At 67.4% G+C, this 55,541-nt stretch carries 50 protein-coding genes and 1 pseudogene (1 of these 51 only partly in view); 24 read left to right on the top strand and 27 right to left on the bottom strand.

The window, feature by feature from the left end; all coding sequences use genetic code 11:
- The first annotated feature begins 612 nt into the window (after positions 1-612).
- Positions 613-816, top strand: a complete 204-nt coding sequence (locus ACIGJC_RS03460; RefSeq protein ID WP_483710634.1) for a hypothetical protein — start codon at positions 613-615, stop codon at positions 814-816.
- A 149-nt stretch (positions 817-965) separates the two neighbouring features.
- On the top strand, positions 966-2,495 hold the full coding sequence (locus ACIGJC_RS03455) for an MltF family protein (RefSeq protein WP_483710633.1): 1,530 nt from the start codon (positions 966-968) through the stop codon (positions 2,493-2,495).
- A gap of 53 nt (positions 2,496-2,548) precedes the next feature.
- Here the strand turns inward: ACIGJC_RS03455 and ACIGJC_RS03450 are convergent, their stop codons facing one another.
- The 4 genes from ACIGJC_RS03450 to ACIGJC_RS03435 all read right to left on the bottom strand — a co-directional run bounded on the left by ACIGJC_RS03450 (position 2,549) and on the right by ACIGJC_RS03435 (position 6,447).
- Complete coding sequence (locus ACIGJC_RS03450; protein WP_483710632.1) at positions 2,549-2,836, bottom strand: ArsR family transcriptional regulator; 288 nt, start codon at positions 2,834-2,836, stop codon at positions 2,549-2,551.
- Positions 2,837-2,940: 104 nt separating this feature from the next.
- Positions 2,941-3,660 carry a DsbA family protein gene (locus ACIGJC_RS03445; protein WP_483710631.1) on the bottom strand — a complete coding sequence of 240 codons (720 nt, stop codon included), beginning with the start codon at positions 3,658-3,660 and terminating at the stop codon, positions 2,941-2,943.
- Positions 3,661-3,712: 52 nt separating this feature from the next.
- A complete protein-coding gene (locus tag ACIGJC_RS03440; protein WP_483710630.1) occupies positions 3,713-5,974 on the bottom strand; it encodes a xanthine dehydrogenase family protein molybdopterin-binding subunit in 2,262 nt (753 codons plus the stop codon).
- Between the two features lie 14 nt (positions 5,975-5,988).
- The gene (locus tag ACIGJC_RS03435) at positions 5,989-6,447 is read right to left on the bottom strand and encodes a (2Fe-2S)-binding protein (RefSeq protein WP_483710629.1); all 459 of its coding nucleotides are present in this window, start codon (positions 6,445-6,447) and stop codon (positions 5,989-5,991) included.
- A gap of 222 nt (positions 6,448-6,669) precedes the next feature.
- Between ACIGJC_RS03435 and ACIGJC_RS03430 the strand changes: the two genes are divergently transcribed.
- Complete coding sequence (locus ACIGJC_RS03430; RefSeq protein WP_483710628.1) at positions 6,670-7,776, top strand: acyltransferase family protein; 1,107 nt, start codon at positions 6,670-6,672, stop codon at positions 7,774-7,776.
- A 4-nt stretch (positions 7,777-7,780) separates the two neighbouring features.
- Here ACIGJC_RS03430 and ACIGJC_RS03425 read toward each other — a convergent pair whose 3' ends face one another.
- Positions 7,781-8,665, bottom strand: coding sequence for a c-type cytochrome (locus tag ACIGJC_RS03425; RefSeq protein ID WP_483710627.1), 885 nt, complete (start codon positions 8,663-8,665; stop codon positions 7,781-7,783).
- A gap of 281 nt (positions 8,666-8,946) precedes the next feature.
- On the opposite strand from ACIGJC_RS03425, the gene ACIGJC_RS03420 reads away from it, so the two are divergent.
- Both ACIGJC_RS03420 and ACIGJC_RS03415 read left to right on the top strand, forming a co-directional pair.
- Entirely contained in the window at positions 8,947-12,330 is a 3,384-nt protein-coding gene (locus ACIGJC_RS03420) for a diguanylate cyclase (RefSeq protein WP_483710626.1), read from the top strand.
- 460 nt (positions 12,331-12,790) lie between these two features.
- Positions 12,791-14,101 carry a dicarboxylate/amino acid:cation symporter gene (locus ACIGJC_RS03415; RefSeq protein WP_483710625.1) on the top strand — a complete coding sequence of 437 codons (1,311 nt, stop codon included), beginning with the start codon at positions 12,791-12,793 and terminating at the stop codon, positions 14,099-14,101.
- 71 nt (positions 14,102-14,172) lie between these two features.
- Here ACIGJC_RS03415 and ACIGJC_RS03410 read toward each other — a convergent pair whose 3' ends face one another.
- The 4 genes from ACIGJC_RS03410 to ACIGJC_RS03395 form a co-directional block, all read right to left on the bottom strand.
- The gene (locus ACIGJC_RS03410) at positions 14,173-15,156 is read right to left on the bottom strand and encodes a Bug family tripartite tricarboxylate transporter substrate binding protein (RefSeq protein ID WP_483710624.1); all 984 of its coding nucleotides are present in this window, start codon (positions 15,154-15,156) and stop codon (positions 14,173-14,175) included.
- A 75-nt stretch (positions 15,157-15,231) separates the two neighbouring features.
- A complete protein-coding gene (locus ACIGJC_RS03405) occupies positions 15,232-16,398 on the bottom strand; it encodes an acyl-CoA dehydrogenase family protein (RefSeq protein WP_483710623.1) in 1,167 nt (388 codons plus the stop codon).
- A gap of 31 nt (positions 16,399-16,429) precedes the next feature.
- On the bottom strand, positions 16,430-17,638 hold the full coding sequence (locus ACIGJC_RS03400; RefSeq protein WP_483710622.1) for a CaiB/BaiF CoA transferase family protein: 1,209 nt from the start codon (positions 17,636-17,638) through the stop codon (positions 16,430-16,432).
- A gap of 11 nt (positions 17,639-17,649) precedes the next feature.
- Positions 17,650-18,417 (bottom strand): enoyl-CoA hydratase/isomerase family protein, encoded by a 768-nt coding sequence (locus ACIGJC_RS03395; protein ID WP_483710621.1) that lies wholly within the window; start codon positions 18,415-18,417, stop codon positions 17,650-17,652.
- 135 nt (positions 18,418-18,552) lie between these two features.
- On the opposite strand from ACIGJC_RS03395, the gene ACIGJC_RS03390 reads away from it, so the two are divergent.
- Positions 18,553-19,437 (top strand): IclR family transcriptional regulator, encoded by an 885-nt coding sequence (locus tag ACIGJC_RS03390; protein ID WP_483710620.1) that lies wholly within the window; start codon positions 18,553-18,555, stop codon positions 19,435-19,437.
- Positions 19,438-19,454: 17 nt separating this feature from the next.
- Here the strand turns inward: ACIGJC_RS03390 and ACIGJC_RS03385 are convergent, their stop codons facing one another.
- Positions 19,455-19,829 carry a cupin domain-containing protein gene (locus ACIGJC_RS03385; protein WP_483710619.1) on the bottom strand — a complete coding sequence of 125 codons (375 nt, stop codon included), beginning with the start codon at positions 19,827-19,829 and terminating at the stop codon, positions 19,455-19,457.
- A 357-nt stretch (positions 19,830-20,186) separates the two neighbouring features.
- Here ACIGJC_RS03385 and ACIGJC_RS03380 point away from each other — a divergent pair, with 357 nt between their 5' ends.
- The 3 genes from ACIGJC_RS03380 (at position 20,187) to ACIGJC_RS03370 (ending at position 24,358) form a co-directional block, all read left to right on the top strand.
- Entirely contained in the window at positions 20,187-22,064 is a 1,878-nt protein-coding gene (locus ACIGJC_RS03380) for a sensor histidine kinase (RefSeq protein ID WP_483710618.1), read from the top strand.
- Positions 22,054-23,373 (top strand): sigma-54-dependent transcriptional regulator, encoded by a 1,320-nt coding sequence (locus ACIGJC_RS03375; RefSeq protein WP_483710617.1) that lies wholly within the window; start codon positions 22,054-22,056, stop codon positions 23,371-23,373. Before ACIGJC_RS03380 ends, ACIGJC_RS03375 begins: the two co-directional genes overlap by 11 nt.
- A 385-nt stretch (positions 23,374-23,758) precedes the next feature.
- Entirely contained in the window at positions 23,759-24,358 is a 600-nt protein-coding gene (locus ACIGJC_RS03370; RefSeq protein ID WP_483710616.1) for a helix-turn-helix domain-containing protein, read from the top strand.
- Positions 24,359-24,392: 34 nt separating this feature from the next.
- Here the strand turns inward: ACIGJC_RS03370 and ACIGJC_RS03365 are convergent, their stop codons facing one another.
- Both ACIGJC_RS03365 and ACIGJC_RS03360 read right to left on the bottom strand, forming a co-directional pair.
- On the bottom strand, positions 24,393-25,481 hold the full coding sequence (locus ACIGJC_RS03365; protein ID WP_483710615.1) for an ornithine cyclodeaminase: 1,089 nt from the start codon (positions 25,479-25,481) through the stop codon (positions 24,393-24,395).
- Between the two features lie 31 nt (positions 25,482-25,512).
- Positions 25,513-26,394, bottom strand: coding sequence for a dimethylarginine dimethylaminohydrolase family protein (locus ACIGJC_RS03360; protein ID WP_483710614.1), 882 nt, complete (start codon positions 26,392-26,394; stop codon positions 25,513-25,515).
- Between the two features lie 157 nt (positions 26,395-26,551).
- On the opposite strand from ACIGJC_RS03360, the gene ACIGJC_RS03355 reads away from it, so the two are divergent.
- Complete coding sequence (locus ACIGJC_RS03355; protein WP_483710613.1) at positions 26,552-26,974, top strand: Lrp/AsnC family transcriptional regulator; 423 nt, start codon at positions 26,552-26,554, stop codon at positions 26,972-26,974.
- Here the strand turns inward: ACIGJC_RS03355 and ACIGJC_RS03350 are convergent.
- Complete coding sequence (locus ACIGJC_RS03350; protein WP_483710612.1) at positions 26,971-28,734, bottom strand: chloride channel protein; 1,764 nt, start codon at positions 28,732-28,734, stop codon at positions 26,971-26,973. The genes ACIGJC_RS03355 and ACIGJC_RS03350 overlap by 4 nt on opposite strands.
- Positions 28,735-28,871: 137 nt before the next feature.
- Here ACIGJC_RS03350 and ACIGJC_RS03345 point away from each other — a divergent pair, with 137 nt between their 5' ends.
- The 6 genes from ACIGJC_RS03345 to ACIGJC_RS03320 all read left to right on the top strand — a co-directional run bounded on the left by ACIGJC_RS03345 (position 28,872) and on the right by ACIGJC_RS03320 (position 35,070).
- Complete coding sequence (locus ACIGJC_RS03345) at positions 28,872-30,011, top strand: HPP family protein (RefSeq protein WP_483710611.1); 1,140 nt, start codon at positions 28,872-28,874, stop codon at positions 30,009-30,011.
- 221 nt (positions 30,012-30,232) lie between these two features.
- Positions 30,233-31,390 (top strand): AI-2E family transporter, encoded by a 1,158-nt coding sequence (locus ACIGJC_RS03340; RefSeq protein ID WP_483710610.1) that lies wholly within the window; start codon positions 30,233-30,235, stop codon positions 31,388-31,390.
- Positions 31,391-31,399: 9 nt separating this feature from the next.
- Positions 31,400-32,077, top strand: a complete 678-nt coding sequence (locus ACIGJC_RS03335; RefSeq protein ID WP_483710609.1) for a paraquat-inducible protein A — start codon at positions 31,400-31,402, stop codon at positions 32,075-32,077.
- The gene (locus tag ACIGJC_RS03330) at positions 32,074-32,826 is read left to right on the top strand and encodes a paraquat-inducible protein A (RefSeq protein ID WP_483710608.1); all 753 of its coding nucleotides are present in this window, start codon (positions 32,074-32,076) and stop codon (positions 32,824-32,826) included. Before ACIGJC_RS03335 ends, ACIGJC_RS03330 begins: the two co-directional genes overlap by 4 nt.
- Entirely contained in the window at positions 32,819-34,450 is a 1,632-nt protein-coding gene (locus ACIGJC_RS03325) for a PqiB family protein (RefSeq protein ID WP_483710607.1), read from the top strand. Before ACIGJC_RS03330 ends, ACIGJC_RS03325 begins: the two co-directional genes overlap by 8 nt.
- Positions 34,447-35,070, top strand: coding sequence for a PqiC family protein (locus ACIGJC_RS03320; protein ID WP_483710606.1), 624 nt, complete (start codon positions 34,447-34,449; stop codon positions 35,068-35,070). Before ACIGJC_RS03325 ends, ACIGJC_RS03320 begins: the two co-directional genes overlap by 4 nt.
- A gap of 44 nt (positions 35,071-35,114) precedes the next feature.
- Here ACIGJC_RS03320 and ACIGJC_RS03315 read toward each other — a convergent pair.
- Together ACIGJC_RS03315 and ACIGJC_RS03310 are read right to left on the bottom strand one after the other, a co-directional pair.
- Positions 35,115-35,327 (bottom strand): annotated as a pseudogene (locus ACIGJC_RS03315) (PIN domain-containing protein); the annotation flags it as partial.
- A 74-nt stretch (positions 35,328-35,401) separates the two neighbouring features.
- A complete protein-coding gene (locus ACIGJC_RS03310) occupies positions 35,402-35,953 on the bottom strand; it encodes a nucleoside 2-deoxyribosyltransferase (RefSeq protein ID WP_483710605.1) in 552 nt (183 codons plus the stop codon).
- Between the two features lie 134 nt (positions 35,954-36,087).
- Here ACIGJC_RS03310 and ACIGJC_RS03305 point away from each other — a divergent pair, with 134 nt between their 5' ends.
- From ACIGJC_RS03305 to ACIGJC_RS03285, 5 genes are all read left to right on the top strand, one after another.
- Positions 36,088-37,029, top strand: coding sequence for a 2-hydroxyacid dehydrogenase (locus tag ACIGJC_RS03305; RefSeq protein ID WP_483710604.1), 942 nt, complete (start codon positions 36,088-36,090; stop codon positions 37,027-37,029).
- A gap of 63 nt (positions 37,030-37,092) precedes the next feature.
- On the top strand, positions 37,093-37,287 hold the full coding sequence (locus ACIGJC_RS03300; RefSeq protein ID WP_483710603.1) for a DUF1059 domain-containing protein: 195 nt from the start codon (positions 37,093-37,095) through the stop codon (positions 37,285-37,287).
- 206 nt (positions 37,288-37,493) lie between these two features.
- On the top strand, positions 37,494-38,294 hold the full coding sequence (modA, locus tag ACIGJC_RS03295; RefSeq protein ID WP_483710602.1) for a molybdate ABC transporter substrate-binding protein: 801 nt from the start codon (positions 37,494-37,496) through the stop codon (positions 38,292-38,294).
- Positions 38,295-38,312: 18 nt separating this feature from the next.
- Positions 38,313-39,029: a molybdate ABC transporter permease subunit gene (modB, locus tag ACIGJC_RS03290; protein WP_483710601.1), complete on the top strand. Its 717-nt coding sequence runs from the start codon at positions 38,313-38,315 to the stop codon at positions 39,027-39,029.
- 7 nt (positions 39,030-39,036) lie between these two features.
- Complete coding sequence (locus tag ACIGJC_RS03285; protein WP_483710600.1) at positions 39,037-39,759, top strand: ATP-binding cassette domain-containing protein; 723 nt, start codon at positions 39,037-39,039, stop codon at positions 39,757-39,759.
- Here ACIGJC_RS03285 and ACIGJC_RS03280 read toward each other — a convergent pair.
- The 5 genes from ACIGJC_RS03280 to ACIGJC_RS03260 form a co-directional block, all read right to left on the bottom strand.
- Complete coding sequence (locus tag ACIGJC_RS03280) at positions 39,729-40,268, bottom strand: class IV adenylate cyclase (RefSeq protein ID WP_483710599.1); 540 nt, start codon at positions 40,266-40,268, stop codon at positions 39,729-39,731. The two genes, ACIGJC_RS03285 and ACIGJC_RS03280, sit on opposite strands and share 31 nt — an antisense overlap.
- A gap of 26 nt (positions 40,269-40,294) precedes the next feature.
- Positions 40,295-40,894 carry a LysE/ArgO family amino acid transporter gene (locus tag ACIGJC_RS03275; RefSeq protein ID WP_483710598.1) on the bottom strand — a complete coding sequence of 200 codons (600 nt, stop codon included), beginning with the start codon at positions 40,892-40,894 and terminating at the stop codon, positions 40,295-40,297.
- 75 nt (positions 40,895-40,969) lie between these two features.
- Entirely contained in the window at positions 40,970-41,764 is a 795-nt protein-coding gene (locus ACIGJC_RS03270; protein ID WP_483710597.1) for a TOBE domain-containing protein, read from the bottom strand.
- Positions 41,765-41,814: 50 nt separating this feature from the next.
- Positions 41,815-42,093, bottom strand: coding sequence for an RNA recognition motif domain-containing protein (locus tag ACIGJC_RS03265; RefSeq protein WP_483710596.1), 279 nt, complete (start codon positions 42,091-42,093; stop codon positions 41,815-41,817).
- Between the two features lie 38 nt (positions 42,094-42,131).
- Entirely contained in the window at positions 42,132-44,498 is a 2,367-nt protein-coding gene (locus ACIGJC_RS03260) for a DUF3141 domain-containing protein (protein ID WP_483710595.1), read from the bottom strand.
- A 468-nt stretch (positions 44,499-44,966) separates the two neighbouring features.
- Here ACIGJC_RS03260 and ACIGJC_RS03255 point away from each other — a divergent pair, with 468 nt between their 5' ends.
- Complete coding sequence (locus ACIGJC_RS03255; protein WP_483710594.1) at positions 44,967-46,187, top strand: acetate/propionate family kinase; 1,221 nt, start codon at positions 44,967-44,969, stop codon at positions 46,185-46,187.
- An 82-nt stretch (positions 46,188-46,269) separates the two neighbouring features.
- Here the strand turns inward: ACIGJC_RS03255 and ACIGJC_RS03250 are convergent, their stop codons facing one another.
- Positions 46,270-47,019 carry a tyrosine-protein phosphatase gene (locus tag ACIGJC_RS03250; RefSeq protein ID WP_483710593.1) on the bottom strand — a complete coding sequence of 250 codons (750 nt, stop codon included), beginning with the start codon at positions 47,017-47,019 and terminating at the stop codon, positions 46,270-46,272.
- Between the two features lie 194 nt (positions 47,020-47,213).
- On the opposite strand from ACIGJC_RS03250, the gene ACIGJC_RS03245 reads away from it, so the two are divergent.
- The gene (locus ACIGJC_RS03245; RefSeq protein WP_483710592.1) at positions 47,214-47,909 is read left to right on the top strand and encodes a transglycosylase domain-containing protein; all 696 of its coding nucleotides are present in this window, start codon (positions 47,214-47,216) and stop codon (positions 47,907-47,909) included.
- A gap of 73 nt (positions 47,910-47,982) precedes the next feature.
- Here the strand turns inward: ACIGJC_RS03245 and ACIGJC_RS03240 are convergent, their stop codons facing one another.
- The 5 genes from ACIGJC_RS03240 to ACIGJC_RS03220 are packed head-to-tail and all read right to left on the bottom strand — an operon-like array spanning position 47,983 to position 54,084.
- A complete protein-coding gene (locus tag ACIGJC_RS03240; protein WP_483710591.1) occupies positions 47,983-48,207 on the bottom strand; it encodes a formate dehydrogenase subunit delta in 225 nt (74 codons plus the stop codon).
- On the bottom strand, positions 48,204-49,070 hold the full coding sequence (gene fdhD / locus ACIGJC_RS03235; protein WP_483710590.1) for a formate dehydrogenase accessory sulfurtransferase FdhD: 867 nt from the start codon (positions 49,068-49,070) through the stop codon (positions 48,204-48,206). Before fdhD ends, ACIGJC_RS03240 begins: the two co-directional genes overlap by 4 nt.
- A gap of 15 nt (positions 49,071-49,085) precedes the next feature.
- Entirely contained in the window at positions 49,086-51,950 is a 2,865-nt protein-coding gene (gene fdhF, locus ACIGJC_RS03230; RefSeq protein WP_483710589.1) for a formate dehydrogenase subunit alpha, read from the bottom strand.
- A gap of 44 nt (positions 51,951-51,994) precedes the next feature.
- Positions 51,995-53,560, bottom strand: a complete 1,566-nt coding sequence (locus ACIGJC_RS03225; protein ID WP_483710588.1) for a formate dehydrogenase beta subunit — start codon at positions 53,558-53,560, stop codon at positions 51,995-51,997.
- Positions 53,557-54,084 (bottom strand): formate dehydrogenase subunit gamma, encoded by a 528-nt coding sequence (locus ACIGJC_RS03220; protein WP_483710587.1) that lies wholly within the window; start codon positions 54,082-54,084, stop codon positions 53,557-53,559. The genes ACIGJC_RS03225 and ACIGJC_RS03220 overlap by 4 nt, the downstream gene beginning before the upstream one ends.
- 147 nt (positions 54,085-54,231) lie before the next feature.
- On the opposite strand from ACIGJC_RS03220, the gene ACIGJC_RS03215 reads away from it, so the two are divergent.
- Entirely contained in the window at positions 54,232-55,329 is a 1,098-nt protein-coding gene (locus ACIGJC_RS03215; RefSeq protein ID WP_483710586.1) for a substrate-binding domain-containing protein, read from the top strand.
- A gap of 17 nt (positions 55,330-55,346) precedes the next feature.
- Here ACIGJC_RS03215 and fdxA read toward each other — a convergent pair whose 3' ends face one another.
- A protein-coding gene (gene fdxA, locus ACIGJC_RS03210) for a ferredoxin FdxA (protein WP_483710585.1) crosses the window boundary here: on the bottom strand, positions 55,347-55,541 show its 3' portion. 135 nt of this gene lie beyond the right edge of the window; 195 of the gene's 330 nt are visible here — the last part of the coding sequence; its start codon lies beyond the right edge, outside the window — the gene reads right to left on this strand; it ends in the stop codon at positions 55,347-55,349.

Below are 55,541 nucleotides of genomic sequence, written 5' to 3'. Positions count from 1 at the left end.
CAGAGGTCGATACCGTGGGCCTTTTAGTATCCAGGAACAAGGCGAAGCATTTTGACAATCCGGGGCATCCAATTGACATTTCGGGGAAACTGGGGAAACCCCGAAGGCGGCCTCATCCACATGAGCACCCAGGCCCGCGCCGCGCGCTATGCCCTATGCCGACACGAGCGCCCTGTACCCGCCTTCGCCCCACCCGGCGAAAGCGCCTTTTGCTGACTTTTGCCGCCCGCAAGTGACCCGTCGGCCAAGCCGCGAACTGCCGCGCCCGCCAAGCACGACACCGCTGTCAGACATCCTCCCCCCAACCATTCGGCCCAACCCCGACATCCCCAACCCGGCGCGCTCGCTAGAGTGAAGCTTGCGGCTGACGCCCCGCTGGATCACAGGTGGCGCTACCTGCTCCCGTGCAACAGCCTGCCGGCCGCATCCGACAACAACCTGATGAGGTTCCAAATGGATCTGAAAAAGCCCGTCCGTCCGACCCATCTGGCCGGCGCACTCGCCGCGGTCCTGACCGGTCTGAGTTGTGCCGCCGCTCTTGCCCAGACTCCCGCCCCGACAGCCCCGACAGCCCCGACCGCCCCCGCCGGTGCGCAAGGCGTGCCGCCTGGCATGACGCAAATCGAACCACCTAAGGACCCGCTGGTGGAGCGCCGCGAGGCGCGCAAGAAGGCGGCCGATGACTACAAGGCCACCAAGAAGACTGCCAAGGGCGAGTACAAGCAGGACGTCAACGCCGCCAAGCAGGAACGCAAGGCAGAGAACCAGGCCGCGGATGCCGCCGCGCGCCAGGAACTCACCGCGCCGAAGCAATAGCGATCTGCAGCCACCAGCGTTGGCTGTGGACTGGCAAGCCACTGCCAACGCTGCCGTCGGCCGCCGGTTCGGCTTGTACCCATCCGTTTCCGGCCTAGACTCTAGTAGCGCGCACCGCAGGCATTCGCGCAGCGGCGGCGCTGCCGAACATGCCCGCTTCCCGCTTGCTTCCATCGTTGGCTGGCCTTCTCTTGCAAGGCCTGGTTGGGGCGGCCTGCTGCTTCGGCCCGCTTGCCGCCGCGCAGCAAAAATCTCCGCCGGCCTCCGCGCCGGCAGCGGTGGCGCCCGCCGCCGCAACGGATGACGCCTCCGCCCGCCGCCTCAATCTCGCCAACAAACCCTGGACGGGCGACTTCGATGCGATGGTCGATCGCCACCTCATCCGCGTGCTGGTGCCCTACAGCCGCACGCTGTACTTCAGCGACAAGGGCCACGAAGCCGGCCTGACTGCCGGACTGGTGCGGGACTTCGAGCGCTATCTGAACAAGACCTACGCGAGCCGGCTCGGCAAGCGCCCGCTGACGGTCATCATCATCCCCACGACCCGTGACCGCCTGCTGCCCGACCTGGCCGCCGGGCTGGGCGACATTGCCGCCGGCAATTTGACCGTGACCGATGCGCGGCTCAAGCTGGTCGACTTCTCCGCGCCACGTGACCGCAAGCCGGTGCGCGAACTGGTCGTCACCGGGCCCAAGGCGCCGCTGCTGTCCAGCGTGGCCGATTTGTCCGGCAAGACCGTGCATGTGCGACGCGCCAGCAGCTACTTCGATAGCCTCACGGTCCTGAATGACAGCCTGCGCAAGAGCGGCAAGCCCGCGATCCGTCTGGTGATGCTGCCTGACGCGCTCGAAGACGAAGATGCCATGGAGATGGCCAATGCCGGCCTGTTGCAGATCCTCGTGGTGGATGACTGGAAAGCGGCAATGTGGGCGCAGATCCTGCCCAATATCAAGGTACGCGATGACCTCGTGGTCCGGGCCGAAGGCTATGTCGGCTGGGCCTACCGCAAGAACAGCCCGCAGTTGCGCGCAGCGGTCGATGAGTTCTATCTCAACTATGTGAAGAAGCAAGGTGTCGCGGAATACCGGCTCAAGCAGATGATGAAGAGCATCAAGCAAATCCGCAATAACACCAATGACGAGGAATACAAGCGCTTCGAGCAGACCGTCGCCTTCTTCGAGAAGTACGGCAAGGACTATAGCTTCGACCCGCTGATGCTGGCCGCGCAGGGCTTCCAGGAGTCGCAGCTGAACCAGAAGGCCCGCAGCCATGTGGGCGCGATCGGCGTCATGCAGGTCATGCCCGCCACCGGCAAGGAACTCAACGTGGGCGATATCAGGCAGACCGAGTCCAACATCCACGCGGGCACCAAGTACCTCGACAAGCTGATGACCCGGTATTTCCCCGATGCGCATTTCTCCGAAGCGAACCGTCCACTCTTTGCCTTCGCCAGCTACAACGCCGGGCCCGGCAATATCGCGAAGATGCGCAAGGAGGCCGCGGCGCGCGGCCTGGACCCGGACAAGTGGTTCAACAATGTGGAGATCGTCGTGGCCGAGAAGATCGGCATTGAAACCACGACTTATGTGCGGAACATCTACAAGTACTACGCCGCCTACCGCCTGTTGCAGGACATGCAGGCCACGCGAGACCGCGCGCTGAAGGAAGTCGTCAAATAGGCCTTGCCCCGGATCGCGGTCGGCGCCGTGCGCGCCGTACCGTTGCGAAGCGTTCAGTCGGCCAGCCCGCTGGCGTCGATATAGCCGAGCGCTTCGGTCACGGCCAGCCGCGCCTTGAGGACGTAGCAGACGCGGCGGTCGCGGATGGCCAGCGTGACCACGTTGGCCTGCAGCATTTCCTCGAACAGGTGGCCGGCGCGCTTGATGGGCAGCCCGGCCAGTTGCGCGAGGTCGGCCGCGGGCAGCCCTTCCTCACCGGCCTGCAGCAGCGCCCGGCAGATCTTCACGCGCGCGGGTTCGGTCATCAGCGCCATGGTCAGCGCGCTTTCCTGGGTCTCCATCGACACACCTCGATCGTCCGGAGGGCGCCGCCGCCCTCGCTTTTTTTCACGTTCTACGCGGACCGGGCGGCAAAGGCAATAGGAGCGCGCACGGGCTGCGTGGATTACAACACGCAGCCGTCGGGCCCGCAGACGGGTGATGCGCCGCCGCCATCGTTGAAGCTGGCCTGCCACCGCTGCGCGATCGCTGCCTGCCATTCGGCCGGCCTGCCGAGGTAGGGACCGAAGTCGAGCACGTGGAAGCCATCGTCCGTCTGGAGCGCAAAAGTCGGGAAGCCCCGGCCGCCAAGCGCGCCCAGCATGCGCCGGCTGGCGTCGATATGACGGGCGACCAGTGCGCCCGCCGCCGCGCCATAGGCCGCGTCGAATGCCTGAGGCGCCATGCCGACTTCCACTGCCAGCGCGGCCAGCACCTCGGGCCGGGCGATCTGCCGCCCTTCCACGTAGTGCGCGTGCTGGATGCGCTTGAGCATGGGGGGCGCCAGGCTCCGCGGCAGGCCGGCCGAGAGCGCCTCGGCAGCCAGGATGGCGGTGATGGGCGGCTCGGAATCGAACACGGCCTGCGGGTCGCAGAGCAGGCCGTTGAAATAGGCGTCGCCGAACGGCTGGCCCGTGAGCGCGTGGATGCGCCGGTCATGCGGCATCACATAGTTGCGCAGCGCGGGCGTCACCGGCTGGCGTTGCGCGCCGGCCATCATGCCGCCGGCATGCAGCGCCAGCGCCAGGCCGGGCACGGCCTGGGCGGCCTGCACCAGCGGCGCGGCGGCATAGCACCAGCCGCACAGGGGATCGTAAAGGTAATGGAGGGTGGCGGTCGTCGTCATGCCGCCATGATAGCGCCGGAGGCGGCGTGCGCCTCCGGCGCCGCGTGGCCGCTCAGGCCAGCACGAACGGCAACTGGCGCTGCCGCTTGCCCGTCAGCACGAACAGCGCGTTGGCGACCGCCGGGGCAATCGGCGGCACACCCGGTTCGCCAAGGCCCGTGGGCGGATCCTGCGACGGCACGAAGAACACGTCGACCACGGGCGCGTCGGTGATGCGCGGTGGCGGGTAGTCGGGGAAGTTGCTGTTCTTCACCACGCCGTTCTCCATCTCGATGGCAAACCCGGGCCGCGTCATCGCCAGCCCGAAGATGCAGGCGCCCTGGATCTGCGCCTCGGCCGACAGCGGGTTGACCACGCGGTTGGCATGCACGCCGGCGGTCACGCGGTGCACGCGCGGCTGGCCCTTGACCAGCGAGACCTCGGCCACATGGGCCACCACCGAGTTGAACGACTCATGCACCGCCACGCCCCAGGCATGCCCCTTGGGCAGCTTGCGCTTGCCGTAGCCGGACTTCTCCACCGCGAGCTGCAGCGCGGCGCGATGGCGCGCGTGCCTGCTCTCGTCGAGCCGCGCCAGCCGGTAGGCCACCGGGTCCTGCTTCGCCGCCGCGGCCATTTCGTCGACCAGCGTTTCCTTGACGTAGGCGGTGTGCGTGTTGCCGACCGAGCGCCACCACAGCACCGGCACGTCGACCTGCGGATGATGCACCGCGAGCTGCAACGGCAGGTTGTAGTCGTTCTCCAGCAGGCCCTCGGTCATGGTCGCGTCCACGCCGTTCTTGACCATGAACGGCTCGAACGGCGTGCCCTTCAGGATCGACTGGCCGACGATGGTGTGCTGCCAGCCCACCACCTTGCCCTGCGCATCCAGGCCGATGCGGGCGCGGTGCACATGCAGCGGGCGGTAGTAGCCGCCACGGATATCGTCCTCGCGGCTCCAGATCACCTTGACCGGTTCGGTGTGGCCGTTGGCGACCCAGGCACGCACCACATTGGCGGCTTCGACCAGGTAGTCCGACGTGGGCACCGCGCGGCGGCCAAAGCCGCCGCCCGCCATCATGGTGTTGAGCGCGACCTTGTCGGGACCCAGTTCGAACACGCGCGCCACGGCAGCCTGGTCGACGGTCTGGAACTGCGACCCGACCCACACCTTGACGGACCGCACCTTGCTGCCAACCACCTCGGGCTGCAGCGTGCAGTTCAGCGGCTCCATCGGCGCATGGGCCAGGTAGGGGAACCGGTATTCGGCGTCGATCTTGCGCGGGGCGCCGTTCACGGCCGCGGCGATATCGCCCTCGCCCGCGCGCGCCACGGTGCCGGGCTGCATGGCGAGCTTCGCGTACTCGTCGAACAGCGCCTGCGACGACACCTTGGAGCCGGTGTCCTCCCACTCGATCTGCAGCGCGTCGCGCGCCTGCTTCGCGGGCCAGTAGCCATCGGCCACCACGGCCACGCCGGTGCCGCCGCGATCCACGGGCACCAGCATCACGTCGCCCACGCCCTTGATCGCGCGGGCCTTGTCGGCATTGAACGACTTGACCTTGCCGCCAAAGCGCGGCGGGCGGGCCACTACGGCCACCATCATGTCCTTCACGTCGGTATCGATACCGAACACGGGCTGGCCTTCCAGCTTGCCGCGCGCATCGAGCCGCGGCGTGGGCTTGCCCACCAGCCGGAACTGCGACGGGTCCTTCAGGCGCACCTGCTGCGGCACCGGCAGCTTCATGGCCATGGGCGCCAGTTCGCCAAACGTGGCACGCCGGCTGCCCGAGCTCACCACGCCCTGATCGACCTTGCAGCTGGCGGGATCGACCTGCCATTGCTGCGCCGCCGCGGCGACCAGCATGGCGCGGGCGCGCGCACCGAGTTCGCGGTACTGCTGGAACGAATGATTGATGGCGGTGGAGCCGCCGGTCATCTGCATGCCGAAGCCGGGGTCCTTGTACGGGTCGCCGGCGGGGGCCAGCGCGGCGCGCACATTGCGCCAGTCCACGTCCAGTTCCTCGGCCAGCGCCATGGGGAGCGCGGTGTGCACGCCCTGGCCGAATTCCAGCCGGTTCACCGCGATCGTCACCGTGTTGTCCGGCGCGATCACCAGGAACGCCTGCGGCGCCGAGGGCTGGCGCTTCGGTGCGCCCTCTTCCTGCGCCTGCGCCACGGGCACCATGCCCAGCGCCAGGCCGCCGCCGGCGAGGCCGGTCAGCTTGAGGAAGCTGCGGCGGTCCAGCGTCGCCACGCCGGTATCGCCAATGCTGTCGGTATTGCCACCCCGCGCCTTTGCGCCGGCCAGGGCTTCGAGTCCACGAATACGCATGTCAGTCGCTCCGCTCAGGCCAGCGCGCGGGCCGCATCCTTGATCGCGGCCCGGATGCGCTGGTAAGTGCCGCAGCGGCACAGGTTGCCGGCCATGGCCTGGTCGATGTCGGCATCGGTGGGCCGGGGCTTGGTGCGCAGCAGCCCCACCGCGCTCATCACCTGCCCGTTCTGGCAATAGCCGCACTGGGCCACGTCATGCTTGATCCACGCGTCGAGCACCGCGCGTCCGACCTTGTCGGCCTTCACGCCCTCGATGGTGGTGATGCGCGCACCGGCCGCCGCCGAAATCGGCGTCACGCAGCTGCGCGTGGCCGTGCCATTGATATGGACCGTGCAGGCGCCGCATGCGGCCATGCCGCAGCCGAACTTGGTCCCGGTCAGGTCGAGGTTGTCGCGCAAGGCCCACAGCAGCGGCGTGGACGGATCCACGTCGACTTCCTGCGCCTTGCCGTTGATGTTGAGGGTGGTCATGCGGGGACACTCCTTGGGTACGTTGCCCGTCATTCTTGTTCACACGCCGCAAGCCACCGCCATTGACCGGCCGCCGCGGACAAATGAGCATAGTGCAATTCCAGTCACCTTGCCGACGGGGTGTGCCGCGCCGGCGTGATGTGGGATTTTGTGCACGAACTTTGTGCAAGCTGGCGCAGTCAGTCAGAAGACCAGCACACATTCACGGCCACCGCAGCAACAGTGACACCGACTATTCCAGAATCCCGCGAACGCGCCATCGCGACACTCGACAGCATCCAGGCCCTGCGCGGGCTGGCGGCCGCGTATGTCGTGCTGTACCACTCCGGCCTGGCACTGGGCACGGCGCAGACGCCCGTGCTCGCGTGGATTACCGCCAACGTGATCAAGCGCGGCCATGTCGGCGTGGATGTGTTTTTTGTCATCAGCGGCTTCATCATCGCGTGGGTTGCGGTGCTGGCAAGGCCGCGGCCCGAAACGCCGCTGAGCTTCATGATCCGGCGCTGCTGCCGGCTGGCACCGCCGTACTGGACCATGTCGGCGATCCACGCGCTGGTGCTGAACCCGGTCACGCCAGCGGTGTTCGCGGCGTCGCTCGCCTTCGTGCCGACCAGCACGGACCACGCGCCCTACTACGGTTATCCCGCGTTGTACGTGGGCTGGTCGCTCAACTACGAGATGGCGTTCTACGGCGCCTTTGCGCTCGGGCTGTGGCTCGCTGGCCGGCGCGCGCTGTGGGTGGTGCTGGCGCTGTTCACCGTGTTCACGCTGGTGCTGCCGTGGTGGCGCTTTGGCGCGCCGGTCGTGGACCCCGCGCAGGGCTATGCGTTCGCTTCGCCGTGGATGGCGATGGCGAGCAATCCGCTGGTGCTGGAGTTCCTGCTCGGCTGCCTGCTGGCGTGGGCCTATGCGCGCTGGCGCCACGTGCTGACGCCCGGCGCGGCGTGGGCGATGCTAGCCCTCGGCACCGGCTGGTTCCTGGCATCGCTGCCGCTGGCCGGTCCCGATTTCAGCCTGGCGGGGCGCGGCCTGCCCGCCGCCGCGTTGCTGGCGGGCGCGGTCGCGGCCGAGCACACCGGCCTTTTGCGCGTGCCGCGCGCGCTGGTATGGCTGGGCGAGTTGTCGTACGCCCTCTACCTGGTCCACCCGACCGTGATCGAAGGCGTCAAGCGGCTGATGCCCGAACTGGCGCCGGACCAGTACGTCCTGCAACTGACGCGATTCGCCATCGATGCCGCGCTGGCCCTGTTGCTCGCCATGCTGCTGCACCGCTGGGTCGAACTGCCCGGCATCGCGGCCGGCCGGCGCCTGGCGCGACGGCCAGGCTGACGGCTCAGCTGCGCAGGCTGGCCAGGTACAGGTAGAGCGCGGTCAGGTCGGTGTCGTTCATGCGGCCGAAGGAGTCGAACGGCATCACGCTGCTGATGGCCGATCCGTCGGGGCGCTTGCCGCTGCGCATCATGGCGATAAAGGCGGCGGCCTTGTCGTAGCGCGCCATGGCGCCACCGGAAACGGGGCGCAGGTCCGCCGCGGGCGGCCAGTCCGGCGGGGCACCGGGGATCTTGCCGCCGCGCAGGTCCGCCCGGTGGCAACCCTGGCAGGCATTGGCCACGTATCCGCCATACTGCGCCGTCACCGACGGCACGATGGCCGGCGACGGCGGCAGCTTGTGGTCGATCTTCGAAGCCGCGTCGCGGATCAGGCCCGCGCCATACATGGCGCGCACGAACCACGGCATGCGGATGTCGGCGGGCGCGCCAAGCCCCGGCGGCAGGCTGCGCAGGTACGCCACCAGCGCGGCCAGGTCATCGTCGCTGAGCCGGTTGTAGTCTTCGCTGGGCATGACCAGCAGCGGCCGGCCCGATGGCCCGACGCCGTGGCGGATGCTGCGGACCCAGTCGATGGGCTGGTAGCGGGCGATCTCGGCATTGCCGCGCGTCAGGTCCGGCGCGCGCACCTGCAGGCCGGCCGGGTCATCGAATACCTGGCGCCCGCCCCCGGCGGCGCCATGGCATTCCATGCAGCCGCGCGATTCGAACAGGTACTTGCCAAGCGTAATGCTGGCGGCATCGTCGCGATACGCGACCGGCGCGACCTTGAGGTCGATGGTGCGCCCGGCCTTCTGGTCGCCGATCAGCATGGCGCCATAGACCACCGCGGCAGCGGTCACGGCCGCACCGGCCAGCGACCAGGCCGCCACACGCAGATAACGCGCCATGCTGCTTCCTCCCTGCGGAGATCGCGCCGCCCATGCGGCGCCGGCGTTTCAGATTGCGGGGGTGGCATCGCCGTGTCTGTGGGGAAAGACACACTTGCCGGGGGGCCGCGCGACCGCAGCGCCATACCAAAAAAAACCCGCCAGCACCAGTGGCAACAGGGGCGGGACCTGCCTGCTGTCTCCCGCCTGCCGGCGTACCCGAACCGATAGAGTGGCGCTACGCTGGGGCACGGTCCGCCCTGGCGACGTTGAACCCGAATTCCTGCCTGCCAGAACCGTCCATGACGTCCGACACGGTCGATACGGCCGCTCCTTCCATTGGCGCCCCGCTGCGCCGCTGGCTGCCCATGCTGATCTGCGGCATGGGCTACTTCGCCCTTGCCGCGCTGGGCATCTGGCTGGCGCGCCTGCCTGGCAGCGTGGCCACGCTGTGGCTGCCCAATGCCTTCTGCCTGGGCCTGCTGCGGCTGCGCCCGCGCGCCGAGGCACCGTGGCTCCTTGCGAGCATGGCCGGCGCCAACCTGGCAGCCAACTTCCTGTTCCTGGACGGCGCCGACACCGCCGTGCTGCTGGCCGGCGCGAACCTGTTCGAAGTCGCCTGGTCCGCACGGCTGCTGCGCTTTGTCTGCGCGCATGCCGGCGCGGAGCGCCTGGGCCCGCTCGGCAATTTCGCGCTCACGCTCGGCGTGGCCTGCGTGCTGGGCCCGGCGCTGGGCGCCACGGCCGGCGCTGCGGCCCTGACCTGGCTGGCCGGCAACCGCTTTGCCAGCATCTGGTGGCTCTGGTGGCAGGCGGGTGCGCTTGGCATGGTGGTGCTGCTGCCGCTGGCACTGACCATCAACGCGGCGCGCGAGCGCGCGACGTTCGCGCGCAAGATGCTGCTGCCGCAGGCGGGGCTGCTGGCGCTGTGCCTGGCCATCGGCGCCTTCGCGCTCTGGCAGGGCCATGACCCGTTCGTCGCCATGTCGCTGCCGCTGGTGCTCGCGGCCATGTTCGCCAACCCGTTCGGCACGGCGCTGCTGACGCTGCTGGCCACGCTGACCATGGAACTGGCCGCGGTGGCGGCGCAGGTGCAGCAGTCGGTGCCGCTGTCGGCGGCGCTGATCATGGTGTTCCCGGTCTGCATCGCCTACCTGGCCGAGCAGAACCGCCACGGCCGCGCCAGCCTGCACAGCAGCGACCAGCGCTTCCGCCTGGCCATGGAACACTCGGCCATCGGCATGGCGCTGACCGGGCTGGACGGCCGCTGGCAGACCGTCAACCGCGCGCTGACGGACCTGCTCGGCTACAGCCCCGCGGCGCTGCAGCAGCAGCGCTTCCAGGACATCACGCATCCCGACGACCTCGATGCCGACCTGCGCCAGGTGCAACGGCTGCTGGCCGGAGAGATCGAGTCGTACCGCATGGAAAAGCGCTTCCTCCACCAGGACGGCGTTTACCGCTGGGCCCTGCTGGCGGTGTCGCTGGTGCGCGACCAGCAAAGCCGCAGCCCGCTGCATTTCATCGCGCAGATCGAGGATATCCACACGCGCAAGCTTGCGCAGGAGCAGTTCGAACAGCTCTCGCGCCGCACCCAGCTCGCGGTCGAAGCCGGCGGCGTGGGCATCTGGGAATGGGATTTCACCAGCTCCGGCATCACCTGGGATGCGCGCATGCACGCGCTGCACGGCACCGAAGCGGCGCGCGGCGCGCCGGTGATCGCTCAATGGATTGCCATGCTCCACCCCGAGGACGTGGCGCGCGTGAACGGCGAGATGCGCAAGGCCATCCGCGGCGAAACGCCGTTCGACACCGAATACCGCGTGGTGCGGCCCGATGGCGACGTGCGCCACGTGCGCGCCATGGCCAATGTCACGCGCCGTGACGACGGCACCGCGCTGGCGCTAGTGGGCACCAACTGGGATATCACCGAGCAGCGCCGCCTGACCGAGGCGCTGTTCGAGGAAAAGGAGCGCCTGCACATCACGCTGCAGTCGATCGGCGACGCGGTGATCTGCACCGACGCCGCGGTCCGCGTGACCTTCATGAACCCGATCGCCGAACAGCTCACGGGCTGGACCATGGCCAGCGCCAGCGGCCTGCCGCTGGAGCGCGTGTTCCGCATCGTCGATGAAATCACCGGGCTGCCCATTCCCAGCCCGGTCGAAGCCTGCCTGCAGACGCTCACGCCCGCCTACCTGCAGGAGGGCGCGGTGCTGCAGAGCCTGACCGGCGAGCGCCACGACGTGCAGGACTCCGCCGCCCCGGTGCTCACCGCCTCGGGCAACGTGCTCGGCGCGGTGCTGGTGTTCCAGGACATCACCACGGCGCGGGCGATGCAGCGCGAGCTGGCCCATTCGGCCATGCACGACGCGCTCACCGGCCTGCCCAACCGCACCTGGTTCGAAAAGCGGCTGCGCGAGGCCTGCGACGCCGCGCGCACGCAGGGCCATCACGGCGCGCTGTGCTTTATCGACCTGGACCGCTTCAAGATCGTCAATGACACGGCCGGCCACGGCGCCGGCGACATCCTGCTGCGCGAACTGGGCTACCTGATCCGCAACCATGTGCGCGCCGACGACCTGCTGGCGCGGCTCGGCGGCGACGAGTTCGGGCTGCTGCTCAAGGACTGCACGGTCGACCAGGCCGAGGCCATCGCCCAGGGCGTGATCGACGCCATCCGCAGCCGGCGCTTCCCGTGGGACGGCCGCGTGTACGACGTGGGCGCCAGCATCGGCATTGCCGCCATCGACCAGGACGTGCCGCCGGTGGGCGAGCTGATGAGCCGCGCCGACGTGGCCTGCTACGCCGCCAAGGCGGCCGGGCGCAGCCGCCTGTCGGTCTATCGCCGCGACGAAAGCGACGCGCGGCGCCACCATCGCGAGCTGGAGGTGGCCGCGGGCATCCACTCGGCGCTGGAGGGCAACCGCTTCCGGCTGTTCGCGCAGGAAATCCGCGCGCTGCAGCAACAGCCCGGCGACGGCCGCGAGGAACGCCATATCGAGATCCTGGTCCGCATGGTCGACGAGGATGGCGAGATGATCATGCCGGGCGCCTTCATCCCGGCCGCCGAGCGCTATGACCTGATGGGACACGTCGACCGCTGGGTCATCCGCAACGTGCTGCGCGAATACGGGGCGCGCCTGTGCGCGGTGCCGGGCCTGTCGGTGTCGGTCAACCTGTCGGCCAATTCGCTGGACGAGCCTTTCCTGCTGCCGTTCCTGCATACCGAGCTGGAGCAGTCAGCCCTGCCCGCCAGCCGGATCCGGATGGAGATCACGGAAACCGCGCTGATCAACAACATGGCCGCCGCCAACCGTGTGGTGACCGAAATGCGGCGCGCCGGCTGCACGGTGGCGCTGGATGATTTCGGCTCCGGCCTGTCGTCGTTTTCGTATCTCAAGCAGTTCCCGGTGGACTATCTCAAGATCGACGGCAGCTTTATCCGCAACCTGGCCGACAATATGGTCGACCGCGAGATCGTCAGCTCGATCAACGATATCGGCCACCGGCTCGGCGTGCGGACCGTGGCCGAATGGGTGGAAGACGAGCGCACGCTGAACGTGCTGCGCGCGATCGGCGTGGACTACGCGCAGGGCTATGCCATAGGGCGCCCCGTGCCGCTCGATGCCTATCTCGCTGACTGCGAGAACGGTATCGCGCGGAAAGTGACCCAAGGCCCATAACACGGGCTTTCAGCGCGTCGAAGGCCAACGCAGTCATTCGGTAATCCGAACGACTGCCGCTCCCGGTATCCGGATAGCCGAACACGGGCGCCGGCATCACATTTTTTCTCCTTTGTTTTCAGTGGCTTAGCCTGCCTTCGAGGGCATGCGGCCCTGGCACGCCTTGTGCGATGTATGGCGCCACCGACAGGGCCAACAGGCAGTCAGGCCGTCCCAGCGACGCGCCGACAAATGCCAACACCAAGGAGGAGACATATGACGGAACCCGACCATCAACCAGTCCGCGCCGCCCCGGCGCGATTGCGGCGCCTGTTGCCCCGCTGACGTCCCCGGCCTGCGCCGGCGCGACGCACCGCCCTTGCCGGCGGCACAGCGTTCCGGCCTTGCCGATCCCGCAATACAGCCGTCCGGCTCCTTTCCCGTCCGCGGGCGAGGCACCGGGCGCACGGCCTGACCCACGATGAAACTGAACCGACTGCCCACCCTGATCTTCATTGCGATGCTGCTTGGCGTGCTGGTCGGCACCGCCGCGCACAATCTGTCGCCGGACGCCGCCACCGCCAAATCGATTGCGGACCACCTGTCCATCCTCACCGACGTGTTCCTGCGGATGATCAAGATGATCATCGGCCCGCTGGTGTTCGCCACGCTGGTGGCCGGCATCGCCAGCATGGGCGACGGCCGCGCCGTCGGCCGCATCGGCATGAAGGCGATGGCGTGGTTTATCGGCGCGTCCATCACCTCGCTGCTGCTCGGACTGCTGATGGCCAACCTGCTGACCCCGGGCCACGGCATGAACCTGCCGCTGCCGGCCGCCGACGCCGCCTCGACGCTCAAGACCGGTTCGCTGAACCTGCGTGACTTCGTCGCGCACATGTTCCCGAAGAGCTTCGTCGAAGCCATGGCCACCAACGAGATCCTGCAGATCGTCGTGTTCTCGCTGTTCTTCGGCTTTGCGCTGGGCACGGTCAAGGACGGCGTGGGCAAGCCGGTGCTGCAAGGCATCGAAGGCCTGGGCCACGTCATGCTGAAGGTGACCAACTACGTCATGGCGTTCGCGCCGGTGGGCGTGTTCGGTGCCATCTCGGCCGTCATTACCGCGCAGGGCCTGGGCGTGCTGGCGGTCTACGCCAAGCTGCTGGGCAGCATGTACCTGGCGCTGGCGCTGCTGTGGGTGGCGCTGATCGGCGGCGGCTACTTCTTCCTGGGCCGCGACGTGTTCCGCCTGCTCAAGGGCATGCGTACGCCGCTGATGATCGGCTTCGCCACGGCCAGCAGCGAATCGGCCTACCCGAAGGTGATCGACCAGCTGACCCACTTCGGCGTCAAGGAGCGCATCACCAACTTCGTGCTGCCGCTGGGCTACTCGTTCAACCTGGACGGCTCGATCATGTACACCTCGTTCGCCGCGCTGTTCGTGGCCCAGGTGTATGGCATCCAGCTGTCGCTGACCCAGCAGATCACCATGCTGCTGGTGCTGCTGGTCACCAGCAAGGGCATCGCCGGCGTGCCGCGCGCCTCGCTGGTGGTGGTGGCTGCCGTGCTGCCGATGTTCGGGTTGCCGGAAGCCGGCATCCTGCTGGTGCTCGGCATCGACCACGTACTGGACATGGGTCGCACTGTGACCAATGTGCTTGGCAATGCCATTGCCACGGCTGTCGTCGCCAAAAGCGAAGGCGCCATCGGCGCGCCCGTGCCGTCCGACGAGGATGAACCCGTCGCGGACAGCGCCCCTGCCCTGGCACCCGGCCAGGTGATGGCGGGCAAGTAAGCCGTCCTGTTCCCGCAGGACACGCGCCGGAGCCCGGCTGCCGATCAGGCAGCCGGGCTTTTTTCTGCGCTCTACTGCAACTCGATCTTTGCAATCGCAGCCAGCCGCTTCCACCTGGCGATTTCTTCCTTCTGATAGCTGTGCAGTTCCGCAGGCGTGGAAACAATCAGCGTTGTGGACTGGCGCTGGTAGTAGTCCCTGACCTCGGCGGACGCCGCAGCCTGGTTGAACAGCTCGCCCAGGCGTTGCGCGACCGGCTCGGGCGTCCTGGCGGACACCGCCGCCGCCACCCAGTTGTAGGCCAGGAAGTCCGGCACGCCCGCCTCGCTTGCGCTCGGCACGTTGGGCAACAACGGCGAGCGCTGGGGGGCCGTGTAGGCCAGTGCGCGCAGTTTGCCCGACTTCACCAGCTCGATGGCGCCGCTGGCGTCCACCACCGCGAAATCGACATTGGCGGCCAGCACGCCGTTGATGGCATCGCCCGCGCCCTTGTAGGGCACGCCGGTCGTCTTCATGCGGCTCTGCTCGTTCAGCCACTCGCTGTACAAGGTGTACGAGACGGAGCCAGTGCCGTAGTTGAGTGCTCCGGGGCGCTTGCGCGCGTCCTCCACCAACTCGCCGAGGGTTCGATACGGTGAGTTCTGCGGCACGATGATCAGGCACGGTCCGCGCGACAGCAGCGTGATCGGCCTGAAATCGGTCAGCGGGTCGTAGGGCAGCTTGCGGAAGGTTGCGGCGTTGGTGGAGAGCGTGGAATTGCTGCCAATGAATACCGTGTAGCCATCGGCCGGCGCACCAAGCAGCGTCTGCACGCCGATGAAGCCGTTGCCACCGGGCTTGTTCTCGACCACCACGCCCTGCCCTGTCAGGTCGCCGATCTTCTTGGCAAAGACGCGCGCGGTCATGTCAGTGCCACTGCCCGACGGAAACGGCACGATGAAACGGATCGGCCGGTTGGGGAAGCCTTGCGCCCATGCGGGCGGCAGGCCGGCCGCGCACGCCACGCCTGCCATCAAGGTGAAACGTCGCCGCGAAGCGCTGAAAGTGGTGGTCATGTGGTCTCCTGTCATGCGTCCGGCGGCATCTCGCGCCGGTATCGGTACTTCAGTGAATGCCCGGCCCGGCGCACGCTAGCGCTTGAGCCCCAGCAGATCGCGGGCGATCACCCAGCGGTGCACTTCGGACGGGCCTTCGTAGATGCGCATCAGCCGGGTTTCGTTGGCCATCTGCTGCAGTGGCATTTCCTTGGTCATGCCCATGGCGCCGAATGCCTGCATCGCGTGGTCAATGACGTCCCATGCCATTTCCGTGGCGAATACCTTGATCATCGAGACCTGGGTGCGGGCCTCGTCGCCGTTGTCGATGCGGGCCGCGGCCTCGTAGGTCATCAGGCGGCACGCGTGGATGCGCGTGGCGGCGTCCGCAACCCACCACTGGATGGCTTGCCGGTCCGCCAGCGCGGCGCCGAAGGTACGGCGTTGCGGCGCGTACTCGCACAGCATGTCGAGCGCGCGCTGCGCCCGGCCGATGCACCAGGCCGCCATCTGCACGCGGCGGCTGGACAGCCGCGCCTGCATCGGCGCGAAGCCCTGCCCTTCCACGCCCAACAGTTGGGAATGGGGAATGCGGCAGTCTTCCAGCACCAACTCGTAGGTGCTGGCGCCGCCGATCATCGCGATGCGCCGCTCGACCTTGAAGCCGGCCGTGCCGCGATCAACGAGGAAGGCGGAGATCCCGCCGCGCGCGCCGCGCGTCTTGTCGGTGACGGCCATCACGATGGTCCAGTCGGCGCGCGCGGCGCGGCTGATCCAGATCTTGCGTCCGTTGAGCACCCAGTCATCCCCGTCGCGCTCGGCACGCGTGGTCATCATGGCGGGATCGCCGCCAGCGCCAGGCTCGGAAATGGCAATCGCGGAAATCGTCTCGCCCCGTGCGTACGGCTCCAGATAGCGCGCGCGTTGCGCCGCGTCAGCGGTCTTCAGCAGCATGCGCAGGTTTGGCGAATCGGGCGGCAGGTCGTATGGCGTGACGGTCTTGCCCAGCTCTTCGTTGACGCCGACCATCGCCACCACGGGCAAGTCCGCGCCGCCCATCTCGGCGGGGGCGTCCAGTCCCCACAGGCCCAGTTCGCGCGACATCCCGTCGAGCCGGTCCTGCTCCAGCGGGGTCAGCATGAATTGCCCGCCCTCGGCCTCGCGCGCCAGCGCGGCCGGCTCGAGCGGAATCAGCTGTTCGCGGACGAAGCGCGCCACCAGGTCCTTGAGCATCTGGTGTTCTTCATCGAGTTCGAAATGCATGCGTGGTCTCCTGAAAAAAAATCTCGTGGCGTCAGGCCGCGGCCGCGGTACCGGCGATCGCGTCGATATCGCACGGCGCCAGGCCGGCCTCGCGCAGCACTTCCGCGGTGTGCTCGCCCAGCAACGGCGCGTGGCGGCGCAGGGCCAGCGGCGTGGCCGAAAACCGGGCCGTCGGACGCATTTCGCGCAAGGGCCCTTCAGTGGGATGCACGGTGGGCTGGAACAATCCGACCGCTTCCAGATGTGGATGCGATGGCAGTTCGTCGGGCGCATAGATCGGCGTGGCGGGGATATCGAGCGCGTCGAACAGCGCCATCCACTGCGCCGTGGTGCGATCCGGCGTGATCTCGCCGAAATGCTGGTACAGCGCCCGGATGTGGGTATTGCGCTCGGCACGGCTGGCAATGTTGTACTTCGCGGCCAGGTCCTCGCGGTCCACGGCGCGGAAGAACGCCTTCCAATGCCGGTCCGTATAAGGCAGTGCACAGATCCAGCCATCGGCGGTCCGCGCCGGCCGTCTGCCGCCGCCCAGCAGCCGCGCATAGCCGGCCCCTCCCGTGGCGGGATCGAAGGTCAGCCCGGCAAGATGCTCGGCCATCACGAAGCTCGCCATGGTCTCCAGCATCGGCACTTCAACGGCCTGCCCCTCGCCATGGCGCTCACGGTGCAGCAGCGCGGCCAGTACCGCGTTGGCCAGCGCAAGGCCCGTGGTCTTGTCGGCGATGAGGCTCGGCACGTACTCTGGACGGCTGCCGGCGGCGGCACCCAGCGATACGAGACCGCACGCGGCCTGGATGATGTCGTCGAAGGCAGGCTTGTCGCGGTGCGGGCCGTCCTGGCCGAAGCCGGTCGCCACACAGTAGACGATGCGCGGATTCATGGCGGCCACGGCGTCATAGCCGAAGCCCAGTCGCTCGATGGCGGCCACGCGCATGTTGTGGATGAAGACATCGGCGCCGGCGATCAATTGCCGCAGGGCCGCCGCCCCCGCTTCGGTCTTCAGGTCCAGCACCACCGAACGCTTGTTGCGGTTCAGCGCCAGATAGATCGAACTCATGCCCGGATGGCGCGAGACGCCGTTGGCACGCATCAGGTCCCCTTCGGGTCCCTCGATCTTGATGACGTCCGCGCCCAGGTCGGCCAGCGATTGCGTGGCGAGCGGGCCGAGTACGACCGATGTCAGGTCCAGCACGCGGATGCCGTCGAGCGGGCCGTCGCAAGCGGATTGCCTTGATTGCATCGTTTCTCTCCTCAGCTACGCTGAAACACGGGCGTGCGGCGTTCCGCCATGGCGGCAAGCCCCTCCCGAAAATCGGCGGTGGCAAACTGCGCACGCTGAATGGACAGCTCGCGCTGGTTGGCCTCGTCAATGCGGTCCGCCAGGCCCAGCCGCAGGGTTTCGCGCGTGCTTTCCACGGCCAGCGGCGCAGAAGCTGCAATTTCATGCGCCAGTGCCACGGCATGAGCGCGCACGGCTTCCTTCGCGACCAGTTCGTCGGCCAGGCCGATCCGTACGGCTTCCTCGCCGTCGATGCGCCGGCCCGTGTAGAGCAGGCGTGCTGCCTGTTGTTCGCCCACCAGCCGCGGCAGCGTCACGCTCATGCCAAAGCCGGGATGAAAACCGAGCCGGTTGAAATTGGCGCTGAAACGCGCTTCGGGGCAGGTCACGCGGAAATCGGCAACCAGCGCCAGGCCCATCCCCGCGCCGATTGCCGGCCCCTCCACCGCCGCGACGATCGGCTTGCGGTTGCGATAGAGCTTCATCGCCTGCGCATAGAACGCCGCTGGATCGCGCGACACAGTACCCGCGCCACTGAAATCGGCCCCGGCGCAGAAGGTGCCGACGCCGGAGGCCAGCACCACTGCGCGGCAGCCGTCGTCTTCATCGAGCCCAAGCAATATCTCGGCGAGCTGCCGCATGACGTCGACGTCGACGAAGTTGTGAGGGGGCCGGGATATCTCGATCTGCGCGACGTGCGCGGCGCGGCTCAGCGTGATGACAGCAGAAGCGGAGGTCATGGCGAAGCATTCCAGGGGTGAAGAACGCAACCAGTATTCGCTGGCCAGCGCGGCTGCGCTACACTGCAATTTCGGATTCTGAAATTGCCGCGGGTGCCGCAGGACGTGTACGTCGCGGCGCCGCGCTTCCCTGCCATGCCCACTTCCCGATCCGCCTCACCGCCGCGCACGAGTTCGCGCACGTCCGCCCACGCGGCCGAGCCGTCGAGCCGAGAGCTGACGCACAGCACGGGCTGCTTCACGCGGCAGACCGAAGGCAGCCAGTCGCTGGAGCGCGGCCTGATGCTGCTGCGCGCGTTTCGCATCGGGTCTTCGAGCCTGACCAATGCGGAACTTGCCGCGCGCACCGGCCTGCCCCGGCCGACGGTGAGCCGGCTCACGCGCTCATTGGTGGACAGCGGGTTCCTGCGCTATGACACCACCGAACGCGCTTACCGCCTGGCCGCCGTGGTGGTCAGCCTGGCGGACGCCTTCTACCATGCAGTCGAAGTGCCGGAGATCGCCTTGCCGCTGATGCGCGCGATTGCCGAAACGGAAATGGTCAATGTCGGCCTTGCCGTGCCGGACCAGACCGCGATGGTCTACCTGGCCTCCGTGCGCTGCAGTAGCGACAGCGTGTCGCGTACGCGGCGCGTGGCGCGCGGCACAAGGATCCCGATGGAACAGGCCTCGATCGGCATGGCCTGGCTTGCCTGCGAAACGCCGGCGGTACGCGCCGAATTCCTGGCGCGGATCGAACGGAAGGCAGGTGAGGACTGGCCGGCCGTGAGCAAGGCGCTATCGCGCGGCATCGGCCAGGCACAGAGACTGGGCTACTGCACAGCCAACTACCAGCCGGGGCACCTGACCGCAGTCGGCGCCGCGTTTCGCGGCCCGGACCATCAGTGGTACGGCCTCAATATCAGCTTCCCGCACAAGCCCAGCGAGAAGAGGCGGGACGTGGCCCGGTACGCGCCGTTGCTGCTCGACCTGATCGGGAAGATCCGGGCGGCGTGCGGCATCGTCGACGATGCAACGTAGGACCACGTGTTTCACCATCAAGCCTTGGCGTAGGTGTCGGCCGACAACACCTCAAGCGCAACGAAGGGCTGGTCGCCTTCAACCCAGGCTTCGTGTCCTGGCGGGATCGTGTACGAATCGCCAGCGCTTATTGTCTTCTCGGTTCCGTCTTTCATTCGAACGGTAAGACGTCCGGATACTGCATAGCCCACATGGGAGGCCTGACAGTGGTCGGTCTTCGCGACCGGCCTGATGCACTCCGACCACCGCCATCCGGGTTCGAAATTGAAGCGCCCGATGGTGAAGCCTTCAAGCTGGACGACCTCGATCCGCGTCTTCGCCGGGGCGCGCACTTCGTCGGGCGACGCGTGGGATTTCACCTCAAATCTGGTTACGGCAACTGGGGCTCCCATGTCTTCACCTCCGTCTATCCAAAAAAGAACGGTTGCCACCGACCGGAACAACAACGCACCGGAAGACGGATTGGCGCTGCCCGGCGGGGACAATCCAAATCTAGTACAGACGGACGGAAAACAGGTGCGGTTTCAGCGTGTCGCTCGTGCCTCGACGGCTGCCGTTGCGAATGTCTGGCGCTTCATGACGACAAATCGGCTGGCCACGAACGTCGCCTTCCCCAAGGCTCGCTAATCCCCGAGCGCCCGCCAGGGAATCCGTCCCCTGCGCAAGATGCCACCCATCCCGGTGTGGTAAAAATAGGCCCCGCCGAAGCCCCCGGCCCTCGCCCCAAAACCAGCCTTACCCAGCACTTCATGACCGGCTCGCCAGACCCACACCACCCCGCCCCCCGCCCCGCCGCACTGCGTGGCGCCGCGCCGTTGCTAGCGCTGCTGGCGCTGGCCGTGCTGGTGGGCCTGGCCGGATGGCTTGCCTACCGCTTCAGTTACGACACCGCCCTGGCCCGGCAGGCCGAGCGCGGCCAGGTGCAACTGCGCCTGTATGCGCAGGCGCTGGAAAGCGAACTGGCGCATTACGACTACGTGCCCGGCCTGCTGACACTGGACGAGCGCATCGGCACGCTGCTGCGCCAGCCCAACGACGTCGCCGCGTCGGCGCGCGCCAGTGACTACCTGTCCGCCCTTAACACGCGCGCCGGCACCCGCGTGGTCTACGTGCTCGACGCGCGCGGCAAGGTGCTGGCGACGAGCAACTGGCAGCGGCCCGACAGCTACCTGGGCGAGGACCTGAGCTTTCGCCCATACTTCCGCGCCGCCATGGAAGGCCAGCTCGGCCGCTTCTACGGCGTCGGCACCACGCGCGGCGAGTCCGGCTATTACCTGTCCGCACCGCTGGGCGAGCGCGACAACCCCGACGGCGTGGCAGTGGTCAAGATCGGCCTGGAGCCGCTGGAAAACCGCTGGCAGGGCGCCGACAGCCAGATGCTGCTGGCGGACGAGAACGGCGTGGTGATCCTGGCGTCCGACCCGTCCTGGAAACTCGCGGCCCTGCGCCCGCTGTCGGCGGACGCACGCGCCCGCTTCGCTAGGAGCCTGCAATACAACCGCGCGCCGCTGCCGCAGCTGCCGCTGTCGGAAGTGCGCGTGCTCGGCAATGGCAGCGACCGCCTGGTGCGGTTGCGCCAGGGGCCACCGATGCTGGCGCAACAGTCCGCGCTGCCGGGCACCGACTGGCAGCTCACGCTGCTGTCCAATACGTCGCAGGCACGGCTGGCGGCGCTGAACAGCGCCGCGCTGGCCGGCGTGCTGACGGCCTTTATCCTGCTGCTGGGCGCGGCGTGGAACGTGCGCCGGCGCATCATCGGCGAGCGGCTGGCCGCGCGCGCCGCGCTCGAAGCCGCCAACAGCGAGCTGGAGCGCAAGGTGGCCGAACGCACCGCCGACCTGTCGTCGGCCAACCAGCGCCTGCAGGCCGAGGTGGCCGAACGCATCCGCACCGAAGCCGTGCTGCGCCAGGCCCAGGACGGCCTGCTGCAAGCCGGCAAGCTGGCCGCGGTGGGGCAGATGTCGACCGGCATCGCGCATGAACTCAACCAGCCGCTCGCGGCGCTGCGCACCATTTCCGGCAATACCGGCAAGTTCCTGGAACGCGGCGACTACGACACGGCCCGCGCCAACCTGCGCACGATCATCGGCCTGGTGGAGCGCATGGGCCGCATTACGGGTGCGCTCAAGTCATTCGCGCGCAAATCCAACGGCGCGCGCCAGGCAGAACTGGCCCAGGCCGTGGACAACGCGCTGTTCCTGCTCGACACCCGCATCGCGGCCGTGCATCCGAGACTGCATCGCGAGGTGGAACCCGGGCTGCTGGTCGCGTGCGACCCGAACCGGCTCGAGCAGGTGCTGGTGAACCTGGTCGGCAATGCGCTGGACGCCGTGACGGGGCGCGAGCAACCCATGATCTCCGTGCATGCCCACGTCACCGGCGGCATGGCGCACCTGACCGTGCGCGACAACGGCCCGGGGCTGTCGGAAGAAGCCTTCTCGCGCCTGTTCGAGCCGTTCTTCACGACCAAGCCCGCCGGCGAAGGGCTGGGCCTGGGCCTGACGTTGTCGGCCGGCATCCTCAACGAAAACGGCGGCAGCCTGTCCGCCTCCAATCATCCGGACGGTGGCGCGTGCTTCACGCTGGTCCTGCCGCTGGTCCGCCAGGAAGCGTCCCATGCCGGCTGAACTGACCGTACTGATCGTCGAGGACGATGCCGACGTGCGCCTGGGCTGCGAGCAGGCACTGCGGCTCGAAGGCATCGCCACGCGCGGCGTGGCCAGCGCCGAGGCCGCGCTGCGCGAGACCGCGGCCGGCTGGCCCGGCATCGTGGTCAGCGACATCCGCCTGCCGGGCATCGATGGCATGGCCCTGCTCGCGCAACTGCGCGCGCGCGACGCGTCGCTGCCCGTGATCATGATCACCGGGCATGGCGACGTGGCGCTCGCCGTGCAGGCCATGAAGCAAGGCGCCTATGACTTCCTGGAAAAACCGTTCTCGCCCGAGGCACTGGTGGAAGCCACGCGCCGCGCGCTGGAACAGCGCCGCCTGACGCTCGAAGTGGCGCAGCTGCGCGAACGCCTGGCCGGCCGCGACAAGCTCGAGGCCACGCTGATCGGCCGCTCGCCCGCCATCGAACGGCTGCGCGGCCTGATCGCCAACCTGGCCGACACCGCCGCCAATGTGCTGATCCACGGCGAGACCGGCACCGGCAAGGAACTGGTGGCGCGCTGCCTGCATGAAGCCAGCCGTCGCCATGCGCGCCACTTTGTCGCCATCAACTGTGGCGGCCTGCCCGAGCAGCTGTTCGAAAGCGAGATCTTCGGCCACGAGGCCGGCTCGTTCACGGGCGCGGCGCGCCGCCGCATCGGCAAGGTGGAGCATGCCGAAGGCGGCACGCTGTTCCTCGACGAGATCGAGAGCATGCCGATGCCGCTGCAGATCAAGCTGCTGCGCGTGCTGCAGGAACGCGTGGTGGAGCGCCTGGGCTCCAACGAGCAGGTGGCCGTGGACACGCGCGTGGTCGCGGCCACCAAGGCCGACCTGCGCGCGCTGGCCGACGCCGGCCAGTTTCGCTCCGACCTGTACTACCGCCTCAACGTGATCACGCTGGAGCTGCCCGCGCTGCGCGAACGGCGCGAAGACGTGCCGCTGCTGTTCGAGCATTTCGTGGCGCAGGCCGCGCTGCGCTTCGGGCGCGACCCCGTGCCGGCCACGCCCGCCGAACTGGCGACGCTGGTGGCGTACCCGTGGCCCGGCAACGTGCGCGAACTGCGCAACCTGGCCGAGCGCCACGTACTCGGGCTCGGCTGCGATCCGGGCCACGGCACCACCGCACCGGAGGCCCTGCCGCTCGCCCAGGCCGTCGAGCAATTCGAACGCGCGCTGATCGCCGATGCCCTGCGCCGGCACGACGGCAACCTCACGCGCACCAGCGAGGCGCTGGGGGTGGCGAAGACTACGTTGTTCGACAAGACCCGCAAATACGGCCTGTAGTCCACCAGCGGCAAGGCGTCGGGAACTGCAGCCCTTTGCAAGGGTCCCTTTTGGCAGGACGCCGCATTGCCGGTGGATTGCGGAATGTGTGGCAAAGAACAAAAATGTCAGTTGATTATTGATTCGAGCCAGTGATGTTCTGCTCTTTCCGGCATATTATTGGGTTCCGGCGCAGCGACGCGTGTGAACCCAAACGCATCGGCGTCGCGAACCGGCAAGCCAAGAACAACCGTCCAAGAACAACCATAGCAGCAAGACAGCTGCATGCCGGCCAGGGAGCGCGCCGGCGAACAGGGTCAGCTAACCAGGATGACGGCAGCAAGCCGTGCGGCGCAGGTGCCTGGCGCAGCGCGGGATCGTCATCGGGATTACTTCGGGTGATGGGATGAAACTGGATCCGGCACTTGCTGAAAAGCCTTACTACAGCACGCGTACAGCGGCGAAACTGCTCAATGTCTCATTGGGCACCGTGCAAAAGATGGTCGAGCGCGGCGAGCTCGGCGCCTGGAAGACCAATGGCGGCCACCGCCGCATCCACAAGGAAACCGTGCACCGCCTGCTTGCGACCCGCGTCGGGCATGACGCGCCGTCCGGCAGCAATGCGCTGGATCTCGTGGTGTTCCATCCCAATCACCAGGAAGCGCAGCGCATCCACGGCCAGCTCGGCAAATGGGGACTACCGCTGCGCACGGCGGTGGTGGACGACCTGCTCGACACCGTCATCGCCTCCGTCAGCGCGCATCCGCGCGTGGTGCTGTACTACGTGGACGAACTGAACGACGCCGAGTCCGCCACCATCGAAAAACTCCAGAATTTCTTCTCCAGCCTGCACGTGATCTTTGCGGTGATCACCAACCGCCAGGCCTACGACGGCGTGGCCGATGCGCTGCAGCACTGGGGCATCATGGTGTTCCTGAAAACGCCCTCGCTCGAAGAGGTCAAGGGCTTCCTGCGCGCGCAATTGATGATGGGCCGCGGGGGCTGAAGCCCCCGCCATGATTGCCCGCGGCGCAGGCCGATCAGGCCAGAACCGTTTCTCGCGATGCCGCCGTGTGCGGCGCCTGCGCTTCCATCATCCAGCCAAACAGGTTGCGCGGGTCCCGCGGCAGGGCCACCAGCTCGATGTGCCGTCCGGCATGGCGCGCACGCGCGGTGGCATACAGCCAGCGCAGGGCCGAATAGTCTTCCAGTGCAAACCCGACCGAATCGAAGATCGTCACTTCGTCCGCGGCATCGGGCCCCACCGCGCGCCCCGGTGCGCGCCCTGACAGCACCTGCCAGAGTTCGGTGACCGGCGCATCGGGCGCGAGTTGCTGGATCTCGCCTTCGAGCCGCGTCTGCGGTTCGTACTCCACCACGATGCGCGCCCGGCGCAGGATGTCCGCGTGCAGTTCCGTCTTGCCCGGGCAGTCGCCGCCGATGGCGTTCAGGTGCATGCCAGGGCGCACCATGTCGGGCGTCAGGATCGTCGCGCGCGTCTTGTCGGCGGTGACGGTGGTGACGATGTCCGCCCCGTCCAGCGCGGCCTGCACGTTATCAACAGGAACGATGGTCAGGCTCGGAACGCCCGCGAGATTGCGTGCCAGCCGCGCGGTGGCGTCGCGGTCGATGTCATAGGCACGGACTTCGCGCACGTTCAGCATGGCGTGGAAGGCCAGCGCCTGGAACTCGGCCTGCGCGCCGTTGCCGATCAGGGCCATCACCGTGCTGTCGGGCCGTGCCATGGCGCGCGCGGCCAGCGCCGCGGTGGCGGCCGTGCGCAGCGCCGTGGCCAGCGTCAGGTCGGCCAGCATCAGCGGGAAGCCGGTCTCGACCTCGGCCAGCATGCCGCAAGCCATCACGGTCGGCATAGCGAAGCGCGCGTTGCGCGGATGGCCGTTCACATACTTGAACGCATACTGCACGCCGTCGCTCACGGGCATCAGCTCGATCACGCCTAGCGGCGAATGGCTTGCCAGCCTTGCCGATTTCTCGAACTGTTCCCAGCGCAGGAAATCCTGGCGCACGTGCTCGGCCAGCTGCGCAAGGGCCGCCGGCACGCCGATGGCGCCAACCATTCTGGCGACGTCCGTGGCGTCCAGGAAGCGGGTCATGGCGGTGTCTTTCATGGTGGACTCCCAGATTCTCCGTAGTGCCCGTTCACGCTGCCGCGCGGGTCGTGTTGACCGCCCCGCTGCCGCGGTCCAGCCGCAAGGTCATGCAATAGGCGCCGCCGCCGGACAGCATGAACGGCGACAGGTCGACTTCGCGCAGGTGGTAGCCGCGCCCGCCAAGTTCGGCGCGCAGGTGCGGCGTGGTGCGGGTCATCACCACCTGGTCGTGCAGGTTGACGGCATTCACGCTGAAGTGGCGCAGGTCATCCTCGGTCGCCTCGATGCGCAGGCTGGCCGGCACGCGCGCGCGCAACTCGCGCAGCGACGCTTCGGTGAAGGCCGGCGGGTAGTACAGCACATCCCCGCCCGACAGCGGGCAGAAGCAGACGTCGAGGTGGTAGCTGTGCTGGGTGGCCAGTTCCAGCGCCACCACTTCGCGGGCGAAGCGGGCCGACATGGCATCGGCCGCCTCGCGCGAGGAACGCGGGCCGAAGCCGGCCCAGAAGTGGCCACGGCTCGCGTCCCAGATGCAGTCGCCCGCGCCCTCCTGGTAGCAGCCGGCCGGCAGTTGCATGACTTCATCGACCAACCCGCGCTGCCGCAGGCTTTCGAAGATGCTGGCGAACGGCGCTTCTTCGCCGCGCCGCTGCGGGTAGCGGAAGCGCGCCAGCACGGCGCGGCCATCGAGCACCACCGCGGCGTTGGCCGGGAAGACCATGTCCGGCACGCCCGGGAAGCCCGGCGCCAGTTCCACCGTGAAGCCGGACAGGCGCAGCGCATCGTGCAACGCGTCAAAGGCGCGGCTGGCGTTGCGGTGCATGCCGCGCGGATCGCGCGCCCAGGCTTGCGGATCCATCCACGGGTTGATGCTGTAGGACACATCGTAGAACGTGGGTTCGACAAGCAGGATGGTAGGGGTGGTGATCACGGCGGCTCCTTGGGGTCGTCGGTGGCGGGCTGCTGGGCAGTGGTTGTTCGATTGCATTCTGGTGCCGGCCGGTGTTAACTAATAGCCAGCAACTTGCGCAAATTGCCGCATCGAATGCGCAAAACGCTAACCCTCACCAGCGAAACGCCAAGCCCCCATGGATGCCATCGATCACCAATTGCTGTCCCTGCTGCGCGACAACGCGCGCATGCCTGTCACGGCGCTCGCGCAGGCGCTGCGCGTGTCGCGCGCGACCGTGCAGAACCGCATCGACAAACTGGAGAAGGAAGGCCTGATCGTCGGCTATACGGTGCGGCTGCGGCCGGACGCCGAGCCGCACCGCATCCGCGCGTGGATGACGGTGGCAGTGGAAGGCAACAAGGCCCGCAGCGTGCTGCAGGCCTTGCGCGGCGAGCCGAATGTGCAGGCGCTGCACACCACCAATGGCCGCTGGGACATCATCGCGGAACTGCGCGCCGATACGCTCGAAGCATTCGACCGCACGCTGGACCGCATCCGGCTGATCGATGGCATCGGCGCCACCGAGACCAGCATCCTGCTGTCGACCTACAAGCTTTAGCCCGTAGCGCTCAGCTTGGCCGTCGCGGCGCCGCGCAGGCGTTCGCGGCTGAATTCCTCATGGAACACCTGGCCGCTTGGCCGCAGCAGGTCGCGCAGCGAGACAATGCCGATCAGACGCATGGTGTCGGTGCTTTCCACCACGGGCAGCCGCGCCACGCTCGACGCGGCCATGCTGCCGGCCGCCGCGCGCGCGGTCTGGGACGGCACCAGCACCTGGGCCTGCGCGACCAGCAGGTCGCGGCAGCGCAGGTCTGTCGGCGCCGATCCCGCGGAGGCGCCGCGCACTGTGGCGCGATCCAGCATGCCCAGCACGCGGCCATCCGACACCACCGGATAGGCGCGGTGCGCCGCATGTTCGCCGAAATAGCGCGCTGTCGCGTCGGCCACCGGCAGGTCTGCCTCGATAGCGATGACCTCGCGCGTCATCAGCTCGGCCACATGGGCGCGCTCGAGCGGGTCCACGCCGTATTCGCGATAGATATGCAGGCCGCGCCGCGCAATCTTCTCGGTCATGATCGAGCGCTTCATGGTCAGCACCGAGAAGCCGTACGCGACCGCGGTGGTCAGCAGCAGCGGCAGCAGCGCCTCGGTGTTGTGCGTCAGCCCGAACGCGAACACGATGGCGGTGAGCGGCGCGCCCAGCACGCTGCCCAGCACGCCGGCCATGCAGACCAGCGCCCACATCTGCGGCGAGCCGCCCGGCAGCCACGGCGCCAGCACGGTGCCCAGGCCCGCGCCGAGCATCAGCAACGGGGCCAGCACGCCGCCCGAGGTCCCCGAACCGAGTGCCGCGATCCAGATCAGGGCCTTCACCACCAGCAAACCCACTGCCACGCTGAGGGCCAGGTGGTTGTTGAGCAGGTCGCCGATCACGTCGTAGCCGACGCCGAGCGCGCGCGGTTCGAAGTAGCCGCCGATGCCGACCAGCAGGCCGCCGATCGCGGGCCACCACATCCAGTGCACCGGCAGGCGCGAGAACGCGTCTTCAGTCCGGTACAGCGCCAGCGTGAGCGCCGCGCCGACGATCCCGCACAACAGCCCGGCCACCAGGCACGAACCCAGCGCCACCGCGCCCACCGGCGCGGTCTGCAGCGGGAACAGCGGGCCGGCCTCGAACAAGAACGGCCGCATGAAGCCGGCCACCGCGCAGGCCAGTGCCACCGGCAGCAGGCTGCGCGGGCGCAGTTCGAACAACAGCAGTTCGATCGCCAGCAGCAACGCCGCCACCGGCGTGCCGAAGATCGCGGTCATGCCGGCACAGGCGCCCGCCACCAGCAGCGACTTGCGCTCGCCGGCGGTCAGGTGCAGGTATTGGGCCAGCAGCGACGCCAGCGAGCCGCCCGTCATGATGATCGGCCCTTCCGCGCCGAACGGGCCGCCGCTGCCGATCACGATGCCCGACGACAGTGGCTTGAGCACCGCCACGCGCGGCGACATCTTGCTCTTGCCGAACAGCACGGCCTCGATCGCTTCCGGAATGCCGTGGCCGCGGATCTTGTCGCTGCCGTAGCGCGCCATCAGGCCGACGATCAGCCCGCCTACCGCGGGCACGAGGATGACCCAAGCGCCCAGCGTATGGTGCGCGGGCGAACGTTCGGCCAGCGACAGCGTCTGGTAGAAGAACAGGTTGGTGAAGAAGCGGATCAGCTTCAGCAGGACATCGGCGGCCAGCGTGCTGACCACGCCGATCAGCAACGCGATGCCGCACAGCAGCAACAGGCGCTGGCTGACGGCATAGTCGCTCTTTTCGGTATGCATGGGGGCTCCTTGGATTCTTGTGCGATGCGGCAAGAATCAACGCGGACATCCGCCAGACATGGATCTTGCCAAAGGCCGCCAAATATATCACTCCGTGATATATTACGACGACCATTCCAACGCGCCCCCCGTCCCGAATGCCTTCCGCCCCCGCCGTCGCTGCACTGGCACAAAACGCCCGTGCCTGGCTCCGCACTTTTGTTCCCCTGCCGGTATCGGCCAATCGCATCGAGCGCATCAAGAGTTGCTTCGGTGCCTTGCTGGGCCTGTTCCTGACCGAGTGGATCAGCCACCAGACACTGGGCGGCTTCAACCCCTGGTTTGTCGCGCCGATGGGCGCTTCTGCGGTGCTGCTGTTCGCAGTGCCTTCGAGTCCGCTTGCGCAGCCGTGGTCGATCATCGGCGGCAATCTGTTTGCCGCGCTGGTCGGCGTGGCCTGCGCGCGCTGGATTCCCGACCAGGGCCTGGCTGCGGCCACCGCAGTGGCCGTCGCCATCGCCGTCATGTTCCAGTTCCGCTGCGTGCACCCGCCCAGCGGCGCGGTGGCGATCACCGCCGTCTTTGGCGGCCCCGCGGTCAGTGCGCTGGGCTTCGGCTTCGTGGTCGTGCCGGTGCTGTTCAATTCCATGCTGCTGTTGCTGATGGCGCTGGCCTTCAACAACCTGTCGCGGCGGCGCTATCCGCACCGCCCGCCCGAGCCGCCGGTGCAGCACCTGACCAGCGACGTGCCGCCCGGACAGCGCGTGGGCTTTACGCGCGCCGACCTGCACGACGCCCTTCAGGCACGCGGCGAATTCCTCGACATTGAAGAAGACGACCTGGAAGCGATCCTGGTGGCAGCGCAATTGCGCGCCTACCGCCGCCGCTTCGGCAACGTGCTGATCTCGGACATCATGTCGCGCGACGTGGTGACGGTGCGCCCCGAGCAAGCGGCTACCGAGGCATCGCAACTGCTTTCGCGGCACCGCATCAAGGCGCTCCCGGTGGTCGACGATCATCGCAAGCTCCTGGGCATCATTACCCAGAGCGACTTCTTCGCGGCGCAGCGCGACACCGGTGCCCGCCGCCTGGCCGGCACCGTGCGCGACCTGATGACCCGCGCCGTGGTCACCGCGCGCGCGGACCAGCCCATGGTCGAGCTGGCGCAGGCCTTCAGCGACGGCGGCCTGCACCACGCGCCGGTCATCGACGATCACCACCACCTGGTCGGCATGGTGACGCAGTCGGACCTGGTTGCCGCGCTGCTCAAGGACGGCGTGATGAGCGCTACGGCCTGACCTGTCGCGCTTTCCTGAACCGCAAACGGGCGCTAAGGCGCCCGTTTGCGTTAGGAGGCCGTGCTGGCGCATGTCCTACAGCTGTGGCACTGTGGGCTGTACCCCGGCCATCTCCGTGCGAGTGCCTGCCCCCGCACCTGAAATGCCCCGCTCGCCGCCGTCGGGACTGACGTAAGCTATATTTACGCCGTTTCCGTCACTCCGGCGGAGTTGGAGAAGTCATGAATTCCGGCCAACTGATTGAAAAGATCGCCGCCGTGTTCGCGCTGGTCGTGCTGATCGGCGGCTCGTTGCTGGTGCTGGCACCGTTCACCACGGCACTGCTGTGGGGTGCAATCCTGGCATTCAGCTCGTGGTACCCCTATACCGTGCTGTCGCGCTGGCTGGGCAACCGGCGCAGTCTGGCGGCGCTGATCTGCGTGGTGCTTGCCGCAGTGATCGTGCTTGGCCCGTTTGTCTACGCGGGCGCGAGCTTTTCCGCACATATCGATGAACTGACCGGCCTGGTGGACCGCTACACGGACCAGGGCATCCCGCAGCTTCCCGACTGGCTCAGCAGCCTGCCTTATGTGGGTGGCTACCTGCACACGACCTGGGAGTCGGTGATCCATGCCGACTCTGACATGGTCGCCAACCTGCGCAAGCTGATCGCGCCGGTGGGCCATGTGCTGCTTGGTGCCGGCCTGTCGATCGGCGCAGGGCTGGGCCAGCTGGCGCTGTCGATCATCCTGGCTTTCTTCTTCTACACCGGCGGCGAATACGCAGTCGCCTGGCTGCGCGCCGGCATGCGCCGCATTGCCGGCGAACGTGCCGACCACCTGCTCGAACTGGCCGGCAGCACGGTCAAGGGCGTGGTCTACGGCGTGCTGGGCACGGCGTTTATCCAGGCGGTGCTGCAAGGCATCGGCCTGTGGATCGCGGGAGTGCCGGCGGCTGCCATCCTCGGCTTCGTGACTTTCTTCCTGTCGGTGATCCCGGTGGGGCCGCCGCTGATCTGGCTGCCGGCCGCGCTGTGGCTCTACCACGCCGGCGACACGGGCTGGGCCATCTTCCTGGTGGTGTGGGGCGTGGGCGTGGTCAGCATGGCCGACAACGTCGTCAAGCCGCTGCTGATCAGCAAGGGCACGGGCATGCCGCTCATCTGGATCATGATGGGCGTGCTGGGCGGCGCGCTGGCGTTCGGCTTCCTCGGCGTCTTCATCGGCCCGACCTTGCTCGCCGTGGCCTACGCGCTGCTGCGCGACTGGACCGTCGGTTCGCAGATCGAAGCCGTGCGGCGCGCGGAAGCCGCTGGGCCAGCGCCGGCGGAGAGCCCGCCGCCAGCCCTGGTCGACAACCCCGACGCACCGGCGGTCGCGCCGGGCAAGCGTCCCGGCTGAGTGCGACGCATGGCACACGGCGACACCGGCACCCCGCTGGACGCAAGCACGCTGCACGGACTGGTCGCCTGCGAGTACTGCGACGCGGTGTACCAGCGCGCTCCGCTGGCGCGGGGCGAACGCGCGCTATGCCTGCGCTGCGGCGGCCAGCTGTACCGCGAAAGCGCGCGCACCTACCGGCACCTGCTGCCGCTGGTCATCACCGCGCTGATCCTGTTCCTGATCTCCAACGCTTTTCCGATTGTCGAGATGGACCTGAAAGGCGTGCGCACGCAGACCACGCTGCTGGGCGCCGTGCAGGCGCTCTATGCCGACCATATGTCGCTGGTGGCGGCGCTGGTGTTCGCCACCACCATCCTGTTCCCGCTTTCGGAAATGCTGATGATGGTCTACCTGCTGGTGCCCATGACGGGCCACCGCATGCCCGCGGGCTTTGACCGCATCGTGCGCGGCATCCGGCAGACCCGGCCGTGGGGCATGATCGAAGTGTTCATGATTGGCGTGCTGGTCACGCTGGTGAAGCTGTCGAGCATGGCGCAGGTGCTGCCCGGCATCGCGCTGTGGTCGTTCGGCGCGCTGGTGGTGGTGCTGGCGGCCATGCTGTCGTTCGATCCGCGCGACCTGTGGCATTACCTGGAATCGCCGCAAGCGGCCGAGGACACGGACGCGGACGGAGCCGTCCGATGAGCGATACTCAGCCACCGCGCCGCAAGTTGCCGCGCCTGACCGGCGCGCGCGAGCATCTCCAACGCTCGCGCCAGTTCGCCAGCAGCGTGGTGCAGGAGATCACCGACGACGACGAGCGCACGCCGCTGCCGCAGGTGCCCACGGCCGCGCGACTGGGCCTGGTGTCGTGCCACGCCTGCGACCTGGTCAGCCCGCGCGCGCTCGAAGGCCAGCCCTGCCCGCGCTGCGGCGCCACGCTGCACCACCGCAAGCCCGACAGCCTGGCCCGCACGTGGGCGTTCCTGCTGTCGGCCTACATGCTCTATATTCCCGCCAACCTGCTGCCGGTGATGGTGACCCAGTCCATCCTGGGCACGCAGCAGGACACCATCCTGTCCGGCGTGATCTACCTGTGGCTGTCGGGCTCGCACCTGCTCGCGGGGATCGTGCTGATCGCCAGCATCATCGTGCCGCTGCTGAAGATGGCGATCCTGACGCTGCTGCTGGTGTCCGTGCACATGCGCTCGACCTGGCGCCTGCGGCAGCGGACCAGGCTGTATGGACTGGTCGAGGTGATCGGCCGATGGTCCATGCTGGACATATTCGTGGTGGCGTTGCTGGCCTCGCTGGTGCGGGCCGGGGCGCTGGCCACCATCATCCCCGGCGGCGGCGCGCTGGCCTTTGCCTCGGTCGTGGTGCTCACCATGCTCGCGTCGCTGAGCTTCGACCCCCGCCTGCTGTGGGACTCGCTGGAACAACAAGATGCCTGACACTGACAACCTTCCGCCCGCGCCGCCGGGGCTGCCGCAACCCGAACGCCGCCGCCGGGCGCGCTGGCTGCCTTCGCTGGTCTGGCTGATCCCCATCATCGCCGCCGTGGTCGGCATTTCGCTGCTGGTCCACACGCTTTCCTCGCGTGGGCCCGAGATCACCGTGAGCTTCCGCTCGGCCGAAGGCCTGACGCCGGGCAAGACGGCCGTGCGCTACAAGGACGTGGATATCGGCCTGGTCAAGTCGGTGCGGCTCGCGCACGACCGCTCGCACGTGCTGGCCGTGATCGACCTGACCAAGGATGCGGAAAACTTCGCCGTGGCCGACACGCGCTTCTGGGTGGTGCGGCCACGCTTTGCCGCGAGCGGCGTATCGGGCCTGGAAACGCTGCTGTCCGGTGCATACATCGGCGTGGACGCGGGCAAGTCCACCGAGACCACGCGCGATTTCAAGGGACTCGAAGCGCCGCCCGTGGTGACATCGGACTCGTCCGGCAAGCAGTTCGTGCTGCGCGCCTCGGACCTGGGCTCGCTCGATATCGGCTCGCCGGTCTATTACCGGCGAGTGCAGGTGGGCCAGGTGGTGGCTTTCCAGCTCGATCCGAACGGGCGCGACATCACCCTGCGCGTATTCGTCAACAAGCCCTATGACAAGCTGGTGAACGCCGATACGCGCTTCTGGCACGCCAGCGGGGTCGACCTCAAGCTGGATGCGTCGGGCCTGAAGCTGTCCACGCAATCTCTGGTGACCGTGCTGCTCGGCGGCGTCGCCTTCCAGGCGCCCGAGGGCACCAGCGCGACGGACGGGGCTGCGGAGAACACGCAGTTCCTGCTGGCAAGCGACCAGACCGAAGCCATGAAGGAGCCCGAGGAGCTGGCGCCTACGCTGGCGGTGCTCAACTTTGACCAGTCTGTGCGCGGCCTCTCGCCGGGTGCACCGGTGGACTTCCGCGGTGTCATCGTGGGCCAGGTGCGTTCCATCGGCATCGAGTTCCAGCGCGACAAGAAAGCGTTCCGCATGCCGGTGGTGGTGGAACTGTATCCGTCGCGCATGGGCTTCCGCGAACGCGACGTGCAGGATCCGACCCGCCGCCACGAGATCATCGCGGGCCTGCTCAAGCGCGGCATGCGCGCGCAGTTGCGCACCGGCAACCTGCTGACCGGGCAGCTCTACGTGGCGCTGGATTTCTTCCCGAAGGCACCGCCGGCCAACGTCGACCTGAACGCGCCGATTCCTGAATTCGCCACCACGCCGGGTACGTTCGACCAGTTGCAGGCGCAGGTCGGCGATATCGTCAACCGGATCGACAAGGTGCCGTTCGACCAGATCGGACAGGACTTGCGCCAATCGGTGGTGGCGCTAAATGCCACGCTGGCGAGCGCCGACGCGCTGGTGAAGCAACTCAACGGCGATGTCGCGCCGCAGGTGCTGGCCGCGTTGCAGGACGCGCGCAAGACGCTGTCGACCGCCAACGGCACGCTGTCCTCCGACGCGCCGCTGCAGCAGGATGCGCGCCGCATGGTGCAGGAACTGACCCGCACCGCGACGTCGCTGCGCATACTGACCGACTATCTCGAACGGCATCCTGAAGCGCTGCTGCGCGGCAAGACGGAGAAAGAATGATCAATCGTACCGATGCCACGCGCGCATGTGCCGTGGCCGCCCTGCTCGTCGCCACGCTGGTGGCGGGCTGCGCCTCGCCGGAACCGCGCTATTACACGCTTGCGCAAGGGCCCGCCGCCGCTGCAAGCGCTGCAATGCCGGCTGTGACCAACATCGAACCGCTCTGGATCGAAGTCGCCCCGGTGCGCGTGCCCGAACGCCTGAACCGGCCGCAGCTCGTGGTGCGCGACACCCGCAATGGCAATGAGGTCGGACTCAAGCTGCTGGACCTGTCGCGATGGTCATCGCCGCTGCCCGACGAGATGCGCGACGCGCTGTCGCAACGGCTGCAGGCGAGTTTGGGGGCGGTGGATACCTACCAGCAAGGGCTGTCTGATGTGACGCCGGTCTACCGGATCACCACCGATGTGGTGCGGCTCGATGCCGATATCGGCCAGCGCGCCGGGGCGACGATCAACTGGACCGTGCGGCGGTTGCCGGATGGGAAGGTGGTGAGCGGGCGGACGGAATCGGACCTGGCTGCGCCCGGAGAGGTCGAAGGCGTGGTGGCGGCTTATCGGGAGATCCTGGGGGCGGCGGCGGGGGATATTGCGCGCGGGGTGATGGGGTTGAGGCGGTGAGAGGCAAACAAAAGGGGCCGGTCCGGATACCACTGGCACCGGATCTATGGTTCCCACGTCCACGGGTTAAGCAGATCGACGCCTGACGCGATGAAATCAGAAACATTGCGTGTTGCGACGGTCATTCCGTGCACAAGGGCCGTCGCGGCAATAAGGCAATCTCTGAGCAGCTTCGGGTCAGGAACATGCGGTCTAGCGCCTCGTTGCGCCACGGCGGTATCGACCGGCAAAATGCGCCCCGCAAAGGCGGGCAGGACGTGGTTAGGACTGGCTGCTCATTGGCTCCGGGAAAGTTGCTCCCCTGGCCACGCAAGAAGCCTGCCTGCCGGATTCAGTCTTCCGCGTCCCACTGGGTCGCGCCAATCTCCCGCCGCTGCGCCCTTCGACGCTCAGCCTCCGCCATCGCCTGCAGGCATTGCGCCGGACCGCCGCGCACAAGCCTGGCCGGGCAGGCCAGCATCAGATTTTTCGGCAATCCGAAGTCCTCGACCAGATACCCCCGCTCATCCCGCGCACGTCCGAGTTCATCGACCGAGGAAGTCACGCGTTCGCGCAGCGATCCATCCTCCCCGTAGTAGCCCCACACCGGCTTGTTCAGCGCCACGGCGAAACCGACCTCGAAGGCCGTGCCGGAGTCCGGTTCCCCGGGGCCACGAAAATCCCCCAGGTTGGCCATCACCATATCGGCGTGCCGGATCAGCGCGATATTGGCGTCATAGATCCAGCGCGCCGTGTCCGGCCCGGACATCCCCACAGGCGCCGCCTTGTCGAGCGGATACAGACCTTCAAACCCGTACTCCGCGCAGAGCGCCTTGAGCTGTTGGCCCCACTCGACAGCATCCACACGGAACACATCGAAACCGGCCAGATAGAGGGTCTTCATCGCATGGGCGCATACGCGCAACGTTGGTGGCAAGGTTGCCAGCATAGCTCAGCAGGTTCCCCCGCGGACGGCAAGGCTGGCAGCCCTGCGCTACCATTGCCAGTTCCGTTTTCCCGCGATTACCCTCCCCTCCCATGTCCGCATTCCACATCCTCCAGGTCGGCCCGCTCGCGCCGCGAACCAACCTCACCCTGCAGGAGCGCTTCAGCGCCGCTGCGCTGTGGCAGCAGGCCGATCCGCTTGCCTGGGCGCGCGAGCATGGCGGTGCGGTACGTGTCGTGGTGACCTCGGCCCGGCACGGTTGCACTGCCGCGCTGATCGACGCGCTGCCCCGCCTTGAGGCCATCGTCAGCTTCGGCGTTGGCTACGACTCGATCGCGCTCGACGCCGCCCGCGCCCGTGGCATCCAGGTCAGCAACACGCCTGACGTGCTCAACGACTGCGTGGCCGACCTGGCTTTCGGCCTGCTCATCGATGCGGCGCGCGGCATTGCCCATGGCGACCGCTTCGTGCGCGCGCAGCGCTGGCCGCAGGGCGGCTTTCCGCTGACCACGCGGGTATCCGGCAAGAAGCTCGGCATCCTGGGCCTGGGCCGCATCGGCGAGATCGTCGCGCGCCGCGCGGGCGGCTTCGACATGGAGATCGCCTATCACAACCGCCGCCAGCGCGAAGGCGCACCGTGGCGCTTCGAACCGGACCTGAAAGCGCTCGCCGCATGGTCCGATTTCCTTGTGGTCGCCTGCGTGGGCGGCCCGGAAACCGAGGGCCTGGTCTCGCGCGAGATCATCGAGGCGCTGGGGCCCAAGGGAATCCTCGTCAATGTCTCGCGCGGCAGCGTGATCGACGAAGACGCCATGGTGGCGGCGTTGGCCGACGGCAGGCTCGGCGGCGCGGGCCTCGATGTGTTCCGCGACGAACCCAATGTCCCGCAGGCGCTGCTGGCACTGGACAACGTCGTGCTCGCCCCGCACATGGCCAGCGGCACGCATGAAACCCGCGCCGCCATGACCGCGCTGACGCTGGAAAACCTGGAAGCGTTCCTGGCCACCGGCAAGGTGCTCAATCCCATCCTGTAAAACCTGCCAACCCGCGCCCTATACTGGAAAACGCCGGCCACCAGGCCGGCGTCAGGAGGCAATATGGGACGAAAGTATGTCGATTGCCGCGAGTACCCGAGCGACATCGGCTGCACGGTTGCACTCAGCGCCGACAGCGAAGATGAACTGCTCGAAGCCGCGGTCCAGCATGCCGTGGCGGTGCACCAGCATCAGGACACTCCTGAGCTGCGCACGCAGCTGAAATCCATGTTCAAGGACGGCTCACCACCGGCCTGAACCCTGTTGGCGCGCCCGGCCCGGCGCGCCTTCTACCGTCCTGCCTGTGCGGCATTCGCCGCGCATGATGTTCCCCTTGTGCCGAGATCAATACCCATGCGCGTAACCCTGGGGCAAGATTGACGTCTCGCTATATACAGACGTATATTGCGCCTGACAGTACACAGAAGCCATCCGCGCGTCCCAGCGCTCCCAGGAACCTTCCGATGCACACTTCCCGCTCCGTCCGCACGCCGGGCACGGCGTGGCGCCGCCGCGCCGTTCATTTCGCCAGCGCCACGCTGGCCGCCCTGGCGCTGGCCGCGCCGCCGGCATTCGGCGCCGATCTGGTGGTATCGGCGGCGGCGAGCCTGACCAATGCCTTCAAGACCCTGGCCGAATCTTTCGAGAAGGCTCACCCTGACACCAAGGTCGTGCTCAACTTTGGCGCGTCCGACGTGCTGATGCAGCAGATCATCAAGGGCGCGCCGGCCGACGTGTTTGCCTCCGCCGACCAGCAAGCGATGAACAAGGCCGAGGCCGAGAAAGTCGTGGTCCACGCCACGCGCCGCGACTTCGCCGCCAACCAGGTCGTGCTGATCGTGCCGAACGACAGCAAGCTTCAGATCCACGCGCTGCAGGACCTGAACAAACCCGAAGTGAAGCGCATCGCCTTCGGCAACCCGGCCTCGGTGCCGGTCGGCCGCTACACCAAGGGCGCGCTGGAAGCCGCGGGCCTGTGGGACGCCGTCTCTGCCAAGGGCGTGCTCGCGCAGAACGTGCGCCAGAGCCTGGACTATGTCGCGCGTGGCGAGGTCGAAGCGGGCTTTGTCTTCGCCACCGACGCGGCGCTCATGCCCGACAAGGTCAAGGTAGCCGTGCGCGTGCCCAGCCGCACGCCGGTGACCTACCCCATCGCCGTGACCAGCCTGACGAAGCAGAACACGCAGGCCACCGCCTTCGTGAACTACGTGCTGTCGGCCGAAGGCCAGGCGATCCTGGCGCGCTATGGCTTCCAGAAACCCTGATCGGGATCGATGCCTGCCATGGATGCTGTCTGGGTGCCGCTGCTGCTGTCGCTGAAGGTTGCGGGCTGGGCCACCGCGCTCAATGCCGTGCTCGGCGTGGCCGCCGCCTATGCGCTGGCGCGCTGGCGCTCCCCCGCGCGCGACGTGGTTGACGCGGTACTGACCCTGCCGCTGGTACTGCCGCCGACGGTGCTCGGCTACTACCTGCTGGTGCTGGTGGGCCGGCGCGGCGTGTTTGGGGAATGGCTTGGCAAGCTCGGCATCGAACTGGTATTCACCTGGCAGGGCGCGGTGCTGGCGTCGACCATCGTCGCCTTTCCGCTGGTGCTGAAATCGGCGCGCGCGGCGTTTGAAGGCGTCGACCACCAGCTCGAAAACGCCGCACGCGTGCTCGGCGTGCCGGAAGCGGCCATCTTCTTCCGCGTGACGCTGCCACTTGCCGCGCGCGGCATCATTGCCGGCGTGCTGCTGGCGTTTGCGCGTGCGCTGGGCGAGTTCGGCGCCACGCTGATGGTCGCCGGCAACCTGCCGGGCCGCACGCAGACGCTCTCGGTCGCGATCTACGAAGCGGTACAGGCCGGGGATGACAACACCGCCAACCTGCTGGTGCTGGTTACCTCGGTCACCTGCATCCTGATCCTGGTCGTGGCGGGACGGCTGGTGCCGGCCGCGGCGCGCAATCCGGCCGAAATCTATGAACGCGGACGCGTGCGGCGCGCGCGTTCGGCACAGTGAGGCTGCCATGGGCATGCAAGTCAGTATCCGCAAGCGCATGGTGTCGGCCGACCGGCATTTCGCGCTCGACATCGCCTTCGATTCGGCCAGCCGCCGCATCGCGCTGTTCGGCCCGTCCGGCGCCGGAAAGAGCCTGACACTGCGCGCCATTGCCGGACTGCTGATGCCGGATTCCGGCCGCATCGTCCTGAATGACCGCACGCTGTTCGACGCCGAGGCCGGCATCAACGTGCGCCCGCAAGAGCGCCGCGTCGCCTACCTGTTCCAGGAATATGCGCTGTTCCCGCACCTGACCGTGGGGCAGAACATCGCGTTCGGCCTGTCGAAGAGCTGGCGCAATCCGCGCCGCGGCGCCACGCATCCGGAGAGCGATCGCTGGATCGAGGCCTTCGGCCTGCGCGAGATCGTCGGCAACTATCCCGCCGAGATCTCCGGCGGGCAGAAGCAGCGCGTGGCACTGGCGCGCGCGCTGGTGGCCAAGCCCGATATCGTGCTGCTCGACGAACCGTTCTCGGCACTCGACCCCGCGCTGCGCCAGCGCATGCGCCAGGAACTGCGCGCCTTGCAGGCCAGCCTCGACGTGCCGATGGTGGTCATCTCGCACGACCCGGCCGACGTTGAAGCGCTCGGCGAACACGTGCTGGAGATCCGCGAAGGCCGCATCTACGGCAGCGGCACTGCGCGCCAGCATCCGCCCGTCTACGCCCCGCTGCGCGCCGGCGTGGTCTGAGCCGCGCGCAGCAGATCGACATAGGCGCCCTCCAGCAGGGCGCCTGCTCCCACTCCCAACTGGTCCAGCAAGCCGTGCGCCTCCGCTACGCCAGCGGCGACGCTCTCGTCATCGGCCAGCACCACCTCCAGCTCCAGGAAATCGCCGAGTCCTTCCACGCGGTCCAGGTGGACACGCGTGCGGCCCACCAGGTACAGCGTGCGCATCTTGCGCACGCGCCCCGCTTCGCCGTGTGCGGCAGCCAGTGCCGCACGCAGCGTATCGGGCGATGCCGTGGGCGACAGGATGTAGAAGCTTTCCTTGGGGCCGGGCTGGTCCGGGCGCGCATAGAAGATCAGCTCGCCGCGATCGGCACTGAACGCCCTGAGCTTGAGCCGGCCGTTGGGGCACGGGAAGAAGGTGTCGTCCTGCTCAATCTGCTCCGGGCCGCTGCTTGCCAGCGCCGCAACACGCGATTCGATGGCGCCGATGCTTTCCAGACGCGCCTTGATTTCGACATTCCTTGCCATGGGTACCTCTGCCTTGATGTGCGTGTTCAGCCCAGCAGCAGCTTCGCTGCGATGACCCACATGGTGACGCCGATCACCGCGTCCAGCACCTGCCAGGCGCGCGGCTGCGCAAATACCGGCCGCAGCAGCGCGGCGCCATAGCCCAGCGCGAAGAAGAACAGGAACGAGGCCGACATCGCGCCTGCGGCGAACTGCGTCTCGCGGCCATGGAACTGCGTGGAGACCGATCCGATCAGCATCACCGTGTCGAGGTACACATGCGGATTGAGCCAGGTGAACGCCAGGCAGACGCCGAGCGTCCCCAGCAGCGGCCGGGGCTCGGCATGGCTCGGATCGAGCACCGCCGACGAGCGCAGCGCGGCCAGGAAGCTGCGCGCGCCATACCAGATGAGGAACGCTGCGCCGCCATAGCGCATGGCCGCCGCAAGCCACGGAAGCTGGCGGATCATGACCGCAAAGCCCGACACGCCCGCCAGGATCAACAGCGCATCGGACAATGCGCAGACCAGGCAGACCCAGAACACATGCTCGCGGCGCAGTCCCTGCCGCAGCACGAAGGCATTCTGGGAACCGATCGCAAGGATCAGCGACAAGCTAAGGGAAAAACCGGCCAGCGTGGCGTCCATGTACGGGGATGTCGGGGCTTGCGTCGAAGCCCGACATTATGGACGACGCGCCGCGCGCAGCGCACGCGTGCCTGTCTATCCAACCACGCCAAGGATCACGGCCGATGCCTTGAAGATCGCCAGTGCGCGAACGCCTTCGGCCAGGCCCAGCGCCTGCACGCTTTCATTGGTGACGATGGCCGCCACGCTGCCGCCGCCATCGAGATCCAGCACGATCTCCGCATTGACGGCGCCGGGCACGACCCGCGACACCACGCCCGGAAGCTGGTTGCGCGCGGACAGGCGCAGGCCCGGTTCCGCCAGGCCGACGATCACCGACGATGCCTTGATCAGCGCAAACGCCTCGACGCCTGGTTTCAGATCAAGCGTCTCGACGCTTTCATGCGTGATGGTCGACACGATGGTCTGGCCGCCCGGCAAGGCCAGCACCACCTCGTCGTTGACTGCGCCGCCACGGACGCTGTCGACCTTGCCAAAGAGCTTGTTGCGCGCACTGGTACGGATCATGAAACGCCTCATTACATTAAGGTCTTCGGCCGCGCTGTCGCCCAGGCGGCCCAGGTGGGCGACGAAGCGCCGGTGTTCTTCCTCAAGCGCCCGATAAGTGCGGATCAGCTGCTCGGCGCGTTCGGTGAGGCGCGTGCCGCCGCCGCCCTTGCCGCCCGCGGCGCGCACGACAAGCGGTTCGCCGGCGCTATTGTTCATGGCGTCGATGGCGTCCCACGCAGCCTTGTAGCTGATGCCCACGGCACGGGCCGCTGCCGTGATCGAGCCGTGCTCGCCGATGGCGGCCAGCAGCGCGATGCGGTCCTTGCCGCCCCAGTCGTGTGAGCCGGAGCGGAACCAGATGGCTCCCTGGAGTTCAAGCATGGCGGAGTTGCGCCACCGTGCAAAGGCGGCGCGTCAGAGTCGGAATGCGGCTATGGTAATCGCTTTGCAGCGTCAGCCGGCGCATCGTGTTCCTGATGCACGGGGATGTACCAGTGCATGCGCCCGCCGGCAAAGACGTGCCGGTCCAACTGCCGCAGCAGGCTCCACGCCGTGAACCGGTCGACCGCGAGATCGACCCAGGCCCACGGGCGCTCGGGATCGCCCTCGCGGATGATCTCCACGGAGTTGACCGCCACATGCTGCGCGAGCAGGTCGCGCAGCATCGCTTCGGTGACCTTGCGGCGCAGGCCGCGAATCAGTATCTGCATGGCACAGGCATCGCCTTGATGCTCGGTGACGTGCCGCGCTACGCGCTGTGGCCACCGCCGCTGCGCTTGCCGCGTGCCGGTTTGCTTGCCTGTGGACGCGCGGCCCGCGAGCGTTCGCTGCCAGTCTTGGCCGCCGGAGCCACCGGCAACACGGCAGGCTGCGCCCCGCCGTGCGCGTGGTCGGTGCCGAGCACGTCGGCCACCTCGCGGTAGTGCACCAGGCGCTCGCCCTCCAGCGGCGCGCTGACGGTCAGCACACGATGCGCGGCCATCATCAGCCTGCGGCGCTCTTCCTGTTCCGGCACCATCCGCGGCAGCGCATGCAGCGCGCGCTGGCGGTCAAGCTGCACGATGAAGGTCTGCTGCCGCACGAGCGACTTGAACTCGGCCAGTGTCAGGCCGCCACGCCCCTCGGGCTGCTCGCGCGCTATCTCGCGCAGCAGGTTGAACGGGCGTTCCTCGATCGCCGCATGGGCGTCAGCCACATAGGCCAGGACGCGCACGAAGGCTTCGCGCATGCCGCCCTGCGCGATGGCCGCCTCGGCATCGCGCAGGCGCAGCTGCGCCAGCTCCTTGCGCAGTTGCACCGTCACAGGCGACTCCAGATTGACCGGCGCCTGCGCCGTCAAGCCCACCAGCGCCGCCATCATCGGCGACTGGTACATCGCTTCGAATACCTGCTCGTACCAGGCATCGCGCATATCGCGGTACTGGTCCAGCGCAGCGGTGATCTGCGCCGACACCGCACGCTCCATCGTCAGCAACGGATTGTCCTGCGCGACGGGATGGCGGTGCTCGCGCACCATCGGCGCCAGCGCGCCGATCCACGCCATCCACGGATTGGCGTCGGTGGTCACCGAGCGCTCCAGCCGCGACGGATGGAGCGCGCGCGCGGCCTCCGCGGTGAATTCGTTCGATGTCGCGCGCACCATCGGCGACGCGAAGGCGTCATAGAGGTGCTGGTTGACTTCGGAGATGCGGCGCACCACCTCGAACGCACGCTCGTCCTCGCGGCCATCGTCGAGCGCGAGGATGTCGGCGATCTTGCGGCGCTCGAAGCGCACCAGGTAGCGCCCTTCGATCAGGTTGCGGTGCGGCGTGCCGGGCGCGATGTCCTCGATCTTGGCCTCGTACAGTCCCGGCGGCAGCACGTCGATCAGGTCCAGCGCGCAGAACAGTTCGCTATGCTCGCGGTTGGCCACGCCCGCCGACACGAAGATGCCCAGGTGCCCCACGGTCGGATGCAGGCAGTAGACGATGACCTGGTCATTGGCGACCAGCTCTTCGTCCGTCGCGTACAAGTCCGGAATCCAGTTCAGTGCCTGTTGCGGCGGCGTGATGTTGTCCCCCCACGACGCGAACACGATCACCGGCGAGCGGATATTGCGCAGGTCCACCACGGTCTTGCCATCGGCGCTGCGCACCTGCCCGGCGGTCAGGCGGTTGCCGACGAACAGGTTCTGCACGATCCAGTCGATCTCTTCCCGGTTCATCAGGAAGTGGCCGCCCCACCAGCGCTCGAATTCCAGGAAGCGCGGACCTTCGGTATCGGCCTTGGCGTAGACGTTGTAGAGCTTGCTCCAGAGCGTGTTGGAAGGATTGAGCTGCTCGAAATTCTGCACGAGCCAGGCGCCGTCGAAGCGGCCATTGCCCATGTCCGCCGTCAGCGAGGCCAGCCACGACCCGCCCAGCAGGCCGCCGCTGTAGCGCATCGGGTTGGTCCCCCGCACGCCGGACCAGTACGCCAGCGGCGCCCCCGCCACCAGCAGCGGGCCGACCGCATCCGGCGCCACGGCCGCGAGGATCATCAGCGCCCAGCCAGCCTGGCAATTGCCGATGATGAAGGGCTTGCCCGGTGTATCGGGATGGCGTTCGTTGATGATCTGGAGGAAGCCCGCTTCGGCGCGGGCGACGGCCTCGATGGTCTGGCCCGGGCACGGATCGCGGAAGAACGTGATGAAGTAGCACGGATGCCCGGTGCGCAGCGCGATGCCGATTTCGCTGTCGGCCTTGAAGCCGCCGATGCCGGGGCCGTGTCCGGCGCGCGGGTCGATCACGACGAAGGGGCGCTTGGTCGGGTCGGTCGGCATGCTGGCCGGCGGGATGATGCGCAGCAGCGCGTAGTTGACCGGCTGGGGCAGCGTGCGCGCGTCGGCGAGCATCTCATGCTCGAACACGAGCACCGGCGGCATGCCTTCGCGTTCGTGCTCGCAAGACTCATTGCCGCGCTGGCGCAGGATGTCCATGAGCAGGACCGAGCGCTGCCAGGCATCCACGCCGTATTCGAGCGCGGCCCAGGGCCACGCGGCGAATGGAGCGAAGGCGCCGAACTGCGCCAATGCGCCGGTGGTTTCAGGCTGGCCGGGCTTGTCGTTGGACAGGCTGACGGATTCGCTAGCTGACATTCCACTTCCCTCTGTTGGCATCGGGTCAGGCGCGTCATTGTGTGCCGAAGCCGCCCCTTGAACGAAGCGGAAGTGACGCGTTGTGCTTTGCAGCAAAAACAAGCGTACCAGTGGGCTGTTCCAATGGCAACCGCGCCATGTGGGCGAGCGCCTGGCATCTGCGGCGCACGCAAAGCGCAGTTTTCGCGTCATTGGGACGCGTGAATCGTGGTCTATACTGGGCCCGATGCGCCTTGCGCAGCGCAACATGTTGCGCCGAACGAGCCAAGCCAAACGGAACTGCTATGTCTCGCCACACAGTCATGCATCGGCCCGGCTCGCGGTCGGGGCCGTGCGCAACGGCGATGCCGAGCTACCGATGAAGGGCAGCCTGCACACCGCCGACGAGGCTTGCGCATGCGCGCCGCAGCGCCGAGGCTGCCGTCAGCGTCTGAGCCGCCCCCGAACCCTTTGCGGAGTGCATCGAGCGTGAGTACCCATCATCCTGTCATCCTCGTCGTCAATGCCGGCTCGTCGAGCGTCAAGGTATCGGTCTATACCGTGCCCGAAGCCGCGCACGAAAATGCCGATATCAACCCTGTGCCGAGCGCGCACGGACAGATCGAGGGCATCGGCGTCGCGCCGCGTTTGCACGCCAGCATGGCCGATGGCCATGTCGTCGCCGACGAGTCCTTTCCGGTGTCGCAGGTTGCCGATCATGATGCTGCGTTTCGCCTGGTGCGGTTGGTGTTGAGCATCGGCCTGCGCGATAACCCGCCGGTGGCCGTCGGCCATCGCGTGGTGCACGGCGGCAGCGACTTCTCGCAGGCGGTGTGCATTGACGATGATGTGATTGCGCGGCTTGAAGCGTTGATCCCGCTGGCGCCGCTGCACCAGCCGCACAACCTCACCGCCATCCGCGCCGTGCGCAAGGCCGCGCCGGACCTGCTGCAGGTAGCGTGCTTCGACACGGCCTTCCATGCCGGCCATGACATGCTTGCGCAGGTGATGGCGCTGCCTTACTCCTACTACGAACGGGGCATCCGGCGTTATGGTTTTCACGGCTTGTCCTATGAATACATCGCACGGCGCCTGACCCAGGTGGCGCCGGACCTGGCCGAGGCACGCGTGATCGTTGCGCACCTCGGCAATGGCGCGAGCCTGTGCGCCATGCGTCGCGGGCGCAGTGTGGACAGCACGATGGGACTGACCGCGCTGGATGGCATGCCGATGGGCACGCGCTGCGGCTCGATCGATCCGGGTGTGGTGCTGTGGCTTGCGCAGCAGGGCATGACCGCCGATGCGATCCAGTCGATGCTGTATGGGGAATCGGGGCTCAAAGGGTTGTCTGGCGTCAGCAGCGACATGCGCGTCCTGCTGACCAGCGACGAGCCGCGCGCGCGGATGGCGGTGGACTTTTACGCGCTGCGCGCCGCGCAGGAAATCGGCAAGCTCGCGGTTACGCTGGGAGGGATGGATGCGCTGGTGTTCACGGCTGGGATTGGCGCCAATTCTCCTGCGGTGCGGGCGCGCATCTGCGCGCATCTGGAAACGCTGTTCGGCGTAAGTCTAGATTCGACGGCCAATGAGGAGAACGGGCAGCGGATCAGCAGCAATGGCAGCCGGGTGCCGGTATTGGTGCTGCCGACCGATGAAGAAGGAATTGTCGCGTTGAGTACGGCGAGGATGATGAGGAAGTGTCAGCGGTGACTCGGCTGCGCTGCGCGCGGCTCAGTAGCAACCTATGAGGCGGGGTTGCGCGCACGGCGGTGCATGCAAGCCCGACTCCCGCTCACGCAAGGTAATACCGCCTGAGGCCTTCTACATCGACCTCCAGGCCGTCGGAGAGATATCTCGCCATGTTGCCGTAGGCGCCTTCAATCGCCTGCATGGAGGCATCCAGGTAACTGGCACGTACCTCCAGCAGCGGCATCATGACCTCCGGCCGGATGCCAAGACCCGTCATGCGTTCGAGCGCCTGCGTATTGAACGCGGCATTCCGCTGGTTGGATTCAAGGTAGTTGGCAAGAATGTCGTCCTGCCCAACGCCAAGCGCCGAAAGCAACAGCAGCGAAGCAAACCCCGTGCGGTCCTTGCCCGCGGTGCAGTGATACAGCAGCGTCTTGCCGGCCTGCGCGTTGCGCATGAATTCGCGGAAGACATCGCGGTACAGCACCGGGAAATCACGATAGACACCCAGCATGAATGCATCCACGTCCTCCGGCGTGCTTTCACGCAGGCGCGGCATCAGCACATCCATCGCCATGCTGCCTTCAAGCACCGGCATCGCGATCCAGTTGAAGCGCTGGCCAAACGACGCTTCGTCCGCCGACTTCTCGCCCGGCGAGCGGAAGTCCACCACCATGTCGAGTCCCAATCCCTGCAGCCGCTCGATATCGGCACCGCAGGCAAGCGCCGGGTTGCCGCTGCGGTACAAGCGGCCATGCCGTACACGGCGCCCGCCAGCGCCGGCAAGACCGCCCAGGTCGCGCGCATTGCTGACGGTCTCAAGTTGCAGTCCGCTTTCCCATTGGTTGATCATCCGTTTTCCTTATTCTGTCTTCCATGGCGCAACCTGTTCGCGCCGGGCGCCGGGCGATACGATCACGTCAGGCCACCGCCGATAGGCCCAATTATTTCAGATCACTCCGGCGCATGCATCACCTGCCGCCTTCCCGCATTGCGCCGAACCGCTGGCCATGCCGCTTTCGGCGCCGGGCTGGCACAATACGCGCCATGAAAAGTCTCTGGTCCGCCTTTGTCAAACTGCTGGTGCTAGCCATCGTCGGCGGCGCGCTGCTCGCCACCGTTGCCGTGTTGGTGGCCAACCGGCAGCTACCGTCGCTCGATGCGCTGACCGCGTTCCGCAGCACGTCCGACTACGTTCCGCTGCGCGAATTTCCGCGCGACCTGACGGTCGCGGTCGTCGCCATCGAGGACGAGCGCTTCTACCTGCATGACGGCATCGACTACGTGGGCGTGATCCGCGCCGGCGTGGCCAATCTCTCTGACGAACTGTCGCAGGGCGCGTCGACCATCACCATGCAGGTGGCGCGCAACTTCTTCCTGTCGCGCCAGAAGACCTATACGCGCAAGCTCTACGAGGTGCTGCTGTCGTACCGGATCGAGCATGCGATGAGCAAGGACGAGATTCTTGAGCTGTACATGAACAAGATCTACCTCGGGCAGGGTGCGTATGGATTTGCCGATGCGGCGCGGACCTACTTCGGCAAGCCGATCGGAAAGCTGACGCTGGCGGAATGCGCGATGCTCGCCGGCCTGCCCAAAGCACCGTCTGCCAACAATCCGGTGGTCAATCCGCGGCGCGCACGGCAGCGGCAGGCGTATATCCTGCATCGGATGCTGGAGCTGGGGAAGATTTCGCGCGGCGAATATGACGGCGCGCTGCTGGAGCCGATGCGCTTGAAATAGCGCTTCGCCTCAGGGATGTCGTAGTGCAATGGCGGGCGTGGGCGCGCGATGCCGGGGCGCCCGCCAGAAGACCTTATTCGACCATCGCGCGATGCCGCCCCATCGCCTCCCGCACAATCTCAAGCAGGCCGGCGCCGGCATCGGCATCGACATGCCCCAGCAAAGCCCTGCGCATCCGCGGCTCCCAGAACCGCTTGATGTGACCGGCGATATCCGCAAGCGCCTCTTCACGATCGGGCATCGCTTCGAAAAAGCTGCCAATCTGGTTGGCCATCGTAATCAGGTTATCGATCTTCATGCCAGGCTCGCTTCGTGTTGCAGGCGTTGGGGATGGGTGTAGACCACGTGGCCGCTGGCGCGGACAAAGCCGGCCAGCGTGACGTTGGCCTGTTCGGCCAGCCGCACGGCCAGCGCGGTCGGCGCGGATACGGCGGCCAGTACGCCGGCGCCAAGTGACGCAGCCTTGAGCACCATTTCATAGCTCGCGCGGCTGGTCACGAGCACCGCACCCGTGGCGATCTCTTCGCCACTGCGCGCCAGCGCGCCGGCGAGTTTATCCAGCGCGTTGTGGCGGCCCACGTCCTCCCGCACCATCGCGACATGGCCATCGGCGCGCAGCCACGCCGCCGCATGCGTCGCGCCGGTTTCGCGCTGCAGCGCCTGCCTCAACTGAAGCTGCACGAACGCGGCCTGGATCACCTCGGTATGGAAGCTCGCATCGGTCTTCACGGGAGCCGGCATGCGCATCACCTGCTCCAGCGATTCGGTTCCGCACAGGCCGCAGCCCGTGCGGCCCGCGAGCGAGCGGCGCCGTTCCTTCAAACCCATGAACGCTTCCGATGCAATCTCCAGCCGGACCGCAATGCCATGCTCGCGCGTTTCGACCTCGATGTCGTACACGTCGCGCGGACTGGAGACAATGCCTTCGCTCAGGCTGAAGCCAAGCGCAAAGTCTTCCAGGTCCGCCGGCGTGGCAAGCATCACCGCATGCGAGATGCCGTTGTACTCCAGCGCAACGGGCACCTCTTCGGCCAGCTCGTCCGGGCTCAGCGCGTGTTCACCGTTGCGCCAGCGGCTTACGGCAAAGGTGCTGTGCGTGGCCGGCTCACCGTCGGTTTGCTGCGCCGGTTCGAGTTCCGGCGCGTTCAGGCAGCGCATCATGGTGCGGTCCTCCTGTCAGCCTACCGCGGCCGGATCGGCACTGGCGGCTTCAAGCAGCTGCAATTGCTGCGCGTTGAACGCGTGGTACTCCTTCTGCCACGCGGACGGCTGCGCCACGGGCATTACCTGTACCGCCGTCACCTTGTACTCGGGGCAGTTGGTGGCCCAGTCGGAGTTGTCGGTGGTGATGACGTTGGCACCGGATTCCGGGAAGTGGAAGGTCGTGTAGACCACGCCCGGCTGCATGCGCTCGCTGACAATCGCGCGCAGCACGGTCTCCCCTGCCCGGCTTTGCACGCCGACCCAGTCGCCGTCCTTGACGCCGCGTTCCTCGGCATCGTGCGGATGGATCTCGAGGCGGTCCTCGTCATGCCAGTGGACGTTCTCGGTGCGCCGCGTCTGCGCGCCCACGTTGTACTGCGACAGGATGCGGCCCGTGGTCAGGATCAGCGGGAATGCGCGCGTGATCTTCTCCGTGGTCGGCACGTACTTGGTGATGATGAACTTGCCCTTGCCGCGCACGAACTGGTCGATGTGCATGGTCGGCGTGCCTTCCGGCGCGTCCGCGTTGCACGGCCACTGGATGCTGCCGAGCTCGTCCAGCCGCTTGTAGCTGACGCCGGAGAACGTCGGCGTCAGGCGCGCGATCTCGTCCATGATTTCCGACGGATTCTTGTAGTCCATCGGATAGCCGAGCGCGTTGGCCAGCAGGATGGTCGCTTCCCAGTCGGCATAGCCGGCCTTCGGCGGCATCACCTTGCGCACGCGCGAGATGCGGCGTTCCGCGTTGGTGAAGGTGCCATCCTTCTCCAGGAACGACGAGCCCGGCAGGAACACGTGCGCGTACTTGGCGGTCTCGTTCAGGAAGATGTCCTGCACCACGATGCATTCCATCGTCGACAGTGCTGCCGCGACGTGCTGCGTGTTCGGGTCGGACTGCACGATGTCCTCGCCCTGGCAGTACATGCCCATGAAGCTGCCGCCGAGCGCGGCTTCGAACATGTTCGGGATGCGCAGGCCCGGCTCGGGGCTGATCTGGACATTCCACGCCGATTCGAACAGGCCGCGCACGGTCGAGTCCGACACGTGGCGATAGCCCGGCAGTTCATGCGGGAACGAGCCCATGTCGCACGAGCCCTGCACGTTGTTCTGGCCGCGCAGCGGGTTCACGCCCACGCCTTCGCGGCCGACGTTGCCGGTGGCCATGGCGAGGTTGGCGATGCCCATCACCGTGGTGGAGCCCTGCGCATGTTCGGTAACGCCCAGGCCGTAGAAGATGGCCGCATTGCCGCCCGTTGCATACAGACGCGCGGCGCCGCGCAGCATGTCGGCCGGGACGCCGGTCACGCCCTCCATGGCTTCGGGCGAGTTCTCGGGCAGCGAGACGAAATCGCGCCATTGCTGGAACGCACGGTCCTCGCAACGCTCGGCGATATAGGCGTCAGCCAGCAGGCCTTCGGTCACGATCACGTGCGCCAGCGACGTCACCAGCGCGACGTTCGTACCCGGACGCAGTTGCAGGTGGTAATCGGCGCGGATATGCGGCGAATCGACCAGGTCGATCCTGCGCGGATCGACCACGATCAGCTTGGCGCCGGCGCGCAGGCGCTTCTTCATGCGCGACGCGAACACCGGGTGGCCATCGGTCGGGTTGGCGCCGATCACCATGATCACGTCGGACTTCTCGACCGACTTGAAGGTCTGCGTGCCGGCCGATTCGCCCAGCGTCTGCTTCAGGCCATAGCCGGTCGGCGAGTGGCAGACCCGGGCGCAGGTATCGACGTTGTTGTTGCCGAACGCGGCGCGCACCAGCTTCTGAACCAGATAGCCCTCTTCGTTGGTGCAGCGCGACGAGACGATGCCGCCGATCGAATCCTTGCCGTGCTTGGCCTGGATGCGCTTGAACTCGGAAGCCGCGTAGCCGATGGCCTCTTCCCACGACACTTCGCGCCACGGATCGGTGATCTTCGCGCGGATCATCGGCTTGAGGATGCGGTCCTGGTGCGTGGCGTAGCCCCAGGCAAAGCGGCCCTTGACACAGGCGTGGCCTTCATTGGCCTTGCCGTCCTTGTACGGCACCATGCGCACCACCTCGTTGCCCTTCATCTCGGCCTTGAACGAGCAGCCCACGCCGCAGTAGGCGCAGGTGGTGACGACGCTGCGCGGCGCCTGGCCCAGCTTGATGACGGAGGTCTCGGTCAGCGTCGCGGTCGGGCAGGCCTGCACGCAGGCGCCGCACGACACGCAGTCCGATTCCATGAACGACTGGCTGGTGCCCGGCGACACGCGGGATTCGAACCCGCGGCCCGAGATCGTCAGCGCGAACGTGCCCTGCGTTTCTTCGCAGGCGCGCACGCAGCGGTTGCAGACGATGCACTTGGACGGATCGTAGGTGAAGTAAGGATTGGATTCGTCCTTCTTCATCTCGGTGTGCGTGGCGATGGGGCCGCCGTCGTTGTAGCGCACCTCGCGCAGGCCCACTTCGCCGGCCATGTCCTGCAGTTCGCAGTTGCCGTTGGTCGGGCAGGTCAGGCAGTCCAGCGGGTGGTCGGAGATATACAACTCCATCACGCCGCGGCGCAGGTCGGACAGCTTGTCGCTCTGCGTCTTCACCTTCATGCCGGCTTCCACCGGGGTGGTGCACGAGGCCGGATAGCCGCGGCGCCCTTCGATCTCCACCAGGCACAGGCGGCACGAGCCAAAGGACTTCAGGCTGTCGGTGGCGCACAGCTTGGGCACGCTGACCTGCGCCTCCATCGCGGCGCGCATCACCGACGTGCCGGCCGGCACGGTGACGCTGACGCCGTCGACCTCGAGGGTGACCATCTCGGTCGATTCGCTGGCGGGGGTGCCGAAGTCGATCACATCGCGGCAATCCATGGTTGTCTCCCGTTGTTCTGTTCGTGAAGTCGGCTTGCGTCGACCTATGCCGCCTGGGCAGCGTTGGGGGCGAGGCCGAAGTCCTCGGGGAATTCATTGAGCGCGGACAGCACCGGGTACGGCGTCATGCCGCCCATGGCGCAGAGCGAGCCGTTGAGCATGGTGTCGCACAGGTCGCGCACCAGCTTGATGTGCTTGACAGGTTCGTTGCCCGCGATGATCCGGTCCATGACCTCGACGCCGCGCGTCGAGCCGATCCGGCACGGCGTGCATTTGCCGCACGATTCGACCGCGCAGAACTCCATCGCGTAGCGGGCCTGTTTCGCCATGTCGACGGTCTCGTCGAACACCACGATGCCGCCGTGGCCCACCACGCCGCCGAACGCGGCATAGGCCTCGTAGTCCATCGGCACGTCGAAGCGCGATTCCGGCAGGTACGCGCCCAGAGGGCCGCCGACCTGCACCGCGCGCACGGCGCGGCCGCTGCGCGTGCCGCCGCCATAGTCATGGAGCAGTTCGCGCAGCGTCACGCCGAAGGCTTTTTCCACGAGGCCGCCCTGGCGGATATTGCCGGCGAGCTGGAACGGCAGCGTGCCGCGCGAACGGCCCATGCCGAAGTCGCGGTAGTGCTGCGCGCCGCGCGCCAGGATGACGGGCACGGTCGCCAGCGAGATCACGTTGTTGATCACCGTGGGCTTGCCGAACAGGCCTTCGAGCGCGGGCAGGGGTGGCTTGGCGCGCACCACGCCGCGCTTGCCTTCCAGGCTTTCGAGCAGCGCGGTTTCCTCGCCGCACACATAGGCGCCTGCGCCCTTGCGCACTTCAAGCTGGAAGCGCTTGCCGCTGCCGCGCAGATCGTCGCCAAGCCAGCCTTCCGCGGTTGCAATGGCGATGGCGGCGTCCAGCACGGCAATCGCATGCGGGTATTCGGAACGGCAGTAGATATAGCCCTGCTCCGCACCCACGGCGAGGCCGGCAATGGTCATGCCTTCGATCAGCATGAACGGATCGTCTTCCATCACCATGCGGTCGGAGAACGTGCCCGAGTCGCCCTCGTCCGCGTTGCAGACGATGTACTTGATGGCGGACTTCGCGCCCAGCACGGTCTTCCATTTGATGCCGGTCGGGAACGCCGCGCCGCCACGGCCGCGCAGGCCGGAGTCGGTGACTTCCTGCACGATCGCCGCAGGCTCCATCGACAGCGCGCGCTCCAGGCCGGCGAAGCCTTCATGCGCGCGGTAGTCTTCAAGCGACAGCGGATCGGTGATGCCGACACGTGCGAAGGTCAGGCGCTCCTGGCGCTTGAGGAACGGGATCTCGTCGGTCAGGCCGTGTGCCAGCGCATGCGCGCTGCCTTGCAGCAGACCGGCGTCGAACAGTCCCGGCACATCGCCCACGCCGACCGGACCGTACGCCACGCGGCCCGCATCGGTCTGCACCTCGACCAGCGGCTCGAGCCAGAACATGCCGCGCGAACCGTTGCGCACGATGCGCACGGACTCGCCACGCGCCGCGGCTTCGCGTGCGATGGCACGCGCCACGTCGTCGGCGCCCAGGGCCAGCGCGGTGGAGTCGCGCGGGACGAAGATGGTGGTGACAGCGGCGTTCATGCCTGGGCCTCCTCGTTGGCGGGCTGGACGTCGCGCAGCTGGCGCACCAGCACGTCGAAGCGCTTCGCGTCGACGTAGCCGTGCAGTTGCTCGCCCATCATCACGGCCGGGCCGCAGGCGCACTGCCCCAGGCAGTAGACCGGCTCCAGCGTGACCGCGCCGTCGGCGGTGGTTTCATGGAAATCGCAGCCCAGCGCGCGCTTGGCATGTTCGACCAGCGCATCGGCGCCGACCGACTGGCAGGCCTCGGCGCGGCAGACCTGCACCACGTGGCGGCCGGCGGGCTGCTGGCGGAAATGGTGGTAGAACGTGATCACGCCGTGCACCTCGGCGCGGGACAGGTTCAGCGCCTTGGCGATGACGGGCACGGCCGTGTCGGGGATGTAGCCCTGGGTGTCCTGGATCTCGTGCAGGATCGGCAGCAGGGCGCCGGGCATGTCCTGGCGCGCCGCCACGATCGCGGCGATGGCCGCTGAGCGGGCCGCGTCGGCCGGCGCCGTAGCGGGGGTGGCGGTATCTGGCATGGCGTCTCCTGTGGGGGCCGCATCCTCGGCGGGGCGACCGTTATATGCTATTTTTGACCTATTTACCGGGCTATAACCACGGCTTTATGGCCGTTGGAGCGACTATAAGTAGTTGTTTGCCGAGGTTCAATAAGCTATTTTTTTCATATGATCCGCATCTCGATTTCGCCACACCTGCAGATCCGGGACGATGACAGCCCGGCCGCCGAACCGCTGGACGTATCGCGCCTGGTCGCGCTGCTGGGACACATCGAGACCTCGGGCAGCATCAGCCAGTCGGCCGAGGCGGTGGCGCTGTCGTACCGCTATGCCTGGGGCATCCTGCGCGATGCGGAATCCCTGTTCGGCGGCCCGCTGATCGCCAAGACCCGTGGTCGCGGCAGCGCGCTGACGCCGCTGGCGCAGCAGCTGGTCTGGGCCAGCAAGCGCATCGGCGCGCGGCTGTCGCCGACGCTGGACAGCCTGGCGTCCGAGCTGGAGATCGAGCTGAAGAAGCTGATGGAAAGGACCGACCCGGTCGTGCGGCTGCATGCGAGCCACGGTTTCGCGGTGGCGGCGCTGCGCGATTTCCTCGATGAGCAGCAGGTGCGGCACGACCTGAAATACTGCGGCAGCGTCGAGGCAGTGGCCGCGCTCGCGGAAGGCGCCTGCGATATTGCCGGCTTCCATGTGCCAGTCGGCGAGTTCGAGGAGGGCATGGTTCGCCACTTCACGACGTGGCTGAAACCCGACACGCACTGCCTGATCCACCTGGCCGTGCGCAGCCAGGGGCTCTTCACGCGCATGGGCAATCCGCTTGGCCTGCACACGCTGGAGGACCTGACGCGCAGCGACGTACGTTTCGTCAACCGGCAGGTCGGCTCGGGCACGCGGCTGCTGCTGGACCTGATCCTGGCCGCGCGCGGCATCGACCCGGCACGGATCGAGGGCTACAACAACGGCGAATTCACGCACGCGGCGGTCGCTGCGTATATCGGCAGCGGCATGGCCGATGTGGGCTTTGGCGTGGAGACGGCCGCGCGGCGCTTCGGGCTGGAATTCGTGCCGGTGCTCAAGGAGCGCTATTTCTTCGCGATCGAAAAGAAGAAGCTGACCAGCCCCGCACTGGCTGACGCCGTGGGCGCGCTGACGAGCGAGAGCTTCCGCCAGCGCGTCAATGAACTGCCCGGCTATGACGGCAGCCTGACCGGCACGGTGCTGACGCTGGCCGAGGCCTTTCCGGAATACCGCGCGGAAAGGCGCTGAACGGGAAACCGGGCGGCTTACCTGACCAGCAGCGACAGTCGGTCCGGATGGCCGGCCCAGTCCGCATGACCGGGCAGCGGCCCCTTTGCCTTCAGCAGCGGCGGCCAGTCCGCGCGGCGCGCCAGTTCGGCGTTGAGGGCCACGAAATGGCGCTGGTCCTCGGGCAGGTCATGCTCCGAATAGATCGCGCCGACCGGGCACAGCGGCACGCA

The sequence above is a fragment of the Cupriavidus sp. C3SS-1 genome (assembly GCF_057073755.1).
This window is presented reverse-complemented; position numbering and strand designations above follow the sequence as displayed.

What these genes read in the sequence shown, in the direction of transcription:
- ACIGJC_RS03425 (WP_483710627.1), bottom strand. Translation starts at nt 8,665, where the DNA reads ATGGCGCGTTATCTGCGTGTGGCGGCCTGGTCGCTGGCCGGTGCGGCC.
- ACIGJC_RS03305 (WP_483710604.1), top strand. Translation starts at nt 36,088, where the DNA reads ATGTCCGCATTCCACATCCTCCAGGTCGGCCCGCTCGCGCCGCGAACC.
- ACIGJC_RS03415 (WP_483710625.1), top strand. Translation starts at nt 12,791, where the DNA reads ATGAAACTGAACCGACTGCCCACCCTGATCTTCATTGCGATGCTGCTT.
- ACIGJC_RS03220 (WP_483710587.1), bottom strand. Translation starts at nt 54,084, where the DNA reads ATGCCAGATACCGCCACCCCCGCTACGGCGCCGGCCGACGCGGCCCGC.
- ACIGJC_RS03265 (WP_483710596.1), bottom strand. Translation starts at nt 42,093, where the DNA reads ATGCAGATACTGATTCGCGGCCTGCGCCGCAAGGTCACCGAAGCGATG.
- ACIGJC_RS03445 (WP_483710631.1), bottom strand. Translation starts at nt 3,660, where the DNA reads ATGACGACGACCGCCACCCTCCATTACCTTTACGATCCCCTGTGCGGC.
- fdhD (WP_483710590.1), bottom strand. Translation starts at nt 49,070, where the DNA reads ATGATGCGCTGCCTGAACGCGCCGGAACTCGAACCGGCGCAGCAAACC.
- modA (WP_483710602.1), top strand. Translation starts at nt 37,494, where the DNA reads ATGCACACTTCCCGCTCCGTCCGCACGCCGGGCACGGCGTGGCGCCGC.
- ACIGJC_RS03325 (WP_483710607.1), top strand. Translation starts at nt 32,819, where the DNA reads ATGCCTGACACTGACAACCTTCCGCCCGCGCCGCCGGGGCTGCCGCAA.
- ACIGJC_RS03345 (WP_483710611.1), top strand. Translation starts at nt 28,872, where the DNA reads ATGCCTTCCGCCCCCGCCGTCGCTGCACTGGCACAAAACGCCCGTGCC.
- ACIGJC_RS03390 (WP_483710620.1), top strand. Translation starts at nt 18,553, where the DNA reads ATGCCCACTTCCCGATCCGCCTCACCGCCGCGCACGAGTTCGCGCACG.
- ACIGJC_RS03400 (WP_483710622.1), bottom strand. Translation starts at nt 17,638, where the DNA reads ATGCAATCAAGGCAATCCGCTTGCGACGGCCCGCTCGACGGCATCCGC.
- ACIGJC_RS03285 (WP_483710600.1), top strand. Translation starts at nt 39,037, where the DNA reads ATGGGCATGCAAGTCAGTATCCGCAAGCGCATGGTGTCGGCCGACCGG.
- ACIGJC_RS03330 (WP_483710608.1), top strand. Translation starts at nt 32,074, where the DNA reads ATGAGCGATACTCAGCCACCGCGCCGCAAGTTGCCGCGCCTGACCGGC.
- ACIGJC_RS03385 (WP_483710619.1), bottom strand. Translation starts at nt 19,829, where the DNA reads ATGGGAGCCCCAGTTGCCGTAACCAGATTTGAGGTGAAATCCCACGCG.
- ACIGJC_RS03420 (WP_483710626.1), top strand. Translation starts at nt 8,947, where the DNA reads ATGACGTCCGACACGGTCGATACGGCCGCTCCTTCCATTGGCGCCCCG.
- ACIGJC_RS03350 (WP_483710612.1), bottom strand. Translation starts at nt 28,734, where the DNA reads ATGCATACCGAAAAGAGCGACTATGCCGTCAGCCAGCGCCTGTTGCTG.
- ACIGJC_RS03450 (WP_483710632.1), bottom strand. Translation starts at nt 2,836, where the DNA reads ATGGAGACCCAGGAAAGCGCGCTGACCATGGCGCTGATGACCGAACCC.
- ACIGJC_RS03215 (WP_483710586.1), top strand. Translation starts at nt 54,232, where the DNA reads ATGATCCGCATCTCGATTTCGCCACACCTGCAGATCCGGGACGATGAC.
- ACIGJC_RS03435 (WP_483710629.1), bottom strand. Translation starts at nt 6,447, where the DNA reads ATGACCACCCTCAACATCAACGGCAAGGCGCAGGAAGTCGACGTGGAT.
- ACIGJC_RS03270 (WP_483710597.1), bottom strand. Translation starts at nt 41,764, where the DNA reads ATGCTTGAACTCCAGGGAGCCATCTGGTTCCGCTCCGGCTCACACGAC.
- fdhF (WP_483710589.1), bottom strand. Translation starts at nt 51,950, where the DNA reads ATGGATTGCCGCGATGTGATCGACTTCGGCACCCCCGCCAGCGAATCG.
- ACIGJC_RS03320 (WP_483710606.1), top strand. Translation starts at nt 34,447, where the DNA reads ATGATCAATCGTACCGATGCCACGCGCGCATGTGCCGTGGCCGCCCTG.
- ACIGJC_RS03275 (WP_483710598.1), bottom strand. Translation starts at nt 40,894, where the DNA reads ATGGACGCCACGCTGGCCGGTTTTTCCCTTAGCTTGTCGCTGATCCTT.
- ACIGJC_RS03280 (WP_483710599.1), bottom strand. Translation starts at nt 40,268, where the DNA reads ATGGCAAGGAATGTCGAAATCAAGGCGCGTCTGGAAAGCATCGGCGCC.
- ACIGJC_RS03355 (WP_483710613.1), top strand. Translation starts at nt 26,552, where the DNA reads ATGGATGCCATCGATCACCAATTGCTGTCCCTGCTGCGCGACAACGCG.
- ACIGJC_RS03225 (WP_483710588.1), bottom strand. Translation starts at nt 53,560, where the DNA reads ATGAACGCCGCTGTCACCACCATCTTCGTCCCGCGCGACTCCACCGCG.
- ACIGJC_RS03375 (WP_483710617.1), top strand. Translation starts at nt 22,054, where the DNA reads ATGCCGGCTGAACTGACCGTACTGATCGTCGAGGACGATGCCGACGTG.
- ACIGJC_RS03310 (WP_483710605.1), bottom strand. Translation starts at nt 35,953, where the DNA reads ATGAAGACCCTCTATCTGGCCGGTTTCGATGTGTTCCGTGTGGATGCT.
- ACIGJC_RS03260 (WP_483710595.1), bottom strand. Translation starts at nt 44,498, where the DNA reads ATGTCAGCTAGCGAATCCGTCAGCCTGTCCAACGACAAGCCCGGCCAG.
- ACIGJC_RS03370 (WP_483710616.1), top strand. Translation starts at nt 23,759, where the DNA reads ATGAAACTGGATCCGGCACTTGCTGAAAAGCCTTACTACAGCACGCGT.
- ACIGJC_RS03240 (WP_483710591.1), bottom strand. Translation starts at nt 48,207, where the DNA reads ATGAAGATCGATAACCTGATTACGATGGCCAACCAGATTGGCAGCTTT.
- ACIGJC_RS03380 (WP_483710618.1), top strand. Translation starts at nt 20,187, where the DNA reads ATGACCGGCTCGCCAGACCCACACCACCCCGCCCCCCGCCCCGCCGCA.
- ACIGJC_RS03335 (WP_483710609.1), top strand. Translation starts at nt 31,400, where the DNA reads ATGGCACACGGCGACACCGGCACCCCGCTGGACGCAAGCACGCTGCAC.
- ACIGJC_RS03300 (WP_483710603.1), top strand. Translation starts at nt 37,093, where the DNA reads ATGGGACGAAAGTATGTCGATTGCCGCGAGTACCCGAGCGACATCGGC.
- ACIGJC_RS03405 (WP_483710623.1), bottom strand. Translation starts at nt 16,398, where the DNA reads ATGCATTTCGAACTCGATGAAGAACACCAGATGCTCAAGGACCTGGTG.
- ACIGJC_RS03440 (WP_483710630.1), bottom strand. Translation starts at nt 5,974, where the DNA reads ATGCGTATTCGTGGACTCGAAGCCCTGGCCGGCGCAAAGGCGCGGGGT.
- ACIGJC_RS03395 (WP_483710621.1), bottom strand. Translation starts at nt 18,417, where the DNA reads ATGACCTCCGCTTCTGCTGTCATCACGCTGAGCCGCGCCGCGCACGTC.
- ACIGJC_RS03455 (WP_483710633.1), top strand. Translation starts at nt 966, where the DNA reads ATGCCCGCTTCCCGCTTGCTTCCATCGTTGGCTGGCCTTCTCTTGCAA.
- modB (WP_483710601.1), top strand. Translation starts at nt 38,313, where the DNA reads ATGGATGCTGTCTGGGTGCCGCTGCTGCTGTCGCTGAAGGTTGCGGGC.
- ACIGJC_RS03365 (WP_483710615.1), bottom strand. Translation starts at nt 25,481, where the DNA reads ATGAAAGACACCGCCATGACCCGCTTCCTGGACGCCACGGACGTCGCC.
- ACIGJC_RS03245 (WP_483710592.1), top strand. Translation starts at nt 47,214, where the DNA reads ATGAAAAGTCTCTGGTCCGCCTTTGTCAAACTGCTGGTGCTAGCCATC.
- ACIGJC_RS03410 (WP_483710624.1), bottom strand. Translation starts at nt 15,156, where the DNA reads ATGACCACCACTTTCAGCGCTTCGCGGCGACGTTTCACCTTGATGGCA.
- ACIGJC_RS03340 (WP_483710610.1), top strand. Translation starts at nt 30,233, where the DNA reads ATGAATTCCGGCCAACTGATTGAAAAGATCGCCGCCGTGTTCGCGCTG.
- ACIGJC_RS03460 (WP_483710634.1), top strand. Translation starts at nt 613, where the DNA reads ATGACGCAAATCGAACCACCTAAGGACCCGCTGGTGGAGCGCCGCGAG.
- ACIGJC_RS03250 (WP_483710593.1), bottom strand. Translation starts at nt 47,019, where the DNA reads ATGATCAACCAATGGGAAAGCGGACTGCAACTTGAGACCGTCAGCAAT.